General features: G+C 69.7%; 58 protein-coding genes (2 of these 58 only partly in view). 38 read left to right on the top strand and 20 right to left on the bottom strand.

Annotated elements, in window-relative coordinates; translation table 11 throughout:
* The 3 genes from M8231_RS08695 to M8231_RS08685 all read right to left on the bottom strand — a co-directional run.
* A protein-coding gene (locus M8231_RS08695; RefSeq protein ID WP_249750295.1) for an FAD binding domain-containing protein crosses the window boundary here: on the bottom strand, positions 1-767 show its 5' portion. It extends 220 nt beyond the left edge of the window; the window shows 767 of its 987 coding nt (coding positions 1-767); it begins with the start codon at positions 765-767; its stop codon lies off the left edge, out of view.
* Positions 764-1270, bottom strand: a complete 507-nt coding sequence (locus tag M8231_RS08690) for a 2Fe-2S iron-sulfur cluster-binding protein (RefSeq protein ID WP_249750296.1) — start codon at positions 1268-1270, stop codon at positions 764-766. The genes M8231_RS08695 and M8231_RS08690 overlap by 4 nt, the downstream gene beginning before the upstream one ends.
* 120 nt (positions 1271-1390) lie before the next feature.
* Positions 1391-2380, bottom strand: coding sequence for an aldo/keto reductase (locus tag M8231_RS08685; protein WP_250201283.1), 990 nt, complete (start codon positions 2378-2380; stop codon positions 1391-1393).
* A gap of 188 nt (positions 2381-2568) precedes the next feature.
* Here M8231_RS08685 and moaA point away from each other — a divergent pair, with 188 nt between their 5' ends.
* Genes moaA through M8231_RS08655 form a run of 6 tightly spaced genes read left to right on the top strand, consistent with a single transcriptional unit; the run spans position 2569 to position 6552 of the window.
* Complete coding sequence (gene moaA, locus M8231_RS08680; RefSeq protein WP_250201282.1) at positions 2569-3609, top strand: GTP 3',8-cyclase MoaA; 1041 nt, start codon at positions 2569-2571, stop codon at positions 3607-3609.
* A 1-nt stretch (position 3610) separates the two neighbouring features.
* Entirely contained in the window at positions 3611-3865 is a 255-nt protein-coding gene (locus M8231_RS08675) for a MoaD/ThiS family protein (RefSeq protein WP_250201281.1), read from the top strand.
* A 2-nt stretch (positions 3866-3867) separates the two neighbouring features.
* Positions 3868-4329 (top strand): molybdenum cofactor biosynthesis protein MoaE, encoded by a 462-nt coding sequence (locus tag M8231_RS08670; RefSeq protein ID WP_250201280.1) that lies wholly within the window; start codon positions 3868-3870, stop codon positions 4327-4329.
* Positions 4326-4883 (top strand): molybdenum cofactor biosynthesis protein B, encoded by a 558-nt coding sequence (moaB, locus tag M8231_RS08665; RefSeq protein WP_249750299.1) that lies wholly within the window; start codon positions 4326-4328, stop codon positions 4881-4883. The genes M8231_RS08670 and moaB overlap by 4 nt, the downstream gene beginning before the upstream one ends.
* Entirely contained in the window at positions 4883-5359 is a 477-nt protein-coding gene (moaC, locus tag M8231_RS08660; protein WP_250201279.1) for a cyclic pyranopterin monophosphate synthase MoaC, read from the top strand. The genes moaB and moaC overlap by 1 nt, the downstream gene beginning before the upstream one ends.
* Complete coding sequence (locus M8231_RS08655) at positions 5356-6552, top strand: molybdopterin molybdotransferase MoeA (RefSeq protein ID WP_249750301.1); 1197 nt, start codon at positions 5356-5358, stop codon at positions 6550-6552. The genes moaC and M8231_RS08655 overlap by 4 nt, the downstream gene beginning before the upstream one ends.
* Here the strand turns inward: M8231_RS08655 and M8231_RS08650 are convergent.
* Genes M8231_RS08650 through M8231_RS08640 form a run of 3 tightly spaced genes read right to left on the bottom strand, consistent with a single transcriptional unit; the run spans position 6536 to position 8571 of the window.
* Entirely contained in the window at positions 6536-7132 is a 597-nt protein-coding gene (locus M8231_RS08650; RefSeq protein ID WP_250201278.1) for a nucleotidyltransferase family protein, read from the bottom strand. The two genes, M8231_RS08655 and M8231_RS08650, sit on opposite strands and share 17 nt — an antisense overlap.
* Entirely contained in the window at positions 7129-8043 is a 915-nt protein-coding gene (locus M8231_RS08645; RefSeq protein WP_250201277.1) for an XdhC family protein, read from the bottom strand. The genes M8231_RS08650 and M8231_RS08645 overlap by 4 nt, the downstream gene beginning before the upstream one ends.
* A 33-nt stretch (positions 8044-8076) precedes the next feature.
* Positions 8077-8571, bottom strand: a complete 495-nt coding sequence (locus M8231_RS08640; protein ID WP_250201276.1) for a (R)-mandelonitrile lyase — start codon at positions 8569-8571, stop codon at positions 8077-8079.
* Positions 8572-8659: 88 nt separating this feature from the next.
* Between M8231_RS08640 and M8231_RS08635 the strand changes: the two genes are divergently transcribed.
* From M8231_RS08635 to M8231_RS08620, 4 genes are all read left to right on the top strand, one after another.
* On the top strand, positions 8660-9559 hold the full coding sequence (locus M8231_RS08635) for a LysR family transcriptional regulator (RefSeq protein WP_249750306.1): 900 nt from the start codon (positions 8660-8662) through the stop codon (positions 9557-9559).
* 101 nt (positions 9560-9660) lie between these two features.
* A complete protein-coding gene (gene modA, locus M8231_RS08630; RefSeq protein WP_249750307.1) occupies positions 9661-10425 on the top strand; it encodes a molybdate ABC transporter substrate-binding protein in 765 nt (254 codons plus the stop codon).
* Positions 10422-11114, top strand: a complete 693-nt coding sequence (modB, locus tag M8231_RS08625) for a molybdate ABC transporter permease subunit (protein ID WP_249750308.1) — start codon at positions 10422-10424, stop codon at positions 11112-11114. Before modA ends, modB begins: the two co-directional genes overlap by 4 nt.
* Positions 11111-11743: an ATP-binding cassette domain-containing protein gene (locus tag M8231_RS08620; RefSeq protein ID WP_250201275.1), complete on the top strand. Its 633-nt coding sequence runs from the start codon at positions 11111-11113 to the stop codon at positions 11741-11743. Before modB ends, M8231_RS08620 begins: the two co-directional genes overlap by 4 nt.
* Positions 11744-11748: 5 nt before the next feature.
* Here the strand turns inward: M8231_RS08620 and M8231_RS08615 are convergent, their stop codons facing one another.
* Positions 11749-12507 carry a carboxymuconolactone decarboxylase family protein gene (locus tag M8231_RS08615; protein ID WP_250201274.1) on the bottom strand — a complete coding sequence of 253 codons (759 nt, stop codon included), beginning with the start codon at positions 12505-12507 and terminating at the stop codon, positions 11749-11751.
* Positions 12508-12730: 223 nt separating this feature from the next.
* Between M8231_RS08615 and M8231_RS08610 the strand changes: the two genes are divergently transcribed.
* The 4 genes from M8231_RS08610 to paoC all read left to right on the top strand — a co-directional run bounded on the left by M8231_RS08610 (position 12731) and on the right by paoC (position 17738).
* Entirely contained in the window at positions 12731-13747 is a 1017-nt protein-coding gene (locus M8231_RS08610) for a zinc-dependent alcohol dehydrogenase family protein (RefSeq protein WP_250201273.1), read from the top strand.
* A 210-nt stretch (positions 13748-13957) separates the two neighbouring features.
* Entirely contained in the window at positions 13958-14602 is a 645-nt protein-coding gene (gene paoA / locus M8231_RS08605; protein ID WP_249750313.1) for an aldehyde dehydrogenase iron-sulfur subunit PaoA, read from the top strand.
* The gene (locus M8231_RS08600; RefSeq protein ID WP_249750314.1) at positions 14599-15549 is read left to right on the top strand and encodes an FAD binding domain-containing protein; all 951 of its coding nucleotides are present in this window, start codon (positions 14599-14601) and stop codon (positions 15547-15549) included. The genes paoA and M8231_RS08600 overlap by 4 nt, the downstream gene beginning before the upstream one ends.
* Entirely contained in the window at positions 15546-17738 is a 2193-nt protein-coding gene (gene paoC, locus M8231_RS08595) for an aldehyde oxidoreductase molybdenum-binding subunit PaoC (protein WP_250201272.1), read from the top strand. Before M8231_RS08600 ends, paoC begins: the two co-directional genes overlap by 4 nt.
* A 63-nt stretch (positions 17739-17801) precedes the next feature.
* Here paoC and M8231_RS08590 read toward each other — a convergent pair whose 3' ends face one another.
* The gene (locus M8231_RS08590; protein ID WP_250201271.1) at positions 17802-18815 is read right to left on the bottom strand and encodes a LacI family DNA-binding transcriptional regulator; all 1014 of its coding nucleotides are present in this window, start codon (positions 18813-18815) and stop codon (positions 17802-17804) included.
* 128 nt (positions 18816-18943) lie between these two features.
* Here M8231_RS08590 and M8231_RS08585 point away from each other — a divergent pair, with 128 nt between their 5' ends.
* The 3 genes from M8231_RS08585 to M8231_RS08575 all read left to right on the top strand — a co-directional run bounded on the left by M8231_RS08585 (position 18944) and on the right by M8231_RS08575 (position 22939).
* Positions 18944-19894: a dihydrodipicolinate synthase family protein gene (locus M8231_RS08585; protein ID WP_250201270.1), complete on the top strand. Its 951-nt coding sequence runs from the start codon at positions 18944-18946 to the stop codon at positions 19892-19894.
* A 170-nt stretch (positions 19895-20064) separates the two neighbouring features.
* Positions 20065-21336 (top strand): Nramp family divalent metal transporter, encoded by a 1272-nt coding sequence (locus M8231_RS08580; protein WP_250201269.1) that lies wholly within the window; start codon positions 20065-20067, stop codon positions 21334-21336.
* Between the two features lie 103 nt (positions 21337-21439).
* Positions 21440-22939 carry an alginate export family protein gene (locus tag M8231_RS08575; RefSeq protein ID WP_249750318.1) on the top strand — a complete coding sequence of 500 codons (1500 nt, stop codon included), beginning with the start codon at positions 21440-21442 and terminating at the stop codon, positions 22937-22939.
* Between the two features lie 27 nt (positions 22940-22966).
* Here the strand turns inward: M8231_RS08575 and trxB are convergent, their stop codons facing one another.
* The gene (gene trxB / locus M8231_RS08570) at positions 22967-23974 is read right to left on the bottom strand and encodes a thioredoxin-disulfide reductase (protein WP_250201268.1); all 1008 of its coding nucleotides are present in this window, start codon (positions 23972-23974) and stop codon (positions 22967-22969) included.
* Positions 23975-24042: 68 nt separating this feature from the next.
* Here trxB and M8231_RS08565 point away from each other — a divergent pair, with 68 nt between their 5' ends.
* Together M8231_RS08565 and M8231_RS08560 are read left to right on the top strand one after the other, a co-directional pair.
* Positions 24043-24255, top strand: a complete 213-nt coding sequence (locus tag M8231_RS08565; RefSeq protein ID WP_249750319.1) for a glycine zipper domain-containing protein — start codon at positions 24043-24045, stop codon at positions 24253-24255.
* A 9-nt stretch (positions 24256-24264) separates the two neighbouring features.
* A complete protein-coding gene (locus tag M8231_RS08560) occupies positions 24265-25770 on the top strand; it encodes a DUF389 domain-containing protein (protein ID WP_250201267.1) in 1506 nt (501 codons plus the stop codon).
* 4 nt (positions 25771-25774) lie between these two features.
* Here M8231_RS08560 and aroC read toward each other — a convergent pair whose 3' ends face one another.
* Together aroC and M8231_RS08550 are read right to left on the bottom strand one after the other, a co-directional pair.
* On the bottom strand, positions 25775-26860 hold the full coding sequence (aroC, locus tag M8231_RS08555) for a chorismate synthase (RefSeq protein ID WP_250201266.1): 1086 nt from the start codon (positions 26858-26860) through the stop codon (positions 25775-25777).
* An 8-nt stretch (positions 26861-26868) separates the two neighbouring features.
* On the bottom strand, positions 26869-27603 hold the full coding sequence (locus tag M8231_RS08550) for a J domain-containing protein (protein WP_249750321.1): 735 nt from the start codon (positions 27601-27603) through the stop codon (positions 26869-26871).
* A gap of 109 nt (positions 27604-27712) precedes the next feature.
* Between M8231_RS08550 and pdxH the strand changes: the two genes are divergently transcribed.
* Together pdxH and prfB are read left to right on the top strand one after the other, a co-directional pair.
* Positions 27713-28387, top strand: coding sequence for a pyridoxamine 5'-phosphate oxidase (gene pdxH, locus M8231_RS08545; RefSeq protein ID WP_249750322.1), 675 nt, complete (start codon positions 27713-27715; stop codon positions 28385-28387).
* Positions 28388-28462: 75 nt separating this feature from the next.
* Positions 28463-29585, top strand: a protein-coding gene (gene prfB / locus M8231_RS08540; protein ID WP_249750323.1) for a peptide chain release factor 2 whose coding sequence is annotated in 2 segments (ribosomal slippage) — positions 28463-28531 and positions 28533-29585 — 1122 coding nt in all. Because the reading frame shifts where the segments join, the coding sequence is not laid out codon by codon here.
* Between the two features lie 36 nt (positions 29586-29621).
* Here prfB and M8231_RS08535 read toward each other — a convergent pair.
* The 3 genes from M8231_RS08535 to tyrS all read right to left on the bottom strand — a co-directional run bounded on the left by M8231_RS08535 (position 29622) and on the right by tyrS (position 32012).
* Positions 29622-30164 (bottom strand): bactofilin family protein, encoded by a 543-nt coding sequence (locus tag M8231_RS08535; protein WP_249750324.1) that lies wholly within the window; start codon positions 30162-30164, stop codon positions 29622-29624.
* 114 nt (positions 30165-30278) lie between these two features.
* Positions 30279-30740, bottom strand: a complete 462-nt coding sequence (locus M8231_RS08530) for a peroxiredoxin (protein WP_249750325.1) — start codon at positions 30738-30740, stop codon at positions 30279-30281.
* A gap of 18 nt (positions 30741-30758) precedes the next feature.
* Positions 30759-32012: a tyrosine--tRNA ligase gene (tyrS, locus tag M8231_RS08525; RefSeq protein WP_250201265.1), complete on the bottom strand. Its 1254-nt coding sequence runs from the start codon at positions 32010-32012 to the stop codon at positions 30759-30761.
* A gap of 330 nt (positions 32013-32342) precedes the next feature.
* On the opposite strand from tyrS, the gene M8231_RS08520 reads away from it, so the two are divergent.
* The 5 genes from M8231_RS08520 to ahpF all read left to right on the top strand — a co-directional run bounded on the left by M8231_RS08520 (position 32343) and on the right by ahpF (position 37330).
* Positions 32343-32852 carry a DOMON-like domain-containing protein gene (locus M8231_RS08520; RefSeq protein ID WP_249750327.1) on the top strand — a complete coding sequence of 170 codons (510 nt, stop codon included), beginning with the start codon at positions 32343-32345 and terminating at the stop codon, positions 32850-32852.
* Positions 32849-34051, top strand: coding sequence for an exo-beta-N-acetylmuramidase NamZ family protein (locus M8231_RS08515; protein WP_250201264.1), 1203 nt, complete (start codon positions 32849-32851; stop codon positions 34049-34051). Before M8231_RS08520 ends, M8231_RS08515 begins: the two co-directional genes overlap by 4 nt.
* A gap of 59 nt (positions 34052-34110) precedes the next feature.
* Positions 34111-34791, top strand: coding sequence for a DUF6624 domain-containing protein (locus M8231_RS08510; protein ID WP_249750329.1), 681 nt, complete (start codon positions 34111-34113; stop codon positions 34789-34791).
* Between the two features lie 197 nt (positions 34792-34988).
* Positions 34989-35552 carry an alkyl hydroperoxide reductase subunit C gene (ahpC, locus tag M8231_RS08505; protein WP_249750330.1) on the top strand — a complete coding sequence of 188 codons (564 nt, stop codon included), beginning with the start codon at positions 34989-34991 and terminating at the stop codon, positions 35550-35552.
* 191 nt (positions 35553-35743) lie between these two features.
* Positions 35744-37330 (top strand): alkyl hydroperoxide reductase subunit F, encoded by a 1587-nt coding sequence (ahpF, locus tag M8231_RS08500; RefSeq protein ID WP_249750331.1) that lies wholly within the window; start codon positions 35744-35746, stop codon positions 37328-37330.
* A gap of 50 nt (positions 37331-37380) precedes the next feature.
* Here ahpF and M8231_RS08495 read toward each other — a convergent pair whose 3' ends face one another.
* The 4 genes from M8231_RS08495 to M8231_RS08480 are packed head-to-tail and all read right to left on the bottom strand — an operon-like array spanning position 37381 to position 40049.
* Positions 37381-38655, bottom strand: coding sequence for an NAD(P)/FAD-dependent oxidoreductase (locus tag M8231_RS08495; RefSeq protein WP_249750332.1), 1275 nt, complete (start codon positions 38653-38655; stop codon positions 37381-37383).
* 13 nt (positions 38656-38668) lie between these two features.
* On the bottom strand, positions 38669-39106 hold the full coding sequence (locus M8231_RS08490) for a type II toxin-antitoxin system VapC family toxin (protein ID WP_249750333.1): 438 nt from the start codon (positions 39104-39106) through the stop codon (positions 38669-38671).
* Positions 39106-39345, bottom strand: a complete 240-nt coding sequence (locus M8231_RS08485; protein ID WP_249750334.1) for a type II toxin-antitoxin system Phd/YefM family antitoxin — start codon at positions 39343-39345, stop codon at positions 39106-39108. The genes M8231_RS08490 and M8231_RS08485 overlap by 1 nt, the downstream gene beginning before the upstream one ends.
* A gap of 53 nt (positions 39346-39398) precedes the next feature.
* On the bottom strand, positions 39399-40049 hold the full coding sequence (locus tag M8231_RS08480) for an alpha/beta hydrolase (RefSeq protein WP_249750335.1): 651 nt from the start codon (positions 40047-40049) through the stop codon (positions 39399-39401).
* A gap of 158 nt (positions 40050-40207) precedes the next feature.
* Here M8231_RS08480 and M8231_RS08475 point away from each other — a divergent pair, with 158 nt between their 5' ends.
* From M8231_RS08475 to M8231_RS08435, 9 genes are all read left to right on the top strand, one after another.
* Positions 40208-40699 carry an Rrf2 family transcriptional regulator gene (locus M8231_RS08475; protein WP_249750336.1) on the top strand — a complete coding sequence of 164 codons (492 nt, stop codon included), beginning with the start codon at positions 40208-40210 and terminating at the stop codon, positions 40697-40699.
* Positions 40696-41835, top strand: a complete 1140-nt coding sequence (locus tag M8231_RS08470; RefSeq protein ID WP_249750337.1) for a cysteine desulfurase family protein — start codon at positions 40696-40698, stop codon at positions 41833-41835. The genes M8231_RS08475 and M8231_RS08470 overlap by 4 nt, the downstream gene beginning before the upstream one ends.
* Entirely contained in the window at positions 41835-43301 is a 1467-nt protein-coding gene (gene sufB, locus M8231_RS08465) for a Fe-S cluster assembly protein SufB (protein WP_250201263.1), read from the top strand. The genes M8231_RS08470 and sufB overlap by 1 nt, the downstream gene beginning before the upstream one ends.
* Before the next feature lie 88 nt (positions 43302-43389).
* Positions 43390-44139, top strand: coding sequence for a Fe-S cluster assembly ATPase SufC (gene sufC, locus M8231_RS08460; RefSeq protein WP_249750339.1), 750 nt, complete (start codon positions 43390-43392; stop codon positions 44137-44139).
* 145 nt (positions 44140-44284) lie between these two features.
* Positions 44285-45307, top strand: coding sequence for a Fe-S cluster assembly protein SufD (sufD, locus tag M8231_RS08455; RefSeq protein WP_249750340.1), 1023 nt, complete (start codon positions 44285-44287; stop codon positions 45305-45307).
* Complete coding sequence (locus tag M8231_RS08450; protein ID WP_250201262.1) at positions 45286-46524, top strand: aminotransferase class V-fold PLP-dependent enzyme; 1239 nt, start codon at positions 45286-45288, stop codon at positions 46522-46524. Before sufD ends, M8231_RS08450 begins: the two co-directional genes overlap by 22 nt.
* 6 nt (positions 46525-46530) lie before the next feature.
* Positions 46531-46920: an SUF system Fe-S cluster assembly protein gene (locus tag M8231_RS08445; RefSeq protein WP_201216881.1), complete on the top strand. Its 390-nt coding sequence runs from the start codon at positions 46531-46533 to the stop codon at positions 46918-46920.
* 16 nt (positions 46921-46936) lie between these two features.
* Positions 46937-47326, top strand: coding sequence for a HesB/IscA family protein (locus M8231_RS08440; RefSeq protein ID WP_249750342.1), 390 nt, complete (start codon positions 46937-46939; stop codon positions 47324-47326).
* A gap of 1 nt (position 47327) precedes the next feature.
* Complete coding sequence (locus M8231_RS08435) at positions 47328-47681, top strand: TfoX/Sxy family protein (RefSeq protein ID WP_249750343.1); 354 nt, start codon at positions 47328-47330, stop codon at positions 47679-47681.
* A gap of 1 nt (position 47682) precedes the next feature.
* Here M8231_RS08435 and M8231_RS08430 read toward each other — a convergent pair whose 3' ends face one another.
* The gene (locus M8231_RS08430; protein WP_249750344.1) at positions 47683-48747 is read right to left on the bottom strand and encodes a GGDEF domain-containing protein; all 1065 of its coding nucleotides are present in this window, start codon (positions 48745-48747) and stop codon (positions 47683-47685) included.
* 89 nt (positions 48748-48836) lie between these two features.
* Entirely contained in the window at positions 48837-50357 is a 1521-nt protein-coding gene (locus M8231_RS08425) for a DEAD/DEAH box helicase (RefSeq protein WP_250201261.1), read from the bottom strand.
* Positions 50358-50598: 241 nt separating this feature from the next.
* Between M8231_RS08425 and M8231_RS16900 the strand changes: the two genes are divergently transcribed.
* The 3 genes in view from M8231_RS16900 to M8231_RS08405 are tightly spaced (each overlapping or abutting the next) and all read left to right on the top strand, a layout consistent with a single transcriptional unit that may run on beyond the window.
* Entirely contained in the window at positions 50599-51405 is an 807-nt protein-coding gene (locus M8231_RS16900; protein WP_283843670.1) for an ImuA family protein, read from the top strand.
* The gene (locus M8231_RS08410) at positions 51296-52876 is read left to right on the top strand and encodes a Y-family DNA polymerase (RefSeq protein WP_250201260.1); all 1581 of its coding nucleotides are present in this window, start codon (positions 51296-51298) and stop codon (positions 52874-52876) included. Before M8231_RS16900 ends, M8231_RS08410 begins: the two co-directional genes overlap by 110 nt.
* Positions 52873-54528, top strand: the start of a protein-coding gene (locus M8231_RS08405) for an error-prone DNA polymerase (RefSeq protein ID WP_250201259.1). The gene runs 1710 nt beyond the window's last position; the window shows 1656 of its 3366 coding nt (coding positions 1-1656); its start codon is at positions 52873-52875; its stop codon lies beyond the right edge, outside the window. The genes M8231_RS08410 and M8231_RS08405 overlap by 4 nt, the downstream gene beginning before the upstream one ends.

The following is a 54528-nucleotide window of genomic DNA, read 5'->3' as shown; positions in this document are numbered from 1 at the left end:
ACGTCGGCCACGCGGTCGTCTTCCACCGTCAGCACTGCGCCGATCGAGATCAGGGCGAAGGCGAAGCTGGCGCGATCGCGCACCTTTCGATAGGCCGACCGGCCGGCGAGGGGCGGGGGCAGGCTGACATGGGTGATCAACTCGCCGGGCCTCAGCACCGTGTCGATCTCGGGCCGGTCCTCCGGCAGGCGATGAAAATCGACCATCGGCACGGTGCGCCCGCCGTCCTGCCCGCGCAGATGGACCTGGGCGTCCAGGGCCGTCAGGGCCACGCACATGTCCGACGGATGCGTCGCCACGCAGGCTTCGGAGGCGCCCAGCACCGCGTGAATCCGGTTGAAGCCGCCGACGGCATCGCAGCCTTGACCCGGCGCGCGCTTGTTACACCGCGCGCCGTCGTCGTCGTAGAAGTAGGCGCAGCGGGTGCGCTGCAGCAGATTGCCGCCGACGGTGGCCATGTTGCGGATCTGGCCGCTGGCGCCGGAGAGAATGGCGCGGCTGAGAAGGGGATAGCGTCGCCGGACCAGCCGGTGCTCGGCGACGGCGGTGTTGCGGGCGGCGGCGCCCAGGCTCAGCCCGCCGTCGTCGGTCTCGCCGATGTCGCTGGAGAGGCCGGTGACGTCCACGACCGATGTCGGCCGCTCCAGCGTCTCGCGCATCAGATCGACCAGATTGGTGCCGCCGCCCAGATATTTGGCGCCGGGCAGGGCGCCCAGGCGCACCGCCTCGTCGGCGCTGGCGACGCGGCTGAAGGCGAACGGCGTCACTGCGCCGCCTCGCCGAAAATCTCCTGAATCGACGCGACGATGCCGTTGTAGGCGCCGCAGCGGCACAGGTTGCCGCTCATGCGCTCGCGCACCTCCTCGGCGGTCAGGTCAACCGCGTCCGCTTCCAGATCGGGCGACACATGGCTGGGCACGCCGCGTCTCGCCTCGGCCGCCATGCCGATCGCCGAACAGATCTGTCCCGGGGTGCAGTAGCCGCACTGGAAGCCGTCATGCTCGACGAAGGCGGCCTGCAGCGGGTGGAGGTCGCCGGGCGCGCCCAGGCCCTCGACGGTCGTCACCTGCCGTCCGTCGTACTGGACGGCCAGGGCCAGGCAGGACAGGACGCGCTCGCCGTCGACCAGGACCGTGCAGGCCCCGCAGGCGCCCTGGTTGCAGCCCTTCTTCGTGCCGGTGAGATGAAGCTGTTCCCGCAACAGATCGAGCAGGGAGACCCGGGGGTCGTCGGGCGCCGAGACAGCCTGGGCGTTGATGAGGATGGCCAAGACCGGCCTCCTTGGCTTTGATCCCGGGACGACGGCGTCCCGCCTTGCGAAACGACGCCGAGACGGTCGGGTTCAGCCCGCCGGCGCGCTTGTCGCGCGCGCCGGCTCTGACGGATCCGCCTAGCGACCCACGATCGCCATCAGGTGCGGCGGATAACGCTCTCCCTCGACGCCGATCTCGTCGGCGGCGCGACCCAATTCGGCCACGTCTTCGGCGGTCAGCTCCAGATCGGCCGCGGCCAGATTTTCCTGGAGGCGGTGCCGCTTGGTCGTGCCGGGGATCGGCACGATCCAGGGCTTCTGCGCCAGCAGCCAGGCCAGGGCGACCTGCGCCGGCGTGGCGTCGTGCGCGCCTGCGATCCGGCGGATCAGATCCACCAGTGCCTGGTTCTTCGCCATCGCCTCCGCCTGGAACCGAGGCAGTCCCGCCCGGAAATCGCCTTCGTCAAGCCGGGTGTCCTTGGACATGGCGCCGGTGAGGAAACCCTTGCCGAGCGGGCTGTAGGGCACCAGGCCGATGCCCAGCTCTTCACACGCTTCCAGGATGCCGTTCGTTTCCGGGCCGCGCGTCCACAGCGAATATTCGTTCTGCAACACGGCCACCGGCTGGACGGCGTGGGCGCGACGCACGGTCTCGGCGCCCGGCTCCGACAGGCCGAAGTGACGCACCTTGCCCTCGGCGATCAGATCCTTGACCGCCCCGGCCACGTCTTCGATCGGCACGTTCGGATCGACCCGGTGCTGGTAGAAGATGTCGATCACGTCCGTGCCCAGGCGCTTCAGAGAGGCCTCGGCCACCGCCTTGATGTGCTCGGGACGGCTGTTCAAGCCGGCCTGCTTGCCGTCTTGGATGTCGAAGCCGAACTTGGTGGCGATCACGACCTGATCGCGAACCGGCGCCAGGGCCGCGCCGACCATCTCCTCATTGGTGAAGGGGCCATAGACCTCGGCGGTGTCGAAGAAGGTCACGCCCAGATCCGCCGCCTGGCGGATCAGGTCGACGCCTTCGGCCTTGGTGACCTTGTGGGCGTAACCGAAGTCCAGGCCCATGCAGCCAAAGCCGAGGGCGGACACTTCGGGGCCGGCGGCGCCCAGCGTGCGGGTTTTCATGGCGTTCTCCTGCGATATCCAAGAGGCCAAGATGAGCGCTGGCTCATGCATGCGTTAGGCGCCTGAAGCTTCTTGCGCTCATCAATCCTGCTCATGAAAGACGCCCGAACCATGGTGAAGGCGGCTCATGACGCCGATCAGGAGGTCGCCCCTGACGAATGGCGGCTTCGCGCGTTATGTGTCTCGGAATGACCTTGATCATCAATGCGCAGCACGCCACCGCCGTCCGCGACAGGCTGGTCGATCCGTTCGGCCGGGCCATAGACTATGTGCGCGTGTCGGTGACGGACCGATGCGACCTGCGCTGCGTCTATTGCATGGCGGAGCGGCAGACGTTCCTGCCGAAGGCCGAGTTGCTGACTATCGAGGAGCTGGACCGCCTGTGCACGGCCTTCGTCGACCTGGGCGCTCGCCGCATCAGGCTGACGGGGGGAGAGCCCCTGGTGCGCCGGGGCTTCATGGATCTTGTCCAGGGCGTGGGCCGGCATCTGAGGTCGGGGCGCCTGGAGGAGCTGACGCTGACGACGAACGGAACGCTCCTCGCCGACCATGCCGAGGGCCTGTTCCGCGCCAGCGTCCGCCGCGTCAACGTTTCGATCGACACCCTGAACCCGGACGCCTATCGCCGGATCACGCGCGGCGGCGACCTGGGCAAGGTGCTGGCGGGGATCGAGGCCGCCCGTGCAATCGGCCTGCGGATCAAGCTGAACGCCGTGGCGCTTCGCGACGACAATGCGGACGAACTGCCCGACATGATCCGGTGGGCGCATGAGCGCGACATCGACATCAGCCTGATCGAGACCATGCCGCTGGGCGAGATCGAGGCCGATCGCATGGATCAGTATCTCAGCCTGGCGGAGGTGCGGCGCGGTCTGGAGCAGACGTGGACCCTGACGCCCGTCGCGCACCGGACAGGCGGGCCTTCCCGCTACGTCCGCGTTGCGGAGACCGGCGGCCTGCTGGGGTTCATCACGCCGCTCAGTCATATGTTCTGCGAAAGCTGCAATCGCGTGCGCGTCACCTGCACGGGGCGGCTGTATCTGTGCCTGGGTCAGGATCACGCCGTGGATCTGCGCGACGCCCTGCGCGATCACCCCGACGACGACCGGCCTCTGCGGGCGGCGATCCGTTCGGGAATCGGCCTAAAGCCGGAAGGCCACGATTTTCGGATCGAGCGGCGCGGCGCGGCGCCGGCCGTCGCCCGACCCATGTCGATGACCGGAGGCTGAGATGGCGCGAGTTCTGCTTTTCGGCGCGTTCGGGGACATGGCCGGCTGGACCGAGCGCGAGGTCGCGGCGGACACGCTGGGCGCGCTGAGGATCCAGGTCGCGGGATCCGACCCAGGTCTTGCGGCGCGTCTGTCGTCGCCGAGCACCTTGGTCATCGTCAACGATACGCTCCTGCCGCACAGCCTGCGTCCGGACGACCATCTCCTTGCGCCGCGCGACGAGGTCGCCTTCGGCCCGCCGGTCAGCGGCGGCTGAAGATGATTTCCATCACCCAAGACGCGCTGGACGTCGGCCGCCTGCTGGACGCCTTCTGCAAGGATCGAGACCAGACCGGCGCGGTGGTCAGCTTCGTGGGCCTGACGCGGGCGGGGGCGCCCGGCGCCGCCGTGGATCGACTGACGCTTCAGGCCTATCCGACCTTCACCGAGGCGGTGATGCGGGAAATCGAGGCCGAGGCGCGGCAGCGTTTCGACGTCCAGGACATCCTGGCGGTCCACCGGTGGGGCGCGGTGGGCGTGGGCGAGCAGATCATCTTCGTGGCGGTGGCCGCGCGGCATCGCCGGGCGGCCTTCGAGGCCTGCGACTATCTGATGGACCAGTTCAAGACCCGGGCACCCTTCTGGAAGAAGGAAGAGGGGCCGGACGGCGCGCGCTGGATCGAGGCGCGGGACCAGGACCATCGCGATCTGGAACGCTGGACGGACAAGGAAGACGAATGACCAACACCGACACCCTGCCGGCGCCCGGCGGACGATTGATCGAAGGCGACATCCGGCCGGTTCGCATCGCGGTGCTGACCGTGTCCGACACGCGCGACGAGGACAGCGACACCTCCGGCGCCATCCTGGCCGCACGCATCGAGGCCGCCGGTCACGAGGTGGCGGGAAAGACCCTGGTCCCCGACGACGTGGAGGCCATCCGGACCCAGGTGCGGTCTTGGATCGAGGGCGGAGGGGTCGATGCGATCATCACCACCGGCGGCACCGGCCTGACCGGCCGCGACGTCACGCCCGAGGCCCTGGAGCCGCTGTTCGACAAGCGGATCGAAGGGTTCTCCGTCGTGTTCCATCAGGTCAGCTACCAGTCGATCGGCCTGTCCACCCTGCAGTCGCGGGCGACGGCGGGCGTGATCGGCGGAGTCTTCGTCTTCTGCCTGCCGGGCTCGAACGGCGCGGTTCGGGACGGATGGGACAAGGTCATCCGCTGGCAGCTCGACAGCCGGCACAAGCCCTGCAATCTCGTCGAGATCATGCCCCGCCTGTTGGAACGCTGATGCCCGACCTGACTCATATCGACGCCGACGGCCGCGCCCGAATGGTGGACGTGTCGGACAAGGCGAGCAGCGCGCGCGAAGCCGTGGCCGCGGGGCGGCTCAGGATGCAGGCGCAAACCCTTCAGACCGCCTTGTCCGGCGGCGGCAAGAAGGGGGACGTGCGCGCCGTGGCGGAAATCGCCGGGGTGATGGCGGCCAAGCGGACCGGCGACCTGATCCCGATGTGCCATCCGCTGATGCTGACGTCGGTCAAGGTCAGCGTGGAGCCGCTCGACGACGGCTCGGGCCTGCAGGCGACGGCCCGGGTGAAGACATCCGGTCAGACCGGCGTCGAGATGGAGGCCCTGACCGCCGTCAGCGTGGCCCTGCTGACGCTGTACGACATGCTGAAGGCCGTCGATCGCGGCATGACGATCGAGGGCGTCGGCCTGGTCAGCAAGTCCGGCGGCGCGTCTGGCGATTGGGTTCGTCCGTGACCCTGCCGGATGTCGATACGGCGCTGGCCCGAATGCTGGCGCGGACAGCGCCGCTGGACGAAGAGACGGTGGGCTTGGGCGAGGCCGATGGGCGGTGGCTGGCCGAGGCGGTCGCGGCCCGTCGCGACCAGCCGCCGTTCGACGCCTCGGCGATGGACGGATGGGCGGTGAGGGGGACGGATGTCCGACCCGGCGCGCGCCTGCGCATCGTGGGCGAAAGCGCCGCCGGCGGGTCGGTCGATTTCAGGCTGAACCCTGGAGAGGCCGCTCGGATATTCACCGGCGCGCCGATGCCCGAGGGGGCCGACGCCGTCGTCATTCAGGAGAAGGCGACCCGCCAGGGCGACGCGGTGATCCTGGGCGAAGCCGGCGCCGATCCCGCCTGGGTGCGGCCGCGCGGCGGGGACTTCAAGGCGGAAGACGTGCTGCTGTCGGCCGGGGTGCGGCTGAATCCCTGGAGGCTGGCCTTGGCCGCGTCCGCGGGCGTCGGCGCCGTCCGCTGCGGCCGGCGGCCGCGCGTCGCCCTGCTGCCCAACGGCGACGAGCTGGTGGAGCCGGGTCGGCCGATCGCGGATCACCAGATCTTCAACTCCGCCGGCCCGGCGCTGGCCGCCTTCGCCGCCCGCTGCGGCGCGCGCCCGACGGCCCTGCCGCCGGCCAGGGACGACGAGGCGGCGATCCGTTCGGCCGTGACCGGCGCGGCGTTCGATCTTCTGGTGGCGGTGGGCGGCGCTTCGGTCGGGGACCATGACCGCGTCAAGCCAGCGCTGCGCGCGCTGGGCGCCGAAATGATCGTCGAAGGGTGCGCGATGCGGCCCGGCAAGCCGGTGTGGTTCGCCGTTCTGCCCGACGGCCGGATCGTGCTGGGGCTGCCGGGCAACCCGGCCTCCGCCCTTGTCTGCGCGGAGCTTTTCCTGGCGCCCCTGATCGCGGGTCTGCAGGGCGGGGCGCCGACGCCGCGACGCGACAGCGCCGCCCTGGCGGTCGATCTGCCCGCCAATGGGCCGCGCGACCACTATATGCGGGCGCGGCTGGAGGTCGGGGCCGAGGGACGCCTGCTGGCCTGGCCCTTCTCGAATCAGGATTCGTCGCTGGTCAGCGTGATGGCCCAGGCCGACGCCCTGGTGCGGCGCCCGCCGGGTGCGCCGGCGGCGGTCGCCGGCGAGATCGTCGAGGTCATCCGACCCAGCTGACGGCGGCGTCCAGATCGTCCGGCCGGTCGATGTCGAAGACCACGCCGGGGTCGTCGATCGGCACGAGGGCGAGGTCGCCGCCCAGGCGCTGCAGCACGGACCGGGCGCCCGCGTCCCCCTTCAGCGTCATCAGCTGGGCGAACGTAGAGCGCGCGAAGGCGACGGGATGGGCGGGGCCGTCCGGATGGACGGGTCGCGCCGCGGGCGCGCCGGCGTCGATGCGGTCCAGCAGGGCGTCGACCAGGCCGGCGGGCACGCCGGGCATGTCGCCGAGCAGGATGCAGACCGATGTCGCGCTTTCGGGAAGGGCGCGCAGGCCGGCTTGCAGCGATGCGGCCATGCCGGTCGACCAGTCGTCGGCGACGACGACGCGCAGGCGCGCATCGGCAAGGGGCTGCAGGGCGGTCGCGACCGCCTCGCGGCCCGAGCCCAGCACGACCACGACATCGGCGACGCGGGCGGCCAGCGCCGTGCGCACGGGCCGCCGGATCAAGGGCTCGCCCCGCCACGGCGCGACCAGCTTGCCGCCGCCGAAGCGCCGCCCCGCGCCCGCCGCCAGAACGATGGCGTGGCGGCTCACCCGCGCGCGCCGATGATCTCGCCGACCACGGACACCGCGACTTCGCGTGGCGCGCGCGCGCCGATCCGAAGGCCGATGGGGGCCTTCAGCCTGGCCAGGGCGTCGTCGGGGACGCCGTCGGACCGGAGCCGATCGAGACGATCGGGCAGGCGGCGGCGCGAGCCCAGCACCCCCACATAGCCGGCGTCCGTGGCCAGGGCCGCCTTGATCGCCTGGTGGTCGAGATCGGCGTCGTGGGTGGCGATGGCGACGGCCGTCCAGCGGTCGCAGCCGAGGCGTTCCAGCGCCGCCGCCGGGGCGTCGCGCAGATAGGCGGCGGCGAGCGGCGGGGGCGCTTCCGGTCCGTTCGGCCGCACGAAAACCGTTTCCCAGCCTTGGCGCGCGCCTTCCTCCGCGATGGCCAGGGCGAAGGCGTCGGCGCCGATGACGATAAGGCGCTGGGACGGCGCATAGGCCCGCAGACGGTCGGGGCGCTGGACGTCGCCGGGAACGAGATCGCGACGCCCCTGGTCCGACGTCAGGGTCGCCAGCCGGCGATGATCCCGCGCCGCTCGCAGGTCGGCCAGCAGGGGGTCGTCCGGCGTGAACCGCTCCACCTGAAGGTCAAGCCGGCCGCCGCAGGGCAGGCGGGTGTCCACGAACGGGCTGCCTTCGCCGTACACCAGCCGAACGACCTGGCCGCTTTCCAGGACGTCGCGGGCATGCAGCGCCACGTCGGCTTCGATGCAGCCCCCCGAAAGGAAGCCGCCCATGTCGTCGGCGGTGACCACCATCTGGGCGCCGACGCCGCGCGGCCCGCCGCCCTGGGCCGCCACGATGGTGACCAGGGCGAAGGGCTGGCCCGCGTCGGCCGCCGCGAACATGCGCGGACGCATGTCGTCCTCAAGCCCGGCCGGGTACCAGTCAGTCATCCAGCGTCAGCCTAATACGCGCGGAGGGACGTGTCAGCGGTCGACTTCGGCGGACCTGGGATATCGGGCGTCATCGACGGGCTCCATCCAGTCGACGTCCTCGCCTTCCGGATTTTCCTGGATCGCCAGGTGGGTCATGGCCGCGCCGGCGCTGGCGCCATGCCAGTGTTTGACGCCGGGCGGAATGCGGACCACGTCGCCGGTGCGGATCTCGAGCGGCGCGCCGTCCCACGCGGCGACCCAGCCCCGGCCCGCCGTGACCACCAGGGTCTGACCCTGCGGATGGGCGTGCCAGTTCGTGCGTGCGCCGGGCTCGAAGGTGACATAGGCGCCGGAGACGCGGACCGCCCCCTGGGGCTCGAAGGCCGGGTCCACCCGCACCGCCCCGGTGAAGCGGGAGGCGGGCCCCCGTGTCGATGGACGGTCGCCGGGACGACTGACCGTGACGGTGTCGGACGCCACCTGCGCGACGGCGGGGGTGGCGGCGCCGAGGACGGCGGCGGCGATTAGGGACAGGCGATGGGACATGCGGATCTCCTTGGCGGGAAGGGTCTCAGGCTATCGGTGCGACGACTAGGCCATGGATCGCGCTTGCCTTTGTGAGTAGGCTTCATGAATGCCACGCCGTAACGACCTCAGCGACATCGCCGCCTTCCTGGCGGTGGCGCGCGAACGCAACTTCACCCGCGCCGCGTCCCAGCTGGGCGTCACCCAGTCCGCGCTCAGCCACACCATCCGCGGCCTGGAGGAGCGCCTGGGCCTGCGCCTTTTGACCCGCAGCACCCGCAGCGTCGCGCCGACCGAGGCCGGCGAGCGGCTGATCGAGTCCGTCGGGCTCCATTTCGAGGAGATCGAGGCCGGGATCGCCGCCCTGGGCTCTCTGCGCGATCGCCCCTCCGGCACGGTCCGGATCACCGCATCGGATCACGCGATCGACAGCCTGCTGTGGCCGAAGCTGCAGCCGGTGCTGAAACAGTACCCGGAAATCAAGGTCGAGTTGATCGTCGACTACGGCTTCACCGACATCGTGGCCGAGCGCTACGACGCCGGCGTTCGATATGGCGAGGCCATCGCCAAGGAGATGATCGCCGTCCGCATCGGCCCGGACGCCGAGATCGGCATCGTGGGCTCGCCGGACTATCTCAAGGGGCGCGATCCGCCCCGCCACCCGCAGGACCTCTTGGCCCACAACTGCATCAACATGCGCATGCCGACCTATGGCGGCCTTTACGCCTGGGAGTTCGACAAGGCCGGACAGAGCGTCAACGTGCGCGTGGAGGGTCAGCTTGTCTTCAACGGCATACAGCAGATCCGCCAGGCGGCGCTGGACGGGTTCGGACTGGCCTATATCCCGCTGGATATCGTACAGCCGGACATCAACGCCGGTCGGCTGGTGCGCGTGCTGTCTGACTGGTGCGAGCCGTTCACGGGCTTTCACCTCTATTATCCCAGTCGGCGCCAGGCCTCGCCCGCCTTTGTCGCGGTGGTCGACGCCCTGCGTCATCGGGTTCGGTGATGAGGCGGTCTCATGGCGGCGTTCAGAACGGCGGCATGGGCGACCGGCGACGAACGCGTCAGATTGGCGGTCCGGAAAGCCGGAAGAAAAGGGACGGTTCCTTGCGCATCTTCCACCACATCCTGCTGGCGGGCCTGCTGGCTCTGGCCGCGTGTTCGCCCGGCCAGCCGGCGGAGCGGCCGCCCCTGACCGTCTTCGCCGCGGCGTCGCTGAGCGACGCGCTTGGCGAGATCGGCCGCGCCTGGGAGGACGAAACGGGGCAAGCGGTGCGCTTTTCCTTCGCCGCCAGCGGGTCGGTCGCGCGACAGATCGAGGCGGGCGCCCCGGCGGACGCCGTGGTGCTGGCCGACCGGCCGTGGATGGATCGCCTGTCGGACGCGGGACGGATCGAACGCGACAGCCGCATCGACCTGCTCCGCAATCGTCTCGTGGTGATCGCGCGGGCCGACGCGCCGGACATGGGGGATCCGCTGTCCGCCCTGGCGGAGGGGCAGGGGCGGGTGGCCATCGGCGATCCCGACAGCGTGCCCGCCGGCGCCTATGCACGGGAATGGCTGCAGGGCCGCGGGCTTTGGGAGACGCTGCAGCCCCGGCTCGCCACCGCGACCGACGTGCGGGCGGTGCGGACGTTCGTCCAGCGGGGCGAGGCGCCGCTGGGGATCGTGTATCGCAGCGACGCGGAGGGGACGCCTGATCTGCGCGTCCTGCTGGAGCCCCCCGCCGCGGAGCAGCCGGACATCGTCTATCCCGCCGCCCTGACGCCGAAGGGCGCGGCGGCGGCGCGACCCTTCCTGGAGTATCTGCGCGGGCCCCGGGCGGGCCAGATCTTTCGCGCGCATGGTTTCGAGCCCGTCGCGGCGCCGTGATCGCGCCTCTGTCGTCCTTCGAGATCGAGGCGCTGACGCTTTCCTTGCGGGTGGCGAGCGCGGCCCTGCTTGGCGTCATCGTTCCAGCGGCCGCCCTGGGCTGGGTTCTCGCGCGCAAGCGGTTTGCGGGCAAATGGCTGGTGGAGGCGATGATCAACCTGCCCCTGGTGCTGCCGCCGGTGGTGGTCGGTCTTGTCCTCCTGACGGTGTTCGGCGCGCGCGGCCCCGTCGGTCGGGCGCTGGAGGCGATGTTCGGCGTCACGCTGGCCTTTCACTGGACGGGCGCCGCCGTGGCCGCCGCCGTGATGGCCCTGCCGCTGGTCGTGCGACCGCTGCGCCTGGCCTTCGAGGCGATCGATCCGCACCTCGAACAGGCGGCGGCCACGCTCGGCGCGCCGCCGTGGCAGGTGTTCGTTCGCGTCAGCCTGCCGCTGGCCATGCCGGGCCTGGTGTCCGGCGCCCTGCTGGGCTTCGCGCGGGCGTTCGGAGAGTTCGGCGCCACCATCACCTTCGCGGGCGCCATCTCCGGCGAGACCCAGACCTTGCCCGTGGCCATCTACATCGCCCTTCAGCGCGCCGGCGGGGAAGGGGCCGCGTTCCGGCTGGCGATCCTGTCCATCGTGATCTCGGTGGTCGCCCTGTTCGTCACGGAGGCCATCAACCGCCGTCTGCTGGAGCGCCGTCGATGAGCGGCCTGGACTTTCGCGTACGCGCGCGCCGGGACGACTTCGAGCTGGACGTCCAGGTCCAGGCGGCGTCGTCCACGCTCGCGATCGTCGGGCGCTCCGGGGCCGGCAAGACGACGCTGCTTCAGGCGCTGGCGGGGCTGGCGCCGCGCGCCGAGGTCCGTCTGGCGGTCGACGGGCGCGCGGTGGTCGATACGGCGACGCGCCTCGATCCCCCTGCTCATGCGCGGGGGGTGGGTTACGTCTTCCAGGACGGTCGGCTGTTCCCGCACCTGTCCGTCGGAGCCAATGTGGCGTTCGGCGCGCGGTACGCCGCCGCGCCGATGTCGACGGCGGAGGCCTTGGCGCTGGTCGATCTCGCCGGCTTCGAAGACCGCCGGCCCCGCTCGCTGTCGGGGGGCGAGGCGCGCCGCGCGGCCCTGGCCCGGGCGCTGCTGCCCCGCCCCCGGCTGCTGCTGCTCGACGAGCCCTTCACCGGCCTGGACGACGAGCGGCGAGCCCGGCTGACAGGCAATCTTCAGCGCCTGCGGGACGAGACCGGCGTGCCGCTGATCCTGGTGTCCCACGACGCCCGCGACGTCGAGCAACTCACCGACCATGTCGTCGAACTGCGCGACGGACGGGTGGTCTGACGGCGCTACTCTGGCCGCGTGTCGTAAACGGCGCTGACCGCGTTGACCGCAGAGATCGCCCGGGGCCATCCGGCGTAGAAGGCCAAGTGGGTGATCATCTCTCCGACCTCGGAGCGGGTCACGCCGTTGTCGAGCGCCCGGTCGAGATGAAAAGGCAGTTGCTCAGCCTGACCGTTGACGATCAGCGCGACCAGGGTGACCACGCTGCGATCGCGGGGCGTCAGATCGGTGCGCAGCCAGAGGTCTTCGAACAGGATTTCATTGGTGTATGCGGCAAGGCCCGGCGCGACCGGTCCGGTCGAGGCCTGCACCGACGCGGCGCGCGGCGCGTCGGCCTGGGGATCGAACGGGAGCTTTTCGGTCCCGGGCGAAATCGGCGTCAGGCCCCGGTCCGTCAGCAGGCCGTTCGCGACCCCGACAGCGGACATGGCGCGCGGCCAACCGGCGTAGAAGGCCAGGTGGGTGATGACCCCGGACAGTTCGACGGGCGTCACGCCGTTGTCCAGCGCCCTTCCCATGTGGCTGCGCATCTGGTCGACGTGGCCGCCGGCGACCAGGGCGGAGACGGTGACAAGGCTGCGGTCGCGCTTCGACAGCGCCTCGCGTTCCCACATGTCCCCGAACAGGACGACGTCCGTGTATTGCGCCAACGCCGGCGCCACGGCGTGGACCTGGGGCGGCGCGACGCTGGGACGGCGCGGCTGCGCCCCGCCTTCGACGGGAGAGAAGACCGCGGCGGCGGCGAGGGCGGCGAACAGTTTCATGGTGACCTCCGGCTGACGCCCTCAATCTAGGGCCGGTGGGCCGCTCGGTTTAGAGACGCGGAACTGCATGGAGCCAGAAGCACGGCTCATGGAACCAGCCCGTCCATTATGAATGCTGCTCATAGCGGCCTGCGTTGTTGATTGACTAATCGCAACAGAGGCGCGGGCCTAGGATCGCTCGACCGAGCCGCCCGATCGGCGCTTCATCACGAAAGGAACCGTCATGCTGGCCACCGTGCTCCATGCACCGGGCGATGTCCGTTACGAGGATGTCCCCGAACCCGTCATCCAGAAGCCGACCGACGCAATCATCAAGCTGTCGGCGAGCTGCATCTGCGGCTCGGACCTCTGGCCCTATCGGGGGCTGAACGCCGTGTCGCAGCCCTTGCAGATGGGCCATGAATATTGCGGCGTCGTCGTCGCCGTCGGCGAGGCGGTGAAGACGGTCAAGCCGGGGCAGTTCGTCGTTGGCTCCTTCTGCCTTTCGGACAACACCTGTCCGCATTGTCGCCACGGCTTCCAGTCGTCCTGCGAACAGGTCGAGTTCATGACCGGCGCCCAGGCGCCGTATGCCCGCGTTCCCCTGGCGGACGGCACCCTCGTCGCCACGGACGGCATGCCCGACGACGATCTGATCCCCAGTCTGTTGGCGGTCTCCGACGTGCTGGGCACCGGATGGTATGCGGCGGACGCCGCGCGGGTTCGGCCCGGGTCATCGGTGGTCGTCGTCGGTGACGGCGCGGTCGGCCTGATGGGGGTGCTGGCGGCCAAGCAGATGGGGGCCGAACGCATCATCGCCATGAGCCGCCACAAGCCCCGGCAGGCGTTGGCGCTGGAATACGGCGCGACCCACATCGTGTCCGAGCGCGGGGCCGAGGGAGCCCGGGTGATCAAGGATCTCACCGGCGGCGTCGGGGCGGACTCCGTGCTGGAATGCGTCGGCACCCAGGAGTCCATGTCGCAGGCGCTGGAGAGCACGCGGCCCGGCGGGTCGATCGGCTATGTGGGCGTTCCGCATGGCGTGACGTTCGACGGACAGCAGCTGTTCTTCGCCCAGCGCAACATGCTGGGCGGTCCGGCGCCGGTGCGGCGTTTCCTGCCGCATCTGATGGACCTCGTGCTTCGTCGCGAGATCGATCCCGGCAAGGTCTTCGATCTGCAGATCCCGATCGCCGATGTGTCGGAAGGTTACAAGGCGATGGATGAGCGACGGGCGATCAAGACTCTGCTGCGCGTCTGAACCCCGCTGATCTCATGAGGCGCTCTCATGGGAGCATTGGGCGATGATCATGGTTGCGTGTGAGACGATTTGCCGAGCTGTGCATTATGGTCGGCAAGTTCTCGCGCAGATGGGCCAGTAGATTTGGCAAGTAATAACCATTCGCAACTCGCATCGGGGTTGCCTGGCGCGATGGAATATCAGGAAGCGGCTTCTGGAGGGCTGATGCTTATGCGTGACATCTTGGAGCCGGACGTCTCGCGACGCGGCATTCTGTTGGGCGGCGCGGGGACCGCGGCCCTGGCCGCCATGCCCGCCGGCGCCCAGGAGGCGCAAGCCTCGGCGACGCCAGCGGTGGCCGCCACCACCCTGCCGGTCAGCTTCCAGGTCAACGGTCGGGAGATGTCGCTGCAGCTAGACACGCGAACCACGCTGCTGGACGCCCTTCGCGAACACCTGGATCTGAACGGCGCCAAGAAGGGGTGCGATCATGGTCAGTGCGGGGCCTGCACGGTGATCGTCAACGGACAGCGCATCAACGCGTGCCTGTCTCTGGCGGTGATGCACCAGGGCGACGAGGTGGTCACCATCGAGGGCCTGGGCTCGCCCGAGGATCTGCATCCGATGCAGGCGGCCTTCGTCAAGCATGACGGCTATCAGTGCGGCTATTGCACGCCGGGGCAGATCTGCTCGGCCGTGGCCGTGCTGCAGGAGATGCGCGACGGCGTGCCCAGTCACGTCCAGGACGACATCGCCGGTCGGCCCCCGATGACCACCGATGAAATGCGCGAGCGCATGAGCGGCAACATCTGCCGCTGCGGCGCCTATTCCAACATCGCCGAGGCCATGGCGGACGTCGCGGGGGTCCGGGCATGAGAGCCTTCAGCTACGAGCGCGCCCGCACGCCGCAGGAGGCCGCCGCCGTCGTGGCGGCCCGGCCCGGCGCCAAGTTCATCGCCGGCGGCACCAATCTGCTGGACCTGATGAAGCTGGAGATCGAGACGCCGGTCCATCTGGTCGATGTGCAGGACACCGGACTGGACCGGATCGAGGAGACGCGCGACGGCGGTCTGCGGATCGGGACCCTGGTGTCGAACACGGCCCTGGCCAGCGACCGGCGTGTCCGCCGCGATTATGGTGTGCTGACCCGCGCCATCGTCGCGGGCGCCTCGGGCCAGTTGCGCAACAAGGCCACCACCGGCGGCAACCTGCTTCAGCGGACGCGGTGCCCCTATTTCTACGACACCGATCAGGCGTGCAACAAACGCGAGCCCGGCTCGGGCTGCTCGGCCATCGGCGGCTTCACCCGCCAGCTGGGCGTGGTCGGCGTCAGCGACGCCTGCATCGCCACCCATCCCAGCGACATGGCGGTGGCCATGCGAGTGTTGGACGCGACGGTCGAGACGGTCACGCCCCAAGGCGAGACGCGCCGCCTGCCCGTGGCGGACCTGCATCGCCTGCCGGGCGAGACGCCGCACCTGGAAACGAACCTGCAGCCAGGAGAGATGATCACCGCGGTCGTCCTGCCGCGGCCCATCGGCGGCCGCCAGGTCTATCGCAAGGTCCGGGACCGGTCGTCCTACGCCTTCGCCCTGGTGTCCGTCGCCGCCGTGGTCCAGCCGGACGGGTCCGGCCGCGCGGCCTTCGGCGGCGTCGCGCCGAAACCGTGGCGGGTCGAGGCGGCGGAGGCGGCCATGCCGTCCGGCGCCAAGGCGGTGGCGTCGCGCGTGTTCGAAGGCGCGAAGACCACCGATCAGAACGGGTTCAAGATCACATTGGCCGAACGCACCCTGGCGGGCGTGCTGGCGGAGGCGAGGGCATGAAGTTCGAACGGGCCGCCGAAACAAACGCCATCGACCAGATGAAGGTCGTCGGACGTCCCCATTCCCGCGTGGAGGGCGCGCTGAAGGTGACGGGCCGTGCGCCCTACGCCTATGAGCATCGGGAGGGAGTCGAGAACGCCGCCTATGGCTATGTCGTGGGCTCGGCGATCGCCAAGGGTCGCATTCGCGCCATCGACACCCAGGCGGCGCGTTCGTCGCCTGGCGTGCTTGGCGTGGTGACCGCCGAAAACGCCGGCGAGCTGGAGAAGGGCCAGTACAACACCGCCCGTCTGCTGGGCGGACCCGATATCCAGCACTATCACCAGGCGATCGCGGTCGTGGTGGCCGAGACGTTCGAGCAGGCGCGCGCAGCCGCCGCCCGCCTGAAGGTCTCCTACGTCCGCGCGCGCGGGCGCTTCGACCTGGAAGCCCAGCGGGAGACCGCGACCGAGGCCAAGGACGTCAAGGACGCCGAAACGGGAGACTTCGACGCCGCCTTCGCCGACGCCCCGGTCAAGCTGGACGAGACCTATCACACGCCGGATCAGAGCCACGCCATGATGGAGCCGCACGCCTCCATCGCGACCTGGAACGGCGACGAGCTGTTCGTCTGGACCTCCAACCAGATGATCACCTGGGGCAAGGGCGATCTGGCGCGCACCCTGGGCGTGCCGGCCGAAAAGGTCCGGATCTCGTCGCCCTACATCGGCGGCGGTTTCGGCGGAAAGCTGTTCCTCCGCGCGGACGTGCTGCTGGCGGCCCTGGCGGCGCGCGAGGTGGGACGGCCGGTCAAGGTCGCGCTTCCGCGCCCGTTCATGGGCAACAACACCACGCACCGCCCGGCCACCATCCAGCGGATCCGCATCGGCGCGAACCGCGACGGCAAGATCCTGGCGATCGGGCACGACAACTGGAGCGGCGATCTTCCCGGCGGCGGCCCCGAGAACGGAACCGCCCAGACCAAACTGTTCTACGCCAGCGACGCCATCCGCACCCGCGTCCGGCTGGCCGAACTGGACCTGCCCGAAGGCAACGCCATGCGCGCGCCGGGCGAGGCGCCGGGTCTGATGGCGCTGGAGATCGCCATGGACGAGATGGCCGAGAAGCTGGGGATCGACCCCGTCCAGTTCCGCATAATGAACGACACCCAGGTCGATCCGATGAACCCCGAGAAGCGGTTCTCGAAGCGACAGTTCGTTCAATGCCTGACCCAGGGCGCCGAGCGGTTCGGCTGGTCGCGCCGCGCCGCGCCGGGCGCCACGCGCGACGGGCGCTGGCTGGTGGGCCTGGGCATGGCGGGCGGCTATCGCGGCAGCCCCACGATGAAGTCGGGCGCCCGGGTCCGCCTGACGCCGGAGGGCCGGATCATCGTCGAGAGCGACATGACGGACATCGGCACGGGCTCCTACACCATCATGGCCCAGACTGCGGCCGAGACGATGGGCGTGCCCCTCGATAGGGTGGAGATGCGACTGGGCGATTCCGCCTTCCCGTCGGCCGCCGGATCGGGCGGCCAGTGGGGCGCCAACAGTTCGACGTCGGGCACATACGCCGCCTGCGTCAAGCTGCGCGAAGCCGTGGCGCAGAAGCTGGGCTACGACCCCGGCGGCGCCGTCTTCAGCGACGGCCGGGTCCGGGACGGCCGCCGGTCGGCGACCCTGGCCAGCGCCGCGCGCGACGGCGAAATCGTCGCCGAGGACGCCATCGAGTTCGGCGATTTCACCCAGCAGTACGAGTACGGCACCTTCGCCGCCCATTTCGTGGAGGCCGCGGTCGACATGTACACGGGCCAGACCAAGATCCGCCGCATGCTGGCGGTCTGTTCGGCCGGCCGCATCCTCAATCCGACCACCGCCCGCAGCCAGGTCATCGGCGCCATGACCATGGGCGTCGGCGGCGCCCTGATGGAGGAACTGGTCGTCGACAAGCGCCTGGGCTTCTTCGTCAACCACGACCTAGCGGGCTATGAGGTGCCGGTGCACGCCGACATCCCGCACCAGGAGGTTGTCTTCCTCGAAGAGGCGGATGAGCTGTCCTCGCCGATGAAGGCCAAGGGCGTGGGCGAGCTGGGCCTGTGCGGCGTCGGGGCGGCGGTCGCCAATGCGATCCATAACGCAACCGGCGTGCGAATCCGCGAATATCCCGTCACCCTGGACAAGTATCTGGATCGATTGCCGGAGCTGGCGTGAAAGGCCTGAGACCGCAATCGTCAAGGCGAGGGACGACGACGCGAGCGTGAGACGCGCGAGGGCCTAAAGGCGGCGCGTCGACTGGCGGGGAATGAGCGAAGGGGTGGCGCGGCGAACCGCGGGGGCGCCCGGCGTGTCGGCCTGGGTCAGCAGTTCCATGGCCGTGGCGGCGATCTGGCCGAACGGCGTCCTTACCGTGGTCAGCGGCGTGGGCAGGTGGCTGACCAGCGGGATGTCGTTGTAGCCCACCACGGAAATGTCGCCGGGAACGGACAGCCCCTGCTGGGCCAGGGCTGACAGGGCGCCCAGCGCGGTGTTGTCGTTGATGGCGAAGAGGGCGGTGGGCCGATCGGCTAGGGTCATCAACTCACGCGCCGCCAGGTTGCCGGCCTCCAGGCTGAAGCTGGAGGGCACGACCCACTCGGGGCGCACCGACAGGCCGGCCTCGTCCATCGCCGCGCGATAGCCCTCCACCCGCCCCGCCGCGCTGGAGGCGTCGCTGGGGCCCGCGACCACGCCGATCCGGCTGTGGCCGAGGTCGATCAGGTGGCGCGTCGCCAGATAGCCGCCCAGGCGGTCGTCGCCGACGGAGGAGGGGTGCACCCCATCGGTCCGAAGGGCGAGAACGAAGCGGACGCCTTGGGCCGCAAGCCGTTCGGCCAGGCCATCCCCGGTTCGTGTCGTCGCCAGGACGAGGCCGTCGACGCCCCGCGCCATCAACATCTCCGCCGCCCGCTGATTGGCGACCGGATCGTCATTGGTCGTGGCGACGATGGTGAACCGCCCCGACTGAGCCGCGGCATGGGCGAGGGATTCGTAGAGCATCGCCATGACCGTGTCGGTCAGGCGCGGCACGATCACGCCGATCGTGCCCGTGGACCCGCGCCGCAGGTTGGCGGCCGAGACGTCGCGGACATAGCCCAGTTCCGTCGCGACGCGGCGCACCAGGCGCGCGGCCTCGGTATCGGACGGAGAGCCTTCGTCGAGGAACCGCGACACGCTGCTTTTCGACACGCCCGTGGCCCGCGCGATGTCCAGGATCGTCACACGCCGCCCGCCGCCGCCTCGTTGCTTCATCGCGATGATCCGCCTCCCTGTTGCGACCGGCTTGACCCGCCGACCGCGCGATGTAAAGTAGGGAACGTTCCCGGTATCGTTCCCGAGCCGTCGAGGCTCACCAGAAGAAACTCCAGAGAGGAAACCCAATGAGCGTCATGGATCTTCGTGGTCTCAGCCCCGCGCCCGTCACCGTCTTCACCCGCGACGGCGAAGTCGACTACGCCGCCAATGCGCGCCTGGCCAAGTGGCTGGTCTCCATCGAGGGGGTGAAGAGCCTGGTCATCCTGGGCCACGCCGGGGAAGGCACCTTCCTGACCACCGAAGAGCGGCTGAAGCTGATCGAGACCTATGTCGAGGCCGTCGGCGGCGATGTGCCGATCATCGCGGGCATCACCGGCGAGGGCACCCGCGTCGCGGCCGAAGAGGCCAAGGCGTGCAAGGCCGCGGGCGCGACCGGCGCCCTGGTCTATCCGAACCACGGCTGGCTGCGTTTCGGCTTCCAGAAGGGCGCGCCGCAGGACCGCTACAAGGCGATCTGGCAGGAGTCCGGCCTGCAATGCATCCTGTTCCAGTATCCCGACGCGACCAAGGCGTCCTATGACCTGGACACTCAGATCGACATCGCCACCCAGGAGGGCGTCGTCGCCACCAAGAACGGCGTGCGCAACATGAAGCGCTGGTACGTCGAAATCCCCGAATTGAAGAAGGCCGCGCCGGAACTACAGGTGCTGTCGTGCCACGACGAATGGCTGCTGCCCACGATGTTCGACGTCGACGGCCTGCTGGTCGGCTATGGCAACATCGCGCCGGAACTGCTGGTCCAACTGATCGCGGCCGGCAAGGCGCAGGATTATCCCGAGGCGCGCCGCATCTTCGAGCAGCTGCTGCCGATCACCAGGGCGGTGTATCACCGCGGCTCGCATATGGAGGGCACCGTCGCCCTGAAGCTGGGCCTGGTGAAGCGCGGCGTTCTGGATCACGCCACGATCCGCGAGCCGCTGAAGAACCTGGGCGAGGCCGCCGAGCGCCAGATTTTCGAAGCGTTCGACGCCGCCGGCGTCGGCTCGGTCGGATCCTCCGCGATCGCCGCCGAATAAGGATCAGCCCCCGCGTCGTCCGGCGCGGGGGCTGCTTCGCTTTCAGGCCTGGCGTGACCGGGCCCGACAAGCCTATCACCGCGCCGATGCCCCGTCAGAAGTGTCACGGCGCCTGGGAAGAAACACCCGGCGAGGATGGTCGAGGGCCACCCCGCCAGAAAGGTAAAGTCATGTCGCATCGTGACGTGCTCCCCGAGGCCGCGGCCGTGGCGGAGCCCCGCAAGGCCCCGTCCAGGACGCTGCTGGCCAAGCTGGCCCTGGTCGGCCCCGCCTTCATCGCCGGCGCCTGGCAGTTCGGGCCCGGCAATCTGACCTCGGCGATCGAGGCCGGCAGCGCCTTCGGCTACGCCCTGATCTGGGTCATCGTGCTGTCGACGGTGCTGATGATCGCCTTCACCGACATGAGCGTGCGCATCGGCATCGCCTCGCCCTTGTCGATGATCGGCACGATCAAACAGACCCTGGGCAAGCCGACCGGCGTCGCCGCCGGGTTCGGCGTCTTCTTCATCACCCTGTGCTTTTCGGTGGGCAACGCGGCCGATTCGGGCCTGGCGCTGTCGATGCTGTTCGGCGGCAACGCCGTGCTGTGGACGGTGATGGTCAGCCTGGCGGTGGGCTTCATCCTGCTGGCCCGAAACGTGTTTCGCACGGTCGAGCGCCTGCTGATCGGCCTGGTGGCCACCATGGCGGTGGGCTTCGTCGCCAGCGCCTTCATGGCCCGGCCGGACTGGGTCGCGGGTCTGGCGGGCGGAATGCCCAGTTTTCCGCCGGGCAGCGAACTGCTGATCGTCGCCCTGGTCGGGACCAACTTCTCGATCAACGCGGCCTTCTTCACCAGCTATGCGACCCAGGCCCACAAGACCCGGCCGGATCAATATCGGGACGCGACCCTGACCGACACCATTCCCGGCATCGTCGCGCCGGGGATCATGACCGCGCTGGTCATCATGGTGGCGGCCGCGGTCCTGGGACAGACCGGGCAACGGGTGGAGACCCTGCCGCAACTGGCGCGCATCTTCGAGCCGCTGGCCGGGCAGGTCGGCTACTATGTCTTCACCCTGGGCTTCTTCGGCGCCGCCTTCTCGTCCATGCTCGCCAACGCCACGGCGGGGGGAACCCTGCTGTCCGACGGCCTGGGCTGGGGCGGATCGTTCGAGTCCCTGCGGACCAAGGCGCTGGTCGGCCTGGTGCTGCTGTTCGGCGTGCTGATCGTGGCCTTTGCGCCGGGATCGCGGGTTCAGCTGATCATCCTGGCCCAGGCCATGACGGTGCTGGTGGCGCCCCTGCTGGGCGTCCTTCTGGTCCTGACCGCCAACAACCGGCTGATGGGCGCGCTGAAGAACCGGTGGTGGCACAACATCCTGGCGGCGGTCGGCCTGGCGTCGATCTGCGCCTCGACCGTTCTGCTGGTGCTGAAACTGACCGGCGCGACAGGCGGCTGACGTCGAGCCGGGCGACCGGCGAACCCGAATCCCCGCGCGCCGCCTGTCGCCCCGGCTGGGCCGGCGACGATCCCGGCGCGCGGCCCTTTTCAAGGCCTCCATCATGAAGACGACCCTTCTCCGTTTCACGGCGCGCGATCGCGCGCGTCGGTTCCACCGTCCGATCCTGGGCCTGGCGGTCGCCAGCCTGCCGCTGATCGGCTGTCCCGCCCTGGCGCAGGAGAGCGCGGGCCCTGCGGCGGCGCCCTATCCCCGGGCCGGGATCGGCGTGGGACCGGTTGCGGCGGGCTACGCCGAGGCGCGCTGGGCCGAGGACTGGTCCGCATACGCCGATCCCGCCCGACGCAAGGATGCGCTGGACCGGCTGAAGTTCATTCCTTTGTCGGCAGACGGCGCGGTGTGGCTGAGCCTTTCGGGCGAGATGCGCGCCCGCACGGCGCTGACGACCGGTCCGGGCCTGCTGGATCGGCCGGACCAGCGCCTGGACACCCTGCGGCTGGTCGGGGGCGCGGACCTTCATCTGGGGCGTCACCTGCGCGCCTATGGCGAAGTGGCGCATGGCGGCTCCGGCGGCCGCAACGATCCCAATCCGGTGGGGGCCATCCGCAACGACCTGGTGGTGCAGCAGGCGTTCGTCGATGTCAGCGGCGAGGCTGGCGGCCTGGAACTGGGCGCACGGCTGGGGCGCCAATTCTTCATCGACGGATCGCCCTATCTGATCAGCACCCGCAACGGCGCCACGATCCTGACGCCGTTCAACGGCGCCCGGGCCTGGGTCCGCGGCGCCCGGTGGAGGGCGGACGTCTTCGACCTGAAGGCCACGCAGCTGGGGACCGGGGGCGTCGACGACGACCGCACCGACGATGCGCGTCGCTTCCAGGGCGTGACCGCGGGGATGGTGGTCCCCCGCGACTGGTTCGGCGGGTCCAAGCTGTTCTTCGATCCCTTCGTGTGGCGCACGACCGACGCCGATCGACGGTGGGGCGCGCAAACCGCGCGCGAGAGGCGCGACTATGTCGGCGCCCGCCTGTGGGGCGAGATGGGGCCCGCCAACATCGACTGGGCCGTGGCCAGACAGACCGGACGGTTCGGCGACCGGCGCATCGAGGCGCTGCACGTCTTCACCCAGCAGAGCGTCAGCCTGGGCGACGGGGCCGGCGCGCCGCGTCTGGGCGTCAGGATCGACTATGGCTCCGGCGGCGGGTCCTACGGCGATGGGACCCTGCGCGCGGCGGTCACGCCCCAGGGGGTGCCGACCTTCTACAGCTATCAGAACGTGTTCGGCCCGGTGAACATGATCGCCGTCGCGCCCAACATCTCGATCCGCCGCGGGCGAACGACCCTGAGCGGCGAGGTGCAGGGAACCTGGCGGGCGTCAGAGCGCGATGCGGTCTATCGCGCCACGGACCTGCCCTATGCGGGGACCCAGGCGGTGGACGGCCGTCGCGTCGGCGAGGTCTGGCGCGTGCAGGCGGCCCACAACGTCTCGGCGCGCACCAGCCTGATCGGCCGTTACGAACATCTGGCGGCGGGACCGGTGCTGAAGGACGCCGGCTACGCCAGTTCCGACTATCTGACCGCCTGGATCAACTTCCGCTTCTGATCGACCGTCGGCGCGGCGGGGGCAGGCTCACCAGACCCCGATCTTCTCCGCCTCGGCGTGGCTGATGGGATGGCCCTGCTTCTTGTGGTCTTCCTCGGCCAGGAAGCGGCTGGCTTCCAGCGCGGCCATGCAGCCCATGCCGGCGGCGGTGACGGCCTGGCGATAGACGTCGTCGGTCACGTCGCCGGCGGCCCAGACGCCTTCGATGGCCGTCGCCGCCGTGCCGGGCGTGACGCGCAGATAGCCGCCGCTGTTGGTCTCCAGCTGGCCCTTGAACAGTTCCGACGACGGGGCGTGGCCGATGGCGATGAAGACGCCGTCGGCCGGGACTTGGCGCGTGGAGCCGTCCTGGACGTGCTTCAGCCGCACGCCGGTGACGTTCCTGGCCACGCCGTCGACGACGCCGACAACCTCTTCCACCGCATGGTTCCAGATCACCTCGACCTTGGGATGGGCGAACAGGCGGTCCTGAAGGATCTTCTCGGCGCGGAACTCGTCGCGGCGGTGGACCACGGTGACCTTGGAGGCGAAGTTGGTCAGGAACAGCGCCTCTTCCACGGCGGTGTTGCCGCCGCCGACCACGACCACTTCCTTGCCGCGATAGAAGAAGCCGTCGCAGGTGGCGCAGGCCGAGACGCCGAAGCCCTGATAGGCCGCCTCGGAGTCCAGCCCCAGCCACTTGGCCTGGGCGCCGGTGGAGATGATGACCGTCTCGGCCAGCAGTTCGTCGCCGCCGTCCAGCTTCAGCCGGAAGGGCCGCTGGGACAGGTCGGCGGACACGACGATGTCGTGGATCACCTCGGTCCCGACATGCTGGGCCTGGGCGCGCATCTGCTCCATCAGCCACGGCCCCTGGATCGTCTCGGCGAAGCCGGGATAGTTTTCCACGTCGGTGGTGATGGTCAGCTGGCCGCCGGGTTGCAGGCCGGCGATGACCACCGGGTTCAGCGAGGCGCGGGCGGCGTAGATGGCGGCGGTCCAGCCGGCGGGGCCGGAACCGATGATGGCGAGGCGGACGGAACGGGGCGTGCTCATGCGCCTATTTAGGCGCTGATTCCGCTTCGCGCGATGCTATCGTCGCCGCAGTCACGAAGGAGTCGGGGATGAAGAACAGGGGCGGGGCGTTTTTCGCGGGCGGGATCGGCATGGGCGTCGCCATCGGCGTGGCCCTGGGCCTGGCGCTGGACAATCTGGCGCTGGGGATCGCGCTCGGCGTCGCCATCGGCGCGGGCCTCGGCTCGGCGGGCATGGCGGCCCGCAAGCCGAAATCGGACGACGACAAGCCCGGGGGCGATCCGACGGACGAAGCTCGCTAGTCTGGCTGCATGAAGACCGAATCCGCCTCCGCCCGCGAAAACCGAAACATCGCGCGACGCGCCCTGGCCGCCGCCCGCCTGGGGGTGGACCATTCGGTGGTCGCCCTGTCGGTCTATGACAACGGCGGGCTGACCGGCCGATATCTGATGATGACGGTGATCTCGGCGGCGATCGCGGCGCTGGGGCTGATGCTGGGGTCGCCGGCGGTGGTGATTGGGGCCATGCTGGTCTCGCCGATGATGGGGCCGATCGTGGCGCTGGGCTTTTCCCTGGCGCTGCTGGACTGGGAAGAGCTGAAGCGGGCGGTCAAGGCGCTGGCGGTCGGCGTCGGCCTGGCCCTGGCGGTGGCCATACTGCTGACCCTGCTGTCGCCGCTGAAGGAGCCGACCAGCGAGATCCTGGCGCGGACGCGGCCCAACTTCTTCGACCTGCTGATCGCCGTCTTCTCGGGCGTCGCCGGCGCCTACGCCGTGATCCGGCAAAGGGGGGAAACCATCATCGGCGTGGCCATCGCCACCGCCCTGATGCCGCCGGTGGCCACCGTGGGGTTCGGCCTGGGCACCGGCGACCTGCGGATCGCGGGCGGCGCGGTCTTCCTGTTCATGACCAACCTGGTGGCCATCGCCCTGGCCGCGACGCTGACGGCGGGCTTCTACGGCTTTCGGCCCCGCCTGCTGGAACGGCCTGCGCCGTGGCGGGGCGTGGCGGTGGTGGTGGTCTTCGTGCTGCTGTCGATCCCGCTGGCGCTGTCGCTGCGCTCGATCGGGCTGGAGAGCCGGGCCACGGCCGAGACGCGGCTGGCGGTCAACGACATCTTCTCCGGCGCCGACTCGCGCGTGACTCTGCTGGACGCGCGGGCGGACGGCGACAAGGTCACGGTCTCGGCCCTGGTCAGCACGCGCGCCCTGGTCGCCGACGCCCAGGCGCGTCTGCAGGAACGGCTGACCGCCGCGCTGCACGTGCCGGTCGAGGCGACGCTGGACCAGATCGTCGTCGCCGATCCCCAGGCCGCGGCCCGCGCCGTCCAGGCCAGCGCCGCCTCCGCGCCGGACCCGGTGGCGGCCCTGCGCGGCCGGCTGTCGGACTCGGTCCCCTTCGCCACCGACGCCCTTATGGTGGACGGGGAGGGGCGCCGGGCGGTGGTGCTGCTGCGGCCCGACGCGGGGCTGGACCTGTCCAGCGCCTTCGCCCTGGAGAAGGCCTTGAGAGCCAAGTTCGAGGGCGTGGACGTCTGGGTCACGCCGCCGCTGGAGGGAATGGAGACGGTCGATCTGGCCGACGCCGACGCCCGCGCCCAAGCCGCCTGGGCCCTGGCGCGCTGGCGGGCGCGGCCTCGCCTCCGGTTCTGCCGGCCCGATCCGGCCCCGGCGGTCGGGGAGGGCGAAACCGCCCCGCCGGACGCGCGCGAACGCTTCCTGGCCGAACTGGCGGCGACGGGCGTGTCGGTGGCGGCGGAAGACGGGCCGGCGTGTCGCGCCGGCGACCGCAACCTGGCGCGCATCGCCCTGACGTGACGGCTCAGCCGACCTGGGCGCGATGCCGCAGGAAGGCGTCGGCCAGGACGCAGGCGGCCATCGCCTCCACCACCGGCACGGCGCGCAGAGCGACGCACGGGTCGTGGCGGCCCTTGGTGCGCAGGTCCGTCTCCTCGCCGTCGCGGGTGATGGTCTGGCGCGGCGTCAGGATGGAGGAGGTGGGCTTGAACGCCACCCGCGCCGTCACCGACTGTCCGGTCGAGATGCCGCCCAGCACGCCGCCCGCCTGGTTCGACAGGAAGACGGGCTGCCTGTTCAGGTCCAGCCGCATCTCGTCGGCGTTGTCCTCGCCCGACAGTTCCGCCGCGCCGAAGCCCGCGCCGATCTCGACCCCCTTGGCGGCGTTGATGGACATCAGGGCGGCGGCCAGTTCGGTGTCCAGCTTGCCATACAGAGGCGCGCCCCAGCCGGCGGGGACGCCGGTCGCCTCCAGCGCCACCACCGCGCCGATGGAGGAGCCGGCCTTGCGGACGCCGTCCAGATAGGCCTCCCAGTCCGGCACGACCTCGGCCGAGGCGGCGAACAGCGGGTTGCCGGGAACGGCGTCGAAGTCGATCGCTTCGGGCGCGATCCGGTGCGGGCCGATCTGGACCACGCCGGCGCGGATCTGCACGCCGTCGCCCAGGATGCGTCGCGCCACGGCCCCGGCGGCGACGCGGCTGGCGGTCTCGCGCGCCGACGACCGCCCGCCGCCGCGATGGTCGCGCACGCCGTATTTGGCCTGATAGGCGAAGTCCGCGTGGCCCGGCCGATAGGCGCGGGCGATCTCGCCATAGTCCTTGGACCGCTGGTCCTCGTTGCGGATCAGGATCGAGATCGGCGTGCCGGTGGTGACCGGACCATCGCCGTCGTCGAACACGCCCGACAGGATCTGGGCCGTGTCGCTCTCCTGCCGCTGGGTGACGAACCGGGAGCCGCCGGGTTTCCGCTGGTCCAGCCACGGCTGGATGTCGGCCTCGGTCAGCGGGATCCGCGGCGGGCAGCCGTCGATCACGCAGCCGATCGCCGGGCCGTGGCTTTCGCCCCAGGTGGTGACGCGGAACAGATGGCCGAAGGTGTTGTGCGACATGGCCCGACTTAGGCCGCCAGACGCTCCGGCGTCCAGACCCGGTTGAAGCGCATCAGCAGGTCCTCGGCCGCGGACGGCGTGTCCTCGCAGGGCTCCAGGGTGACGATCAGCCGGCCCGCCGGTCGCGACCCGCGCGCCGGCAGGCCCAGGCCGCGAAGGCTCAGGCGCACGGGCGACTGCAAGCCCGGCGTGATCCACGCCGAGCGCAGGCCGGCGTGGGTCTGGATTTCGAGGCGCCCGCCGTCGGCCAGGATGCGCTCGCTGGCCGGGGCGGTCATGAACAGATCGTCGCCCATGACCGACAGGCCCTCGGCCGGACGGATCAGGACGCGCAGGTAAAGGTCGCCGCCGTCGGGGGCCGCGCCCCTCAGGCGCAGATGCTGGCCGGTTCGCATCCCGGCGGGAACGGAAAGGCGCAGGCGACGGCCGCCCAGCCGAATGTCGATCCGGGCGCCGTTCACGGCCTGGCGCGGCGTCAGGGTCGCGACGGGCGGCGGGGCGGCGCGCACCACCGGCGCGGCCAGGGCCAGCCGCGCCGAACCCTGCGCCTGCAGCAGCCGATAGGCGGCGATGACTTGACGAAAACGCTCGGCGTCGCCGCCGGCCCGATCCGGGCGCGCCGTCTTCACGGCGTTGCGGAAGGCCGTCTTCAACGACGCGGCGTCGTGCTCCGCACTCTCCAGGCCCAGCAACGCCAGGGCGTCGCGGACGGCGGGATCGGACACGGAAGGAAACGCGCGCATGGCCCGGACTGTGGCGCGACATGGTCAAGAGCCGGTTAACCGCGATGGCGGAAAGCCGCCTTTGATCCGCATCATTTCCTCGATGCGGGGAAGGGGCTAGACCGACGGCATGACCGCCCCCGTGATCCCGCCCAGCCCGTCGCGCGAGGAATACGCCCGCGACTACGCCGCCGCCCTGGCCGCCAACAGCGACGACGCCGCCTTCGAGCGGGCCGAGCCGGTCGGCCTGTTCGTCGACTGGCTGGCCGACGCCCGCGCGCACGAGGTCAACGACGCCAACGCCATGACCCTGTCGACCGTCGACGCCGAGGGCCTGCCGGACGCGCGGATCGTGCTGCTGAAGGACGTCGACGGGCGCGGCTTCACCTTCTACTCGAACCGCGAGAGCGCCAAGGGGCTGGAGCTGGACGCCCGGCCGGTCGCGGCCCTGACCTTTCACTGGAAGTCGCTGCGCCGCCAGGTCCGGGTGCGCGGCGCGGTGCAGCCGGTCACGGCCGATGAGGCGGACGCCTATTTCGCCAGCCGCGCGCGCGAGAGCCGCATCGGCGCCTGGGCCTCGGACCAGTCGCGCCCGCTGCCGGACCGGGCGGCGCTGGAAGCCGCGGTGGCGCGCGAGACGGCGCGGTTCGACGGCCAGGACGTGCCCCGGCCCGCGCGGTGGAGCGGATGGCGCGTCGTTCCGTCGTCGGTGGAGTTCTGGCGCGACCGGCCGTTCCGCCTGCATGACCGGATGCGGTTCGATCGCGACGGCGACGGCTGGCGCAAGACCCGGCTGTGGCCCTGATCGGGATCGCCCCTTTCCCTTTCGGCGCGGGGCCTCTATGTCCGCCCCTCACTTTACGTATCGCTGGAGATCGCGATGAGACCGGATGTCGAGGCCATGAAGGCCGACATCGAGCAGAGCGTCGCTCTGCTCAGGAGGCGACTTTGACTGGGATGTCGCTCTAAGGAAGCTCGACGAGCTGAACGCGCGGGTCGAGGACCCGACCCTTTGGGACAACCCCGACGAGGCCCAGGCCGTCAGCCGCGACCGTTCGCGCCTGGAAGGCCAGGTCAACGCCGTCAGGGAGATGGAGCAGGGGCTGGAGGACGGCGTCATGCTGGCCGAGATGGCGGACGACGAGGGCGACGAGGCCGCTCTCGAAGACGCCCGCGCCCAGCTGAAGGCCATCAAGGACCGCGCCGCGCGCGCCGAGCTGGAAGCCCTGCTGTCGGGCGAGGCGGACGGCAACGACGCCTATCTGGAAGTCAACTCCGGCGCGGGCGGCACCGAGTCGAACGACTGGGCCGGCATGCTGCTGCGGATGTATTCGCGCTGGGCCAAGGCGCACGGCTATGAGGTCGAGATCGAGGCGGAGGAAGGCGGCGAACAGGCCGGCATCAAGTCCGCCACGATCCAGGTGAAGGGCCCCAACGCCTATGGCTGGCTGAAGTCGGAATCGGGCGTTCACCGCCTGGTGCGCATCAGCCCCTATGACGCGGCCGCCAAGCGGCACACCAGCTTCGCCTCCATCGGGGTGTCGCCGGTGGTGGACGACGCGATCGAGATCGACATCAACCCGGCGGACGTCCGCACCGACACCTACCGGGCCTCGGGCGCGGGCGGGCAGCACATCAACAAGACCGACTCGGCGGTGCGCCTGACGCACGTGCCCACCAACACCGTCGTGGCCTGCCAGGCCGGGCGGTCGCAGCACCAGAACCGCGAACAGGCCTGGAAGATGCTGCGCGCGCGCCTCTACGAGCTTGAGCTTCAGAAGCGCGAGGCGGCGGCCCAGGCGCTGGCGGACGCCAAGACCGACATCGGCTGGGGCCACCAGATCCGGTCCTACGTCCTGCAGCCGTACCAGATGGTCAAGGACCTGCGGACCGAGGTGGAGACGTCCGACACCCAAGGGGTCCTGGACGGCGACCTGGACCAGTTCATGGGCGCGGCGCTGGCCGCGCGGGTCGGCGAGACGCGCGGATCGACGGCGGAATAAGGAAAGGGGCGGTCCGGCGGACCGCCCCTTTTCGGATCAGGCCGGGGCCTTTTCCTTGGCGTCGGCCTTCTTGTCGGCCGGCGGCTCCAGCATCGACGCGCCGGGCGTGTCGCGCTTGGCCTGGTTGCAGCGGCCCTGGAACCAGGCGCCCTGTTCGACCGACAGCTGTTCCTGGGTGATGTCGCCCTCGACGCGCGAGGTGGCGTAGAGGCGGACCTGCTTGGCCACGATGGCGCCGGTGACCCGGCCGCGCACGTCAAGCACGTCGGCGTGGACCGTGCCCTCGACCGAGCCGCCTTCGCCGATGGTGACGCGGGCGACGCGGACGTCGCCCTTGAGCGAGCCCTCGATCTGGAGGTCGCCGGCGCCGGAGATGTTGCCCTCGTACTTCACGCCCGCCGACAGGGTCGACAGGCTGGTGGAGCGCGGCGCGGCCGCGGGGCGGGCCGGTTCGGGCGCGCGGGCGACGGGCGCGGCCGCTGCGGGCGCCGGAGCCGGGTTAGGAGCCGCAGGCTGGGGGTCCGGGGCGGGGGGAATGCCCATGCCGCCGCTGTCGTTGGGTTTGCTCTTGGTGAACATGGTGCGCTCCGCATCTGCCAGCCAAGGCCGGCCCTTACCCCAAAGCCCTCGGACGCGATTTAGGGGGGCGGGGAGGGCGAACGTCAAGCACCGCTTTCGAACCCCGCTCGCCGATCACGGAGCCTTGAGGGCCGCCAGCACGGCCTCGGCATGGCCGGGGACGCGGACATTGCGCCAGGCCCGGACGATGTTCCCGTCCGGCCCGACCAGGAAGGTCGCGCGCTCGATCCCCATGTATTCGCGGCCGTAGAGCCTCTTCTGGACCCAGACGCCCCAGGCCTCGCACGCGGCGCCGGCTTCGTCGGAGGCCAGGACGACCTTGAGGTCGTGCTTGGCCTTGAAGCGGTCGAGTTTCTTCACGGGATCCTTGGACACGGCGACGACGGTCGCATCCAGCGCCGCGAAGTCGTCCAGCAGGGCGGAGAAGTCCTTGCCCTCGTTGGTGCAGCCGGGGGTGTCGGCCTTGGGATAGAAATAGACCACCACGGGCCGGCCCTTCAGCGCGGCCAGGGAGACGCGGCCGCCGCCGTCGGTCGGCAGGTCGAGGGCGGGGGCGGGGCGGCCGACTTCGGGCATCTCACATCTCCGAGCGGGTTAAACGGGGCGCACCAGCACGATCTTCTTCTTGCCCGCGGCCAGCTTGATCACGCCGTCGGCGACGTCCGCCTCGCTCAGCAGCTGCGCGCCGTCGGACACGGCCACATCGTTCAGGCGCAGGCCGCCGCCCTGGGCCAGGCGGCGGGCCTCGCCGTTCGAGGCGGTCAGGCCGGCCTTGGTCACGACAGCGGCGATCATGGCGCCGTAAACCTCGGAAGCGGGCAGTTCGACGGTCGGCAGATCGGCCGAGACCTGGCCCTTTTCGAAGGCGGTTTCGGCGGCGGCGCGGGCCTTGGCGGCTTCGTCGGCGCCGTGCAGCATGGCGGTGGCGGCGTCGGCCAGGGCCTTCTTGGCGTCGTTGATGGCCGCGCCTTCCAGCGCCTCGTAGCCGGCGATCTCGGCGTCCGACAGATCGGTGAACAGGCGCATGAAACGGCCCACGTCGCCGTCCTCGGTGTTGCGCCAATATTGCCAGTAGTCATAGGGCGACAGGGCGTCGGCGTTCAGCCAGACGGCGCCGCCCACGGTCTTGCCCATCTTCTGGCCCGAGGCGGTCGAGAGCAGCGGCGTGGTCAGGCCGAAGGCGGCCTTCTGGTCCACCTTGCGGGTCAGTTCGACGCCGTTGATGATGTTGCCCCACTGATCCGATCCGCCCATCTGGAGCGCGCAGCCATAGCGGCGGTTCAGCTCCAGGAAGTCGGTCGCCTGCATCAGCATATAGTTGAATTCGAGGAAGGTCAGAGGCTGCTCGCGCTCCAGGCGCAGCTTGACGGAATCGAAGCTCAGCATCCGGTTGACGGTGAAGTGCGTGCCGTAGTCGCGCAGGAACTCCAGATAGCCCAGTTTCGACAGCCACTCGTCGTTGTCGACCATGATGGCGTCGGACGGGCCGTCGCCGAAGGTCAGGAACTTCTCGAACACGCCCTTGATGCCGGCGATGTTCTCGGCGATCCGCGCCTCGGTCAGCAGGGGGCGCTGGGTGTCCTTGAAGGAGGGGTCGCCGACCTTGGTGGTGCCGCCGCCCATCAGGACGATGGGCTTGTGTCCGGCCTGCTGGAGACGCCGCAGCAGCATGATCTGGATCAGGTGGCCCACGTGCAGCGACGGCGCCGTGGCGTCGAAGCCGATATAGCCCGTGACCACGCCCGAGGCCGCCGCCTGATCGAGCTCGGCCGGGTGGGTGATCTGATGGATGTATCCCCGCGCCTGCATGGTGCGGAGGAAGTCGGACTTGAAGGCTGGGTCTGTCATGGCGGTGGGTCGTTAGCAGGCTTGCCCTCGGTCGTCTTCCCCTTCGGGGGACAAGCGCGACGGACGGGCGATGGTCAGGGCGAAAAACACAGTGTGAATAGTGTGAATCGTGTGAAATCCGGTAGGCGCATACCCCTGGTCGGTGCGCGGCTGCGGCCGACCAAGGGGCCCGCATCATACACCAGCCCCGAGGGGTGCGAGGTCGATTGGCTGATCGAGCCGCGCCGTCGTTGTTTTTCAAAGGAAAAGCGGGAGGCAATGCGCGTGCGACGGCGCAAGGCACCGTCGAGCCGACTTTGACCCGGCGTCCGCGTGCGATACCAGTGGCGGATGCGTCTGCCCCTGATCCCGCACCCGACCACCGCCGCCGTGCACGGCCTGACGCTGGAGGTCGAGGCGCGGCGAGAGGGCCGGGGGCTGAGCCTGGAATATACGCTGGGCGGGGCGGTGGAAACGGTGCGGTGGCCCCAACCGGCGGCGCGGGCGCATACGGACGAGTTGTGGCGGACCACCTGTTTCGAGGCGTTCGCGCGGACGGCCGGGGGCTATGTCGAATACAATCTGTCGCCGTCGGGGGCGTGGGCGGCCTATGGCTTCGACGGCTATCGCGCGGGGATGCGCAACCTGGCGGTTCCGGCGCCCTTCATCGTCACGCGGACGGCGCCGGGGCGGTTCGTGCTGACGGTCGACGTGCAACTGCCGGACGATGCGACGGGGGCGGTGGGCCTGACGGCGGTGATCGAGCGGCTGGACGGGTCGATCCTGTACTGGGCGCTGACCCATCCGTCGGATAAGCCGGACTTTCATCATTCCGATTCCCTCGCGCTGGACCTGACATGAATTTCGGCCTCGATCGCCTGCTGTCCGACGACGCCCTGCGCGCGCAGTTGAAGGGGCGGCGCGTGGCGCTGCTGGCGCATCCGGCGTCGGTGACGAAGGACCTGACGCACGCCATCGACGCCCTGGCCGCCTGTCCCGAGATCACGCTGAGCGCCGCCTTCGGGCCGCAGCACGGGATGAAGGGCGACCTGCAGGACAATATGATGGAGAGCCCGGACTATCGCGATCCGGTCCACGGCTTTCCGGTGTTCAGCCTGTACGGCGAGGTGCGGCGGCCGAAGGACGCGTGGATGGAGACGTTCGACGTCATCCTGATCGACCTGCAGGACCTGGGGTGCCGCATCTACACCTACGTCACGACGCTGCTCTATGTGCTGGAGGCGGCGGCGAAGCACGGCAAGGCGGTGTGGGTGCTGGACCGGCCCAATCCGGCGGGACGGCCGGTCGAGGGCATGACGCTGAAGCCGGGGTTCGAGAGCTTCGTCGGGGCCGGGCCGATGCCGATGCGGCATGGCATGACCATGGGGGAACTGGGCCTGTGGTTCGTCGACCGCTTCAAGCTGGATGTCGACTACCGCGTGGTGGAGATGGAGGGCTGGCGGCCGGACGAGGGGCCGGGGTACGGCTGGCCGCTGCTCGAGCGGGCCTGGGTCAATCCCAGTCCGAACGCGCCGAACCTGAGCATGGCCAGGACTTATGCCGGCACGGTGATGCTGGAGGGGGCGACCCTGTCGGAAGGGCGGGGGACGACGCGGCCGCTGGAGCTGTTCGGGGCGCCGGACATCGACGCGCGGGCGGTCATCTTCGAGATGCAGGCGCTGGCGCCGGAGTGGCTGACGGGGTGCGTGCTGCGCGAATGCTGGTTCCAGCCGACCTTCCACAAGCATGTCGGCCAACTGTGCAGCGGCGTGCAGATCCACGTCGAGGGACCGCATTACGACCATGCGGCGTTCCGGCCGTGGCGGGTGCAGGCGCTCGGGTTCAAGGCGATCCGGCGGCTGTATCCGGATTACGACCTGTGGCGCGACTTTCCGTATGAGTACGCCTTCGGGCGGCTGCCGATCGACACCATCAACGGCGGGCCGGGGCTGCGCGAATGGGTCGACGACGGGGGGGCGGCGCCGGGGGACCTGGACGCGCCAGCCTTGTCGGACGAGCAATCTTGGATTGAGATTCGGCGTCCCCATCTGCTGTACTGAACAGCGGGGCATTCGGGATGATGCGACGATGGATCGCCGGCCTGTGCGGAGGAGGCGTGATGCTGGGTTTGGCGATGGCGGTGGTTCTCTCGATGAGCCAACCGAATCCGGACGGTTTGAGTGTCGAGGCTCGGGAAGCGATCAAGCCGGTCGTCCAGGCGCTGGAGACCGAGAAGGCGCGTCAGGCCGCGCTGGCCCCGGCGGCCAGCGACCGCGAGCGGTTGGAGCGCATGGGCGTGCTGGATCAGGCTGGCCGCCATGCGCTGAACAGCGTGGACTACAGCCGCCTGCCGCCCGAGGAGCGGTCGGCCGCGCGCGCGGCGATCTGGCGCGTGCTGGGCGAGAATGACCGCGCCCTGATGGCGGAACTGCTGACCATGGTTCCGCCGGAGGGTTGGTTCCTGAAGAGCCGGTATGGCGAGCAGGCTGCGGGCTCGGCCTTCCTGATCGTACAGCATTCCGGGGCCGAGCACTGGCGACGGTTCGTGCCGGTGTTGGAGCCGCTGGTGGCGAGAGGCGAGGTGGACGGAGAGGAATATGGCCTGATGTACGACCGCCTGGCCGTCAGCGAGGGCCGCCCGCAGCGCTATGGAACCCAAATGACCTGCCGCGACGGGCGATGGGTGGTCGAGAATCTGGAAGAGCCCGAGCGTGTGGAGACGCGCCGCCGCGAGATGGGCTTCCGATGGACGATGGCGGAGTACGAGGCGCGGTTCGCCGCTTCGGCGCCCTGCGCCTAAGATTTGCTGCGATCGCGAAGCGACGGAGGGCGGCGGCGTGCCAAAGGGCCTGTCCGGCGGATCGTTGTCTCTGAACATCCTGCGCTTTTTTGTATAAACGCAGTTTATTGTGCATCTGCAAATAAGTGATTGGGCTTATCCGTTCGAGTCGGTTAGAAGGACCTCCTCCCCAATCACTTCCAGCCTATGGATTTCGCATGGCCCTCATCAACACGACCATCAAGCCGTTCACGGCCACCGCCTACAAGCAGGGCAAGTTCGTCGAGATTTCCGACGCCGACGTGAAGGGCAAGTGGGGCGTCTTCTTCTTCTATCCGGCCGACTTCACCTTCGTGTGCCCGACCGAGCTGGAAGACCTGGCCGGCATCTATCCGACCCTGCAGGGCCTGGACGTGGAAGTGTTCTCGGTCTCGACCGACACCCACTTCAGCCACAAGGCCTGGCACGACACCTCGCCGGCGATCGGCAAGATCGACTACTACATGGTCGGCGACCAGTCGGGCACGATCACCAACAACTTCGACGTGATGCGTCCGGGCGTGGGCCTGGCCGACCGCGCGACCTTCCTGGTCGATCCGGACGGCGTGATCCAGTTCATGGAGATCACCTCGGAAGGCGTGGGCCGCAACGCCTCGGAACTGCTGCGCAAGGTCAAGGCCGCCCAGTATGTGCGTTCGCACCCCGGCGAAGTCTGCCCGGCCAAGTGGGAAGAGGGTGAAGCCACCCTGGCCCCGTCGCTGGACCTGGTCGGCAAGATCTAAGCCCGACGACCCAGACAGACCGGCGGCGCGTCGCGTTTTCGCCGCCGGTTCACGGCGCCCGGTCCGCCGGGCGTCCGCAGAGGCCGCGGGGTGCATGTAGTGTTTCCGTCCCCGCGGCCTTTTTGCGTCCGGTCCTCGCCCGCAGCGGCTGGAGGACGGCGCGTTCCACCCGAGATTTTGTGAGGATCCCGATGCTCGACGCCAATCTGAAAACCCAGCTGGAAGGCTATCTGAAGAACATCGTGCATCCGGTCGAGCTGGTCGCCTCGCTGGGCGCCGGCCCGAAGTCGCAGGAGCTGAAGGCCCTGCTGGAGGACATCGTCTCGGTCTCGCACGGCAAGGTGGAGATGGGCCGCGACTTCGACGACGTGCGCCAGCCCAGCTTCCTGATCCGCCGCAAGGGAACGGACATCGGCGTGCGCTTCGCCGGCATCCCGCTGGGCCACGAGTTCACCTCGCTGGTGCTGGCCCTGCTGCACGTCGGCGGCCATCCGTCCAAGGCGGCGCAGGAGGTGATCCAGCAGGTCAAGGACCTGGACGGCGACTATCTGTTCGAGACCTATTTCTCGCTGTCGTGCCAGAACTGCCCCGACGTGGTGCAGGCCCTGAACCTGATGAGCGTCATCAACCCGCGCATCAAGCACGTCGCGATCGAGGGCGGCCTGTTCAAGGACGAGGTCGAGGAACGCAAGATCATGGCCGTGCCGACGGTCTTCCTGAACGGCGAACTGTTCGGGCAGGGCCGGATGGAGCTGGAGCAGATCGTCGCCCGGATCGACAGCGGCGCCGAGGCCAAGGCGGCCGAGAAGATCAAGGCCAAGGACCCGTTCGACGTGCTGGTGGTCGGCGGCGGTCCGGCCGGCGCGGCGGCGGCCATCTACACCGCGCGCAAGGGCATCCGCACCGGCGTGGCGGCCGAGCGCTTCGGCGGCCAGGTGCTGGACACCATGGCGATCGAGAACTTCATCTCCGTGCCCCACACCGAGGGGCCCAGGCTGGCCGCCCAGCTGGAGCAGCACGTCCGCGAGTATGAAGTGGACATCATGAACCTGCAGCGGGCGTCGCGTCTAATCCCGGCCAAGGTTCCGGGCGGGCTGCACGAGGTCCAGCTGGAGAACGGCGCCAGCCTGAAGGCGCGCACCGTGATCCTGTCGACCGGCGCGCGCTGGCGGCAGATGAACGTGCCGGGCGAGGACCAGTACCGGAACAAGGGCGTGGCCTATTGCCCGCACTGCGACGGGCCGCTGTTCAAGGGCAAGCGGGTGGCGGTGATCGGCGGCGGCAACTCGGGCGTCGAGGCGGCCATCGACCTGGCCGGCATCGTGGCCCATGTCACCCTGATCGAGTTCGACAGCGAACTGCGGGCCGACGCCGTGCTGCAAAGGAAGCTGGCGACCCTGCCGAACGTCAGGATCGTCACCTCGGCCCTGACGACCCAGGTGCTAGGCGACGGGGAGAAGGTGAACGGCCTGGTCTACAAGGACCGCAACTCGGACGCCGTGCACGAGGTCCAGCTGGAAGGCGTGTTCGTCCAGATCGGCCTGGTCCCGAACACCGAATGGCTGCACGGGGCGGTGGCCCTGACCCCGCGCGGCGAGATCGAGGTCGATCATCGCGGCGAGACGTCCCAGCCGGGCGTGTTCGCGGCGGGCGACGCCACGACCGTGCCCTACAAGCAGATCGTCATCGCCATGGGCGAGGGCTCCAAGGCCGGCCTGTCGGCCTTCGACTACCTGATCCGCACCGTCCCGGCCGAAGAGGCGACGGAGGCGGCTTAAGTTTCGTTTCCGCTCATTCCGGCTTTCGCCGGGATGAGCGGAAGGCGGGCTCAATGCAGCTTCAGCCGTCCGGAGACGCGGCGGTGGAGCAGGCGCGAGAGGGCCAGAAGGGCCGTGCGGCGCACGCCGATGATGGCGCGGTGGTGGTCGAGGTGCAGGGCCATGTAGGCCCATTTGGCCAGCAGGCCCTCGATCAGGAAGTCAGGACCGCCCAGGCCGCCCATCAGGGAGCCGACGCCCTTGTCGTCGCCCAGCGACACCAGCGAGCCCTTGTCGCGATAGACGTAGGGACCGGGATCGCGCGCCGGGTCGGATAGGGCCTTCGCAAGATAGGCGGCCTGCTGCGCCGCCGCCTGGGCGCGGGCGGGGACGGGGCGGCCGTCGGGGCCGGGCGCCTCGGCGCAATCGCCCAGGGCGTAGATGTCTGGGGCGGAGGTCCGCAGGCGGTCGTCGACGACGAACTGGTTCAGGCGGCCGGTCTTCAGGCCGAAGGCGCGATTGCGGTCGTCCGCCTTCACCCCGGCGGCCCAGACGATCAGGTCGGCGGGGACCGGGCCCCGGCTGGTGTCGAGACGGTCGGGATGGACGGCCTGGACCTGCGCGTCGGTGAGCAGGCGCACGCCCTTGGCCTCCAGCGCGCGGGCCGCCTTGTCGGAAACGCGCTCGGGCAGGCCGCCCAGGATGCGCGGCGCGGCCTCGACGATGGTCACGTTCAGGTCGAAGCGCTGGTCGGGCGTCAGTCCGGCGGACAGTTCGTCGTGGCCCTCGATCAGTTCGGTGGACAGCTCCACGCCGGTGGCCCCGGCGCCGACGATGGCGATGTTCAGCGTCCGCTCGTCCGAATAGGCGGCGGCGAGGAAGGCCGAGGTCAGGCGGCGGTTGAATCCTTCCGCGTCGGCGACGTCTTCCAGCAGGTGCGCGTGTTCGGCCGCGCCGGGGGTGTCGAACAGGTTGGAGCCGCTGCCGGTCGCCAGGACCAGGGTGCGGTAGGAAAGGGTGCGCGGCGCGACCAGCACCTGGCCGTCGCCGTCGCGGATTTCCGCCAGGGAGATTGTCTTCGCCTCGGGGTCGAGGCCGGTCAGGTCGCCGAAGGCGAACCTGAAGTGATTGCGGCGCGCCAGGACGGGATAGGACAGGCCCTCCTGGTGGCTGTCCAGCGAACCGGCGGCGACCTCGTGCAGGCTGGGCTTCCACAGGTGGAAGATGGAGCGGTCGATCAGCAGGACGCGGCGGCGTCCCTCTCGCGGGCCGAAGCGACGGCCCAGACGGGCGGCCAGCTCAAGCCCGCCGGCGCCGCCGCCGATGATGACGATGTCGTGCTGCATCAGAGATCCCCGATCACGAGCCGGGAGCGATTGGAAGCAGAACGGCATTGACGCCCAGCATGGCCGCGCCAGCCGCCATACGTTTGTCGAGCGTAACGAGCGTCATGTCGAAATCGGCGGCGATCGCCACATGAAGGGCGTCTCCGGCGCGCAGGCCGGTCTCATGCTTGTCGGCGAATTTACGAGCCGCGAAGAAGTGGGTTTCATCGATCGGGGTGGAAACGAGGAAGGTGTTTCGCATCTCTTCAAGCTGCCGGGCGCTCGCCGCCTTCGCATGTTCGTCGATCTGGCCCGTCCGCAGTTTGATGGACAGGGCGGAGGCGACTTCCGTCAAGGTCCAATGGCTGAATGCGAGATCGTCCTCTCGCGGCCGTAGCCAGTTCTGGACCGCTTTGCGGCTTATCTCTTCGGTGACGGCGGCGACGAGGACCGACGCATCGAGATAGTGCATCAATAGCCGCTGTCGCGGAGCTTGCGCATGAAGTCGCCTGCGCTTTCGGGCTGAGGGGTCATGGCGCTGGTCACCCGCTCCAGCTCGTCCCAATCGAAGGGTTTGCGAGGCTTTTCAGGCGGCAGGAGACGGGCGACAGATTTACCGCGCCGGACGATCTCGATCTCCTCGCCGTTGGAGGCGCGGGTGACCAGTTCGCTCAAGTGCGCCTTGGCGTCGGCGAGATTGATGCGTTCCACGATCGCTTCCTGACCAGTTGGTTGGTCAGTTTAGCACGATCCCGATACAGGCTCTACGCCGGGTTCTCTTCCAGACGCTTGTCCAGATAGGCGCCGACGCGGCGATCGACGGCGGCGAGGTGGTCCTGCCAGAAGTGGCTGGCGCCTTCTTCCAGTTCGTAGTCGATGACGATGCCCTTCTGGGTCCGCAGCTTGTTGACCACACGCTCGACCTCGACCGGCGGAACGATGGTGTCGGCCGTGCCGTGCAGGAACAGGCCGGACGCCGGGCAGGGGGCCAGGAAGCTGAAATCGTACATGTTCGACGGCGGCGAGACCGAGATGAAGCCGTCCGTCTCGGGCCGGCGCATCAGCAGCTGCATGCCGATGTAGGCCCCGAACTGATAGCCGGCGACCCAGGTCTGGGTGGCGGCGGGATTGTTGGCCTGAAGCCAGTCCAGGGCCGTCGCCGCGTCGGCCAGTTCGCCGATGCCCGAATCGAACTCGCCCTGCGACTTGCCCACGCCGCGGGAATTGTAGCGCAGGGTGGCGAAGCCGCGCTGCTGGAACAGCTGGTGCAGGGTCACGGTCACCGGATTGTTCATGTGCCCGCCGGCCTTGGGGTGCGGGTGCAGGATCAGGGCGATCGGCGCATTGGGGCGCTTGCCGGGAGAATAGCGGCCTTCGATGCGGCCGGCCGCGCCGGGCAGGATGACTTCAGGCATGTCGGCTCTGCAATCCGTTCAACTGTCATTTCGCGGCTGCGTAATACTTGACCGCCAGGGTAGGACTTTCTAAGTCCCTCCGGCGCGCCGCCGCCTTTGCGAAGGCGCGGGTTCTAGCACAGGAGCCCCGAAAAGCGCGCAATTTTTGAGGGTGCGCGATGCGTCTGTCGACCAAGGGACGATACGCCGTGATGGCGATGGCCGATCTGGCCAAGAACGGGCGCGGCGACGGCGGCGAAGGCCGGGCCGTATCGCTGGCCGAGATCGCCGCGCGCCAGGAAATTTCGCTGAGCTATCTGGAGCAGCTGTTCGCCCGTCTGAGAAAGAGCGGGCTGGTGCGCAGCGTGCGCGGGCCGGGCGGCGGCTATCGGCTGGCCAAGGGCGCGCACGAGACGGTGGTGGCCGAGATCGTGCTGGCGGTGGACGAACCGATCCGCGCAACCCGCTGCGTGGCGCACGGCACGCCCAAGGGCTGCATGCTGGGCGGCGAGCGCTGCATCACCCACGACCTGTGGGAAGACCTGGGCGACGAGATCCACCGCTATCTGGCCGGCGTGTCGCTGGAGGACGTGGTGATGCGGCGGACCGGCGCGCGGCGTCGCGCGGCCCTGTCGGCCGACGACGGCGCGGCCGTGGGGGTGGCGGCATGAGCGCGATCTATCTGGATTACAACGCCTCGGGCCTGGTGCGGTCCGAGGTGCTGGAGGCCATGACCCGGGCCCTGGCCGACAACGGCAATCCGTCGGCGGTCCATGCGGCCGGGCGGCGCGCGCGGGCGCGGGTCGAGACGGCGCGGGCCCAGGTCGCCGAACTGGTCGGGGCGGACCCGACGGCGGTGGTGTTCGTCAGCGGCGGGACCGAGGCGAACGCGCAAGGCGTCGCCAGCGCCCTGGCGGCGGGCGGCGAAAGGCTGATCGTGTCCGCGACCGAACATCCGTGCGTGGCCGAGACGGCGGCGAACGCCGGCGCGCCGGTCGAGGTTCTGCCCGTCGACGCCAAGGGCGTGATCGACCTGGACTGGCTGGACGCGGCGCTGAAGCGGCCGGGACGCGCCGTGGTCGCCATCCATCACGCCAACAACGAGAGCGGCGTGATCCAGCCGATCGCCAAGGCGGCGCGTCTGGTGCGCGCGGCGGGCGGCTGGCTGCATGTCGACGCCATCCAGTCGGCGGGGAAGATTCCGGTCGATATTCGGACGCTGGACGCCGACAGCCTGACCCTGTCGGCGCACAAGCTGGGCGGGCCGCAGGGCGTGGGCGCCCTGGTCTTCAAGGAAGGCGTGTCGGGCGTTCGCATCCTACACGGCGCGGGTCAGGAGCGCGGGCTGCGCGCGGGCACCGAGAACGTGCCGGGCATCGTCGGCTTCGGCGTGGCCGCCGACTGCGCCGTGCGTGACCTGGAAGCCATGGGATCTCACGCCGCCTGGCGCGACGCCGCCCAGACCCGGGTGAAGACGGCCGGGGCGACCATCATCGGCGAAGGCGCCGACCGCCTGCCCAACACCCTGTTCATGGCGGTCGAGGGCTGGGACAGCCCTCAACAGTTGATCACCCTGGACCTGGCCGGGGTCATGGTGTCGGCGGGATCGGCCTGTTCGTCGGGCAAGGTCAAGCCGTCCAAGACCATCAGCGCCATGGGGCTGGACGCGCTGGCGACCGGGGGCGTGCGCGTCTCCGGCGGCTGGGGCACGACCGAGGGCGACTGGGCGCGGTTCGCCGACGCCTGGGTCGCCGCGTATGACAAGCACAAGGCACGCGCCGCCGCGCGCGTGAGAGAGGTCGCCTGATGGCCGCCGTCAAGGAAACCATCGACGCCGTCGCCGAGCTGGAGCGGTACAAGTACGGCTTCACCTCCGACGTGGAACAGGAGTTCGCGCCCAAGGGCCTGAACGCCGACATCGTGCGCTTCATCTCCGAGAAGAAGGGCGAGCCGGAGTGGATGTTGGAATGGCGTCTGGCCGCCTATGAGCGCTGGCAGGCGATGGAGGAGCCGACCTGGGCGGCGGTGAAATACGCGCCGGTCGATTACCAGGACTTGTTCTACTACGCCGCGCCCAAGAAGAAGGAGGGGCCGAAAAGCCTGGACGAGGTCGATCCCGAACTGCTGGCCGTCTATGAGAAGCTGGGCATCCCGCTGAAGGAGCAGGAGGTGCTGGCGGGCGTCGAGGGCGCGCCGCGCGTGGCCGTGGACGCCGTGTTCGACAGCGTGTCGGTGGTCACCACCTTCAAGGAGGAGCTGGCCAAGGCGGGCGTGATTTTCATGCCCATTTCCGAGGCCTTGCGCGAATATCCTGATCTGGTGCGGCAATATCTGGGGTCGGTGGTTCCGGTCTCGGACAACTATTTCGCGGCGCTGAACAGCGCGGTCTTTTCGGACGGGTCGTTCGTCTACACTCCGCCGGGCGTGCGCTGCCCGATGGAACTGTCGACCTATTTCCGGATCAACGCCAGCCAGACGGGCCAGTTCGAACGGACGCTGATCATCGCCGACAAGGGCAGCTATGTGAGCTACCTGGAAGGCTGCACGGCGCCGATGCGCGACGAGAACCAGCTGCATGCGGCGGTGGTCGAGATCGTGGCGCTGGACGACGCCGAGGTGAAATATTCGACGGTCCAGAACTGGTATCCGGGCGACGCCGAAGGGCGGGGCGGCATCTACAACTTCGTCACCAAGCGGGCCGACTGCCGGGGCGACCGGTCGAAGGTGTCGTGGACGCAGGTGGAGACGGGCTCGGCCGTCACCTGGAAATATCCGTCGTGCATCCTGAAGGGCGAGGAGAGCTCGGGGGAGTTCTATTCCATCGCCATCACCAACGGACATCAGCAGGCCGACACTGGCACCAAGATGATCCATCTGGGCAGGAATTCGAAGTCGCGGATCATCGCCAAGGCGGTGTCGGCGGGGAAGTCGGATTCGACCTATCGCGGCCTGGTCTCGGTGCATCCGAAGGCGACGGGCGTACGCAACTTCACCCAGTGCGACAGCCTGCTGATCGGCAAGGACTGCGGCTCGCACACCATCCCCTATATCGAGGCGCGCAACGGCTCGGCCCAGCTGGAGCATGAGGCGACGACGACGCGCCTGTCGGACGACCAGCTGTTCTACGCCCAGCAGCGCGGGCTGAGCGAGGAGGAGGCGGTGGCCCTGCTGGTCAACGGCTTCGTCCGCGACGTGCTGCAGGAACTGCCGATGGAATTCGCCGTCGAGGCGCAGAAGCTGGTGGCGATCAGCCTGGAGGGAAGCGTGGGGTGATGACGCCGACCGGAGCGCGGACCTCCAGGTCCGCCTCGCCATCGACTGCGGACCTGGAGGTCCGCGCTCCCTTGAACGAAGAATGACAATGCTCTCTATCTCCAACCTCCACGTTTCCGTCGGCGACAAGCCGATCCTCAAGGGGCTGACGCTCGATGTTCCCGCCGGCGAGGTGCACGCCGTCATGGGGCCGAACGGGGCGGGCAAGTCGACGCTGGGCTACGCCCTGTCGGGACGGCCGGGCTATGAGGCGACCGAAGGGTCCGTCGAATGGAACGGCGCGGACCTGCTGGACCTGGATCCGGCCGAGCGGGCGGCCAAGGGCGTGTTTCTGTCGTTCCAGTATCCGATCGAGATCCCCGGCGTGCCGGCCCTGACCTTCGTGCGGACGGCGCTGAACGCTCAGCGCCGCGCGCGCGGCGAGGAGGAGGTGTCGGCGCCCGAGTTCCTGAAGCTGGTCAAGGCGGCGTCCAAGGCGCTGAAGATGGACTTCGACATGCTGAAGCGGCCGCTGAACGTCGGCTTCTCGGGCGGCGAGAAGAAGCGGATGGAGATCCTGCAGATGGCGCTGCTTGAGCCGTCGCTGCTGATCCTGGACGAGACGGATTCGGGCCTGGACATCGACGCCCTGCGCATCGTCGCCGACGGGGTGAACGCCCTGCGGTCGCCCGAGCGGTCGATGCTGGTCATCACCCACTACCAGCGCCTGCTGGACTACATCAAACCGGACCGGGTGCACGTTCTGGCCGCGGGTCGGATCGTGGCGTCGGGCGGGCCGGAGCTGGCGTTGCAGCTGGAGGCGGAAGGCTATGACAAATACCTTCCGGCGGCGGCTTGACGATGATCCTCCCCAGCAAGCGAAGCGCAGCGGGGGAGGGGGACCGCGAAGCGGTGGAGGGGGCGACCCCAGACACCGGCTTCGGGTCCGCCCCCTCCACCATCCTTCGGATGGTCCCCCTCCCCCGTGAACGGGGGAGGATCGGATGAGCGCGCTGTTCGATATCGACCTGGCGGACGCCTCGACCTTTCCGTCACGGCGGACGGAGGCGTGGAAATACAGTGACCTGAAGCGTTATCTTCGCGAAGCGCCGCAGCCGTCGCCGACGGCGGCGATCGGCGCGCCGGGGCCGTTCTACGACCTGGGCGGGGAGGCGATCGTCTTCGCCAACGGACGCGCGGTGGGCGTGACCGACTTCATCGCCTCGGGCGACCAGACGCTGCGGCTGCGCTACATCTCGGACGCCGTGGGCACCGGGCATTCGGCCGGCGCCCGGGTGGCCGCGCGGGCGGGCGCCCGGCTGCTGCTGCTGGAGACGCACGAGGGCGCGGGCTCGGCCTATGTGGCGCACAACACCCTGGAGCTGGACGTGGCGGCCGGCGCCGAGGTGACGCGCATCGTCCTGGTCGAGGAGCCCGAGGACGCCCTGTCGATCGCCCAGGCCCAGGTCAAGGTCGAGGCGGGCGGGGTGTTCCGTCAGACCGTGATCGCCACCGGCGCCAGGCTGCAACGGGTGGAGACGCGGGTCGACCATCACGCGCGCGGCGCGCACGTGCAGGCGGACGGCCTGTATCTGCTGAACGGCGCACGCCAGGCGGACCTGACGAGCGTGGTGCGCCACCTGGACCGGGACGGCACGACCAGCCAGCTGATCAAGGGCGTGGCGCGCGATGCGGCGCGCGGCGTCTTCCAGGGCAAGATCGTGGTCGAGCGCGGGGCGGACGGGACCGACGCGCGGATGGGGCACCATGCCCTGATCGCCAGCGAGCGGGCCGAGATCGACGCCAAGCCGGAACTGATCATCTACGCCGACGACGTGCAGTGCGCGCACGGCAATACGGTGGGGGCGCTGGACGAAAGCGCCCTGTTCTACATGCAGCAGCGCGGCGTTCCGGCCGACGAGGCCCGCGCCCTGCTGACCCAGGCCTTCCTGATCGAGGTCGTCGACCGGATCGAGCACGAAGGCGCGCGAGAGGTGGTGCGGGAATGGCTGACGGCGCGCCTGTGACCCTGTTCGATCCCTACGCCGTGCGGGTGCAGTTTCCGATCCTGTCGCGACAGGTGAATGGCAAGCCGCTGGTCTATCTGGACAACGCCGCCTCGGCCCAGAAGCCGCGTGCGGTGATCGACGCCCTGGTCGCGACGATGGAGGGCGGCTACGCCAACGTCCACCGCGGGCTGCACACCCTGTCGAACGAGGCGACCGAGGCGTTCGAAAAGGCGCGCGAGATCGTGGCCCGCTTCCTGAACGCCGAGACGCCGGAACAGGTCGTCTGGACCAAGGGCGGGACCGAGGCGATCAACCTGGTCGCCAACGGCCTGGGCCTGTCGATCCAGCCGGGCGACGAGATCATCATCTCTGAGATGGAGCATCACTCCAACATCGTGCCGTGGCATCTGCTGCGCGAGCGGCGCGGGGCGGTGCTGAAGTGGATCCCGGTCCTGGACGACGGCTCGCTGGACATGGCCGCCTATGCGGACCTGCTGGGGCCCAGGACGCGGATGGTCGCGGTCACCCATATGTCGAACGTGCTGGGGACGATCAATCCGGTCGCGGAGATCACCCGACTGGCCCATGCGGCGGGCGCGCAGGTGCTGGTCGACGGCTGTCAGGGCGCGGTCCATGCGGCGCCGGACGTGCAGGCGATCGGCTGCGACTTCTATGTTTTGACGGGCCACAAGCTGTTCGCCCCGACCGGCATCGGCGCCCTGTACGGCAAGGCCGAGGCGCTGGAGGCGCTGCCGCCCTATCAGGGGGGCGGCGAGATGATCGGCGTGGTCGAGAAGGACCGCGTCACCTATGCCGCCCCGCCGCATCGGTTCGAGGCCGGCACCCCGCCGATCCTGGAAGCCATCGGCCTGGGCGTCGCGCTGGACTGGCTGGCGCAGTACGACCGGGCGGCGGTGCAGGCGCACGAGCACGCCCTGTACCGGCGCGCGGCCGACCGGCTGGCGGAGCAGGACTGGCTGCGGATCCTGGGGCAGGCGGAGGGCAAGGGCGCCATCCTGACTTTCGCCGTCGAGGGCGCGCACGCCCATGACGTGGCCCAGATCATGGATCGCTACGGCGTGGCGGTGCGGGCGGGCACGCATTGCGCCGAGCCGCTGGCCAAAAGAATGGGGGTGACGTCGAGCACGCGCGCCTCCTTCGCCCTATATAACACCGTGGAGGACGCCGACGCCTTCGTGGACGCGCTGATCAAGGCGCGGAACTTCTTTGTGTAAGGCCCCATGACCGACGACGCGATTCAGGACAACGACGCCTTCAAGGCCGCCTGGGACGAACCCCAGAAGAGCGCCCTGTCGCAGGCCGAGCTGGACACGCTGACCGAGGACCTGATCGAGGCGCTGAAGACGGTCTATGATCCGGAAATCCCTGTCGACATCTATGAGCTGGGGCTGATCTACCGCGTGGATGTCAGCGACGACCGCGACGTGGTGGTGGACATGACCCTGACCGCGCCGGGCTGTCCGGTGGCGGGCGAGATGCCCGGCTGGGTCGAGACGGCGGTGGAGAAGGTGCCGGGCGTGCGCAGCGCCAAGGCCAACCTGGTGTTCGACCCGCCGTGGGACGCCTCCAAGATGAGCGACGAGGCCAAGCTGGCCCTGAATATGTTCTGATGGACAGGTTCCGACCATGACCGACCTGCAGACCACATCCCGCCCGCGCCGGCCGCGCCCCAAGGCCGTCACCCTGACCGACGCCGCCGCCGAGCGGGTGCGCGAGATCCTGGACAACGCCGAGAACGACCACATCGGCCTGCGGATCGGGGTCAAGAACGGCGGCTGCGCGGGGCAGGAATACACCTTCGCCTACGCCGACGAGATCGGGCCGATGGACGAGGTGGTCGAGGACAAGGGCGTCACCATCCTGATCGAGCCCAAGGCGGTGCTGTTCCTGATCGGCACCGAGATCGACTACGAGACGACCCGGCTGGCCTCCAAATTCGTGTTCAACAATCCGAACCAGACCGACGCCTGCGGCTGCGGCGAAAGCGTCACCATCGTGCCGGCCGCCAGCGCCTGACATGGCCTATGACGCGGACTTCGGCGAATGGGTCCGCGAACATTTCGAGGGGCTGGGACCGCTGGAGATCAAGCGGATGTTCGGCGGGGCCGGCGTCTATGCGTCCGGCGTGATGTTCGCCCTGCTGGACGCCGGCGTGGTGTGGCTGAAGGCGGACCAGGCGCTGGCGCCGGCGTTGCGAGAGGCGGGCAGCCGCCAGTTCACCTATCCGACGAAGGACGGGCGGTCGATGAGCATGGGATACTGGACCCTGCCCGACAGCGTCCTGGACGACCCCGACGAAGCGCTGGCCTGGGCGCGGCGGTCGCTGGAGGTCGCGTTGAGGACGGCGGCGTCGCGCCGGACCAGGGCCTGAGTCAGGCGGCGCGTTGGCCGGGGGCGCGGTCGACGGCCGGGGCGCCGGTGATGCGGTTGCGGCCCGCGCGCTTGGAGGCGTAGAGGGCGGCGTCGGCGCGTTCCAGCAGGGCCGCGCAGGGCTCGTCCGGCCGGCGCTCGGCGAAGCCGGCGGACAGGGTGACGGCGCCCAGCTCGTCGTTCGTCGACCGACGCCGCAGCGAGCGGGAGGCGACTTCCTGACGGATGCTTTCCAGCGCGGCCATCACGGCGCCCGCGCTCTCGCCCGGGAAGATGATGGCGAATTCCTCGCCGCCGAAGCGGGCGGCGAAGCGTTGGCCGACGCAGACGCGCGACAGGACGGTGGAGACGTAGCGCAGCACCTGATCCCCCGTCTGATGGCCCCAGGTGTCGTTGAAACGCTTGAAATGGTCGATGTCGAGCAGGGCCAGGGTCAGCGGCGCCTTCTGACCCTCGGCGCAGACCTCGGCCAGGCGTTCGTCGAAGGCCTTGCGGTTGGCCAGGTTGGTCAGGGCGTCCGTCATGGCGTCGCGACGGACCTGTTCCAGATGGTCGCGCAGGCGGGCGACTTCGTTGTTGGAGGCCTCCAGGCGCTTTTCAAGGGCGGCGGTTTCGCGCCGAACCTTGCGCGTGGCGGTGGAGAGGCCGCCGATCACCGTCTTCAGGGCGTCGCCGTCCGTGGCCGTGTCGATGGAGTCCGACGCGCCCGCCAGGGTCTGGCCGTAGTCGGACTGGGTCTTGTGGGCGCGGGCGATGGCGGAGGCGACGCTGGCCAGTTCGCGGTCGAGCACGGCGCCGGCGTCGCGAATCTCGTCGGACAGGCGGCCGCGCGGCAGGAATTCGGCGGCCAGCATCTCCGAGGTCTCCTCGGTGATCGGCAGGTTCTCGGCCAGCATCCGACGAATTTCGCGGCCCAGCGCGCCGTCGGGATCGCCGAGATAGTGCAGCCAGATCTCGAAGTTCAGGGGCGTCGGCCACACGCGGGCCTTTTCCATCTCATCGATGACGTCGCGCGCCAAGGCATAGGCCTGGGGGCCTCGCACCGCCGTTTCGACTTGATTGGACATCCGCTTCCCCCAAAGGACCCCGCGCCGAGGTCCGTCGAGGGAAAAGACTACGGGATGTTCCGTAACGCCGGGTTAAACGGCGACCCGGCTCAGGCCGGAACCACGACCGGACGGCGCAGGAAGGCCGGGATGTCGTCCCCGAAGCCGCGCACGCCGCCCTGGCGGGGGGGCTCGGACCGGGTCGGGCGGGGCTCGCCGCGACGATCGGACTGAAGCAGCTGGGGCTCCATCGGATCGACGACGGAAACCGGCGTCTCGGCCACCGGAATTTCCGCGACCGGCTCGGCCTTCTTGCGGCGGCTGCGCGAACGGGCGGGCTTGTCATCCGCCGCGGCCTCGACGGTTTCGACGGGAGCGGGCGTGGCCTCGACGGCCGCCGGCGCGGAGTCCGCGACGCGCGAACGTCCGCCGCGGGTGCGCTCGCGTCCCCGGGCGGGCTTGCGATCATCGCGCGGACGATCGTGAATCTCGCTGAAGTCGATGCCGTCGAGGACCAGTTCCTCGGGCGTTTTCTTGATGAGCTTCAGCACCTTGTCCAGCGACTTGTCGTCGGCCGGAGTGACGATCATGAAGGCCTCGCCGGTGCGGCCCGCGCGGCCGGTGCGGCCGATGCGGTGGACGTAATCGTCGGCGTGGTGGGCGACGTCGTAGTTGAAGACGTGGCTGACGTCGGGAATGTCCAGGCCGCGCGCGGCGACGTCGGAGGCGACCAGGATCTTCAGCTCCCCGGCGCGGAAGGCCGCCAGGGTCTTCATGCGGTAGGACTGGTCCAGATCGCCGTGGATCGGGGCGGCGTCGATACCGTGCTTCTGCAGCGACTTGGCCACGATATCGACTTCGGACTTGCGGTTGCAGAAGACGATGCCGTTCTTGACGTCGGCCCGTTCGATCAGGGCGCGCAGGGCCGTGCGCTTGGCCTTGGGATCGCTGGTGGGGATGCGCACCAGATACTGGGTGATGGTGTCGGCCGTCTGGGCCGGGCGCGAGACCTCGATCCGGGTCGGATCCTTGAGGAAGGCGGTGGTCAGGCGCGTGATCTCGGGCGGCATGGTGGCCGAGAAGAACAGGGTCTGGCGCCGCGGCGGCGTCAGCTTGAAGATACGCTCGATGTCCGGGATGAAGCCCATGTCGAGCATCCGGTCGGCCTCGTCGACGACCATGATCTCGACGCCCGTCAGCAGCATCTTGCCCCGTTCGAACAGGTCCAGCAGGCGGCCGGGAGTGGCGATCAGGACGTCCACGCCCTTGTTCAGCGCCGCGACCTGGTCGCCCATCGAGACGCCGCCGATCAGCAGCACCCAGTTCAGCTTGGTGCCCTTGGCGTATTTGCCGAAGCTCTCGGCGACCTGGTCGGCCAGTTCGCGGGTGGGGGCCAGGACGATGGCGCGCGGCATCCGGGCGCGGGCGCGGCCCGAGGCCAGACGCTCGACCAGGGGCAGGGTGAAGGCCGCCGTCTTGCCGGTGCCGGTCTGGGCGATGCCCAGAACGTCGCGGCCGGCCAGGGCGACCGGAATAGCCTGCTCCTGGATGGGGGTGGCGGTGGTGTAGCCGGTGGCGGCGACGGCCTGAAGGGTCGTGGGCGAAAGGCCCAGTTGGGAAAATTCGGTCATGAATCCTTGGGAGAGAAAGCGTCTGCGTGCATAGCAGCGACGGAACCGCCCCTCTGTGGGCGAGCGGGCGGCGCGGATCGCAGACCTGTCCCGAGGCTGGGGGCGATATAGAAGTCCCTGCGTAAAAGTCAAGTATTCCGGATCGGTCGTCGCCGCGGAATGAATTCCTATGGCCAAGCTGGAACGCCGCTTGACTCCCGGGGTTGGGAAGGCGGCATATAAGAACAAAAGGAGAACTGACGTGCGGCCCGACCGCGACATCGACGCCCTGCGCGAACGCCTGAAGATGCTGGAGGCCGACGGCCATCCGGTCGATTCCGCGCGCTTCGACCTGGGACACGAGGCGGCGGACCGGCATCTGGGCGGACTGGCGGTCCATGCCCTGCACGAGGTTCATGCCGCGACGACGCCCGATGCGACGGCGGCCCTGGGCTTCGCCCTGGGGCTGGCGCGACGCGCGGCGCCGGACAAGGCGCTGGTGTGGGGCGTGCAGGCGATGGCGGGGCTGGAGACGGGCCACATCCACGGGCCGGGGCTGCGCGAGCTGGGGCTGGACCCCGACCGGGTGGTGCTGGTGCGGGTCAAGGAGACGAAGGACCTGCTGGCGGCGGGGGAGGAGGCGCTGGCCTGCGGGGCGGTCGGGGCGGTGCTGCTGACGGCGTGGGGCGAGGCCAAGACCATGAGCCTGACGGCCAGCCGGCGGCTGTCGCTGGCGGCGGCGCAGGGCCGGGCGACGGCTGTCCTGGTGCGGCTGGCGGCCCCGCCCCAGCCCAGCGCGGCCGAGAGCCGGTGGCGGGTGAAGGCCGCCCCGTCGCGGGCGCTGGAAGCCGAGGCGCCCGGTCATCCGACCTTCGAGGTCGAACTGTTGCGGCATCGGCTGGGCGCGCAGCCGAGATCCTGGATCATGGAGTGGAATCGTGAGCGCGGAGTCTTCCAGAATGGCGGGCAGGAACGGCTCGAACGGCCGGCGGTATCTGGCGGTGTGGTTTCCGTTCCTGCCGACCGATCGATTGCGGCGGGAGGAGGGGCAGTCCGACGCTTCGGCTGAGGCCGCCGTCGTCCTGGTCGAAAAGGTCAAGGGCGCGCTGCGGCTGGCGGCCGCGGACCCGCGCGCGATGGGGCTGGGCCTGTCGCCCGGAATGACCCTGGCCGACGCGCGGGCGCGGGCGCCCGACATCCGCGTGGTCGCGCACCGGCCCGAGGCGGATGCGGCGCTGCTGAAGCGGGTGCTGCTGGATTTCGGCCGTTTCACCCCGATGGCGGCGACCGACGGGCCGGACGGCCTGGCGCTGGACGTGACCGGTTGCGCCCATCTGTTCGGCGGGGAGGCCGGGTTGGTGAAGGCGGTCGAGGCGCGGGCGCGCGGGATCGGCCTGGCGATCCGCACGGCGATGGCGGGCGCGCCCGAGGCGGCGCGGGCGCTGACGCGGTTCGGTCGCGGCGGGATCCATCAGGGCGAAGGCCAGCGCGCGGCGCTGCGCCGCCTGCCGGTGGCGGCGCTGGAGCTGTCGGACAAGGAGACCCAGGCCCTGTCCCGTGCGGGCCTGAAGACCCTGGCGCAGTTGGACGACCGGCCCACGGCGCCGATCGCCGCCCGGTTCGGCGCGGCGGCGGCGACGCGGCTGAACCGGGTGCTGGGGCGTGAGGACGTGCGCATCCGGCCCGAACGGCCGACCCTGATGGTGTCGGTCGACCGGGTTCTGGTCGAGCCGATCACCGAGACGGCCGACATCGAGGCGGTGATCGGCGACCTGCTGGCCGAGGCCATGGACCGGCTGGACCTGCGCGGCCAGGGCGGGCGCGCGTTCCAGGCGGCCTTCTTCCGCGTGGACGGGGAGGTGCGGCGCATCACGGTCCGCACCGGCCGGCCCAGCCGTGACGCGGCCGGGGTGCTGCGCCTGTTCAAGGAACGGCTGGCGGCGCTGGCGCGGCCGCTGGACCCGGGCTTCGGCTTCGACCAGCTGCGCCTGTCCGTGCCGGTCGCGGACCGCCTGGCGTCGCGCCAGCGGGGGTTCGAGCAAACCCCGCCGGGGGCGGAAGATCTGGGGCGGCTGGTCGACCGCCTGACCGCCCGCCTGGGCCCGGAAGCCGTCAGCCGGTTTGAGCCGGTGGCGTCGCACCGGCCGGAACGCGCGGTCCGCCTGATCCCTGCAGCCTTGGCGCCCGCCGCCCTGCCGGTGCGGGCCGAAGAGGGGTGGCCCGAACCGGACCCGGCCGACCCGCCGCTGCGGCCGCTGCAGGTGTTCGATCCGCCCCAGCCGGTTCTGGCCACGGCCGAGGTGCCGGATCATCCGCCGAACCGCTTCATCTGGCGACGCTTGGATCACCGCCTGGTGCGCGTCGAAGGGCCCGAGCGCATCGCCCCCGAATGGTGGCGGCGGCTGGAGACGCCGCTTGAGCCGACGCGCGACTATTACCGGGTCGAGGACCAGGAGGGCCGCCGCTTCTGGCTGTTCCGCTCCGGCTTCTACGGCGAGGAGCCGGCGCCGCGCTGGTTCGTCCACGGCGTCTTCGCATGACCGCCTACGCCGAACTGGCGGCGCGCAGCAACTTCTCCTTCCTGGAGGGGGCGTCGCATCCGAAGCACCTGGTGCTGAGCGCCATCCTGCGCGGGCACACGGGACTGGGGCTGGCGGATCGCAACACCCTGGCCGGCGTGGTGCGGGCCTGGAGCGCGCTGAGGGACTTCCGGGAGGAGGGCTGGGCCCCCGAGAAGAAGCGGGAAGGGGGCGGCCCGGGCGAGTTCGTCTGGGTCGAGGATCCCGAGTTCCAGCACATCGACCGGGAAATGGTGAAGGCGCGCGCCAAGGCCTTCAAGCTGATCCTGGGCGCGCGGCTGCGGTTCAACGACGGGACGCCGGACATCCTGGCCTATCCCGAGGACCGGCAGGGCTGGGCGGGGCTGTGCCGCCTGCTGACGCTGGGCAACCGCCGGGCGAAGAAGGGCCAGTGCGAGATCGGCCTTCCCGATCTGCTGCGGGCGCCGGAGGGGCTGCTGCTGATCGTGACGCCGCCGCGCCGGCTGGACGGGCTGGAAGCGGTGCTGCGCCAGGTGAACGCGGCGGCGCCCGGCGCCGTCTGGCTGGGCGTCGCCATGCGCCGAACGGGCGACGACCGGCGTCGGCTGGCGCGGCTGAAGGCGCTGGGCGCGGCGACGGGCACGCCGCTGCTGGCGGTCAACGACGTGCTCTATCACGACGCCGAGCAGCGCGACCTGCAGGATGTCGTCACCTGCATCCGCGAGGGCGTGACGCTGGAAACCGCCGGGCGCCGTCTGGACCAGAACGCCGAACGCCATCTGAAGCCGGCCCAGGAGATGGCGCGCCTGTTCGCCGATGCGCCCGAGGCGGTGGCCGAGACGCAGGACTTCCTGGCGCGCGTGGCGTTCGATCTGGGGGATCTTCGCTACAACTACCCCGAAGAGCCGGTCCCCCCAAACATGACGGCGCAAGATCGCCTGGTCGAACTGGTGGCTGCCTATGAGCAGCGGAAGTATCCGGAAGGCGTGCCCGGCAAGGTTCGGGATATTCTAGATAAGGAACTGGCTTTCATCGCTGACGGCGAACTGGCTCACTACTTTCTTACGATTCACGACATCGTTCGTTACGCAAACAAGGAAGGCATCCTTTGCCAGGGCCGCGGGTCGGCGGCGAACTCGGCCGTCTGCTATGTTTTGGGGATCACCTCGGTCGATCCCAGCAAGCACGATGTGCTGTTCGAGCGGTTCCTGTCGACGGATCGGAACGAGCCGCCTGACATAGACGTCGATTTCGAGCACGAGCGACGCGAGGAGGTCATCCAGCACATCTACAAGCGATATGGCCGTCACCGCGCCGGCATCGCCGCGACCGTGATCAGATACCGTCCACGCAGCGCCATTCGCGAAGTCGGTAAGGTCATGGGACTGACCGAGGATATCACGGCCCGTCTGGCGGGAAGCCAATGGGGCAGCTTTGGATCGGACATTCCCGATCGACACCTGGAACAGGCCGGGCTTGAGGTCGGAAATCTGACGGTGACCCGTGCTGTCGCCATGACCCGGCGTCTGTTGGAGTTTCCGCGACATCTGTCCCAGCACGTCGGCGGATTTGTCCTGACCCAGGACCGGTTGGATGAACTGGTCCCCATCGGGAATGCGGCCATGCCGAACCGCACCTTCATCGAATGGGAC

Origin of the sequence: Brevundimonas albigilva (assembly GCF_023573565.1) — a bacterium.
GTDB classification, from domain to species: domain Bacteria; phylum Pseudomonadota; class Alphaproteobacteria; order Caulobacterales; family Caulobacteraceae; genus Brevundimonas; species Brevundimonas albigilva.
The sequence above is the reverse complement of the archived record's forward strand: the minus strand, read 5'-3'. Positions and strand labels throughout refer to the sequence as shown.

Bases quoted from the DNA above. Each gene is read 5' to 3' on its own strand.
- M8231_RS08530 (WP_249750325.1), bottom strand. From the start codon at position 30,740: ATGCCCGAAGTCGGCCGCCCCGCCCCCGCCCTCGACCTGCCGACCGAC.
- M8231_RS08615 (WP_250201274.1), bottom strand. From the start codon at position 12,507: ATGAAACTGTTCGCCGCCCTCGCCGCCGCCGCGGTCTTCTCTCCCGTC.
- ahpC (WP_249750330.1), top strand. From the start codon at position 34,989: ATGGCCCTCATCAACACGACCATCAAGCCGTTCACGGCCACCGCCTAC.
- M8231_RS08675 (WP_250201281.1), top strand. From the start codon at position 3,611: ATGGCGCGAGTTCTGCTTTTCGGCGCGTTCGGGGACATGGCCGGCTGG.
- M8231_RS08610 (WP_250201273.1), top strand. From the start codon at position 12,731: ATGCTGGCCACCGTGCTCCATGCACCGGGCGATGTCCGTTACGAGGAT.
- M8231_RS08475 (WP_249750336.1), top strand. From the start codon at position 40,208: ATGCGTCTGTCGACCAAGGGACGATACGCCGTGATGGCGATGGCCGAT.
- moaC (WP_250201279.1), top strand. From the start codon at position 4,883: ATGCCCGACCTGACTCATATCGACGCCGACGGCCGCGCCCGAATGGTG.
- sufB (WP_250201263.1), top strand. From the start codon at position 41,835: ATGGCCGCCGTCAAGGAAACCATCGACGCCGTCGCCGAGCTGGAGCGG.
- M8231_RS08640 (WP_250201276.1), bottom strand. From the start codon at position 8,571: ATGTCCCATCGCCTGTCCCTAATCGCCGCCGCCGTCCTCGGCGCCGCC.
- M8231_RS08635 (WP_249750306.1), top strand. From the start codon at position 8,660: ATGCCACGCCGTAACGACCTCAGCGACATCGCCGCCTTCCTGGCGGTG.
- paoA (WP_249750313.1), top strand. From the start codon at position 13,958: ATGCGTGACATCTTGGAGCCGGACGTCTCGCGACGCGGCATTCTGTTG.
- M8231_RS08590 (WP_250201271.1), bottom strand. From the start codon at position 18,815: ATGAAGCAACGAGGCGGCGGCGGGCGGCGTGTGACGATCCTGGACATC.
- sufD (WP_249750340.1), top strand. From the start codon at position 44,285: ATGAGCGCGCTGTTCGATATCGACCTGGCGGACGCCTCGACCTTTCCG.
- M8231_RS08450 (WP_250201262.1), top strand. From the start codon at position 45,286: ATGGCTGACGGCGCGCCTGTGACCCTGTTCGATCCCTACGCCGTGCGG.
- M8231_RS08435 (WP_249750343.1), top strand. From the start codon at position 47,328: ATGGCCTATGACGCGGACTTCGGCGAATGGGTCCGCGAACATTTCGAG.
- M8231_RS08410 (WP_250201260.1), top strand. From the start codon at position 51,296: ATGGCGGGCAGGAACGGCTCGAACGGCCGGCGGTATCTGGCGGTGTGG.
- M8231_RS08645 (WP_250201277.1), bottom strand. From the start codon at position 8,043: ATGACTGACTGGTACCCGGCCGGGCTTGAGGACGACATGCGTCCGCGC.
- M8231_RS08445 (WP_201216881.1), top strand. From the start codon at position 46,531: ATGACCGACGACGCGATTCAGGACAACGACGCCTTCAAGGCCGCCTGG.
- sufC (WP_249750339.1), top strand. From the start codon at position 43,390: ATGCTCTCTATCTCCAACCTCCACGTTTCCGTCGGCGACAAGCCGATC.
- M8231_RS08575 (WP_249750318.1), top strand. From the start codon at position 21,440: ATGAAGACGACCCTTCTCCGTTTCACGGCGCGCGATCGCGCGCGTCGG.
- M8231_RS08580 (WP_250201269.1), top strand. From the start codon at position 20,065: ATGTCGCATCGTGACGTGCTCCCCGAGGCCGCGGCCGTGGCGGAGCCC.
- M8231_RS08440 (WP_249750342.1), top strand. From the start codon at position 46,937: ATGACCGACCTGCAGACCACATCCCGCCCGCGCCGGCCGCGCCCCAAG.
- M8231_RS08510 (WP_249750329.1), top strand. From the start codon at position 34,111: ATGCTGGGTTTGGCGATGGCGGTGGTTCTCTCGATGAGCCAACCGAAT.
- M8231_RS08670 (WP_250201280.1), top strand. From the start codon at position 3,868: ATGATTTCCATCACCCAAGACGCGCTGGACGTCGGCCGCCTGCTGGAC.
- M8231_RS08620 (WP_250201275.1), top strand. From the start codon at position 11,111: ATGAGCGGCCTGGACTTTCGCGTACGCGCGCGCCGGGACGACTTCGAG.
- M8231_RS08480 (WP_249750335.1), bottom strand. From the start codon at position 40,049: ATGCCTGAAGTCATCCTGCCCGGCGCGGCCGGCCGCATCGAAGGCCGC.
- M8231_RS08535 (WP_249750324.1), bottom strand. From the start codon at position 30,164: ATGTTCACCAAGAGCAAACCCAACGACAGCGGCGGCATGGGCATTCCC.
- moaB (WP_249750299.1), top strand. From the start codon at position 4,326: ATGACCAACACCGACACCCTGCCGGCGCCCGGCGGACGATTGATCGAA.
- M8231_RS08425 (WP_250201261.1), bottom strand. From the start codon at position 50,357: ATGACCGAATTTTCCCAACTGGGCCTTTCGCCCACGACCCTTCAGGCC.
- M8231_RS08550 (WP_249750321.1), bottom strand. From the start codon at position 27,603: ATGCGCGCGTTTCCTTCCGTGTCCGATCCCGCCGTCCGCGACGCCCTG.
- aroC (WP_250201266.1), bottom strand. From the start codon at position 26,860: ATGTCGCACAACACCTTCGGCCATCTGTTCCGCGTCACCACCTGGGGC.
- M8231_RS08560 (WP_250201267.1), top strand. From the start codon at position 24,265: ATGAAGACCGAATCCGCCTCCGCCCGCGAAAACCGAAACATCGCGCGA.
- M8231_RS08495 (WP_249750332.1), bottom strand. From the start codon at position 38,655: ATGCAGCACGACATCGTCATCATCGGCGGCGGCGCCGGCGGGCTTGAG.
- M8231_RS08430 (WP_249750344.1), bottom strand. From the start codon at position 48,747: ATGTCCAATCAAGTCGAAACGGCGGTGCGAGGCCCCCAGGCCTATGCC.
- pdxH (WP_249750322.1), top strand. From the start codon at position 27,713: ATGACCGCCCCCGTGATCCCGCCCAGCCCGTCGCGCGAGGAATACGCC.
- M8231_RS08600 (WP_249750314.1), top strand. From the start codon at position 14,599: ATGAGAGCCTTCAGCTACGAGCGCGCCCGCACGCCGCAGGAGGCCGCC.
- M8231_RS08585 (WP_250201270.1), top strand. From the start codon at position 18,944: ATGAGCGTCATGGATCTTCGTGGTCTCAGCCCCGCGCCCGTCACCGTC.
- M8231_RS08470 (WP_249750337.1), top strand. From the start codon at position 40,696: ATGAGCGCGATCTATCTGGATTACAACGCCTCGGGCCTGGTGCGGTCC.
- ahpF (WP_249750331.1), top strand. From the start codon at position 35,744: ATGCTCGACGCCAATCTGAAAACCCAGCTGGAAGGCTATCTGAAGAAC.
- trxB (WP_250201268.1), bottom strand. From the start codon at position 23,974: ATGAGCACGCCCCGTTCCGTCCGCCTCGCCATCATCGGTTCCGGCCCC.
- M8231_RS08520 (WP_249750327.1), top strand. From the start codon at position 32,343: ATGCGTCTGCCCCTGATCCCGCACCCGACCACCGCCGCCGTGCACGGC.
- paoC (WP_250201272.1), top strand. From the start codon at position 15,546: ATGAAGTTCGAACGGGCCGCCGAAACAAACGCCATCGACCAGATGAAG.
- M8231_RS08490 (WP_249750333.1), bottom strand. From the start codon at position 39,106: ATGCACTATCTCGATGCGTCGGTCCTCGTCGCCGCCGTCACCGAAGAG.
- M8231_RS08515 (WP_250201264.1), top strand. From the start codon at position 32,849: ATGAATTTCGGCCTCGATCGCCTGCTGTCCGACGACGCCCTGCGCGCG.
- tyrS (WP_250201265.1), bottom strand. From the start codon at position 32,012: ATGACAGACCCAGCCTTCAAGTCCGACTTCCTCCGCACCATGCAGGCG.
- M8231_RS08565 (WP_249750319.1), top strand. From the start codon at position 24,043: ATGAAGAACAGGGGCGGGGCGTTTTTCGCGGGCGGGATCGGCATGGGC.
- moaA (WP_250201282.1), top strand. From the start codon at position 2,569: ATGACCTTGATCATCAATGCGCAGCACGCCACCGCCGTCCGCGACAGG.
- M8231_RS08685 (WP_250201283.1), bottom strand. From the start codon at position 2,380: ATGAAAACCCGCACGCTGGGCGCCGCCGGCCCCGAAGTGTCCGCCCTC.